The following is a 56,625-nucleotide window of genomic DNA, read 5'->3' as shown; positions in this document are numbered from 1 at the left end:
AATAAATCTATATAGTAAGCGCAACTAGTAGCCACCCTCCCCGTTTAACAATACACTGTTAAAAAATTGCATTACTACAACACACGCACCTATATGAAGTTATATATACTTACTCTGACGTTTACCTTATGCATGCTGCAGATTGCCGCCGCAAAAACCTCGCAGCTGGCAGGCTGCATGCAAGAAAATAATTGCCTCAAAATAGAATACCTGGGAGCAAAGATAGCTGCTAATAAAGCAACACTTTCCTTTAAGGTTACTGCCAAATGTAAATTTGAACTTAGCCATGCTTCCTTTGAGTTAACTCCGGGCACAAAGGTTACTGCACCAGCCGCTAGCAACGGAAAGTTTGAATATAAGATTGAAACTGGCAAAAATAAGGGATACCCCGGCTTCTACTCTATAAAATATGAGGCTACAAATGCCAAAGGCTATAGCAATGGTGTTTATGACACCTTCAGTTACACTATCCCGCTGGATGATTTTGAAAGCATGAGCACCATTCGTGCCGAGGCAAAAGCAGGGAAAGAGCAATTAGTGGTAAGCTTTGATGCTAACGGTTGCCGCCCCGCTACCGGTTGTATGGTTGATGTGACAGATGCCGCCTTCCGCTTTACTGGGGCAACACCACGCGCCAATGGCACCACAGAAGTTATATTTCAGGTACAGAACAACTTGCTAACAGCCGTAAATTCTATAACCATTGAGACTCCTACTGCCGCAGGCAACATAAGTGTAGCGAACGCTAATAAGGATAATTACAGCGCAAACTTCAAGTATAATGTATCCATAGATCAGGAAGCAGACCTTATTACGTTTTATGCACGTAACGCCACAGCCTATGCAGATGGTGCAGCAGATAATTTTGCCATCATCATACCAACAGAGGCTTATGAGCAGGCGCCCTACTTTCAGCTGCAAATGGCTTCCGGCTCTACTATCTTAAATACAGGCTTCAACACACAAACCTGCGATGATAGTCCCATCAAAACTTTACCAGTAGAGTTAGTAGCTTTCAAAGGCAAAGCTACTGCCAGCGGAATAGCTCTTGAATGGTCAACAGCTTCTGAAAAAGATAACGATTACTTTGAGGTGCAGCACAGCGCGGATGGAGAAAGTTTTTCTGCCATAGGCCGGGTACAGGGAGTAGGCAACTCCAGCAACAGCCTCTCTTATACTTTTACAGATACACGCCCCAAGGCAGGAGTTAACTACTACCGCTTAGAGCAGGTTGATTTTGATGGTCAATCGCAGGAAAGCAAAGTAATTGCAGTGGAGGTAAGAAAATCAGTTGCCAATAACCAAATGCAGGTTTACCCTAATCCGGCTATAAACAACTATGTGCGGATTGCCATGCAAAACAGCAGCAAATCTATACTTCAGATTATGGATGTGAACGGCAGGCAAATCTATCATCAGGAAATACAGCAAGGAGCACAGGAGCTGGAAGTATCCATTGCCGACCTTCGTATACCCAAAGGACTATACTACATTAACCTGCAAGGCGAAAACGGCAGACAGACACAAAAACTTATAGTGCAATAGGTTTACTGCCAGCAAAAAGGGAAGGGGAACAGATACACTCTGTTCCCCTTCCCTTTTTGCTGGCAGTAAGAGCACCTTAGATTTTTTTGCTTGAAACCTGCAAAGATTAATCTGCATTTATACATGCTCTAAAATCAGATCACGTATTCTATCTCCTTGAAGGCAAAGTAATGCAGCTCCTGTGCTATTTCAACAGCTAATTTACCATCTTCCCCCACACCTACCAGTTGGCCCTGCACTTCCTTATCATTCACCCGGAAAGCATGCACCTCCTGGTAACGGTACAGCGCCTGCAGGTATTCATACTTGAGTCGGGCAGTATGGCCGTTCCTTAACTGCAAGTACCTTTTTTCAAGCAGCTCCAGCAGCCGCATAGTAACTTTCTCTAAATCCAGCGGCATGCCACATACGTTTGCCATAGATGTTGCCGTTGGATAAGAGAAAAAGCGCTGGTTCACATTTAAACCAATCCCGACGATACTGTGTTGTAAAGAATGGCTATTTATAGTGTTTTCTATCAAAATCCCGCCAAGTTTCTTATCTTCAAAGTATAAATCGTTTGGCCACTTAACCTGTGCCTGTTGCAGCCCCTGCTCTTGAAGCAGATCAAGCACGGCTAGCGAAACAGCCATGTTAAGGTTAAACTGTTGCCTTACAGCCAAAAAGGTGGGTGACAGAATTACAGATAAAGTAATGTTCTGGCCAGGCTGAGCCTGCCAGATATTACCACGCTGCCCCCGTCCGTTTGTTTGTTCATGCGTAATGATGGTGCAGCCCTCTGTGGCTTCATTTTTGATAAGAAGCTGTTGGGCCTCTGAGTTGGTTGACTCACAAACTGGCAGATAGTACAGTTGCTGACCCAGAAACAGCGTAGAAGGCATCATATATTTAGAGTAGAATTTAGTACTTTTGTAGATCAAATTTAGAGAGCACAAATGAAAGAAACCAAGGTTGAGGCTACTTCCGACATATTGGCAGAGCTTGTAGTGAAAGGCATGCAGGAAAGAAAAGCAACTGATATCGTTGTAATGAACCTCAAATCACTTAAAAACGCAGTCTCAGATTACTTCGTAATAGCATCAGCAAATTCCGATACGCAACTAGACGCCATCGCTTCTTCTATCGAGGAGGAAGTACATAAAGCCATCGGCCAAAACCCTTGGCAGACAGAAGGGCGCATGAACAACGAGTGGGTACTACTGGATTATGTTGATGTGGTAGCGCATGTTTTTCTGAAAGATAAGCGCGCATTTTATTCATTGGAAGAGCTTTGGGGCGATGCCAAGATAGAGCGCGTGGAGTCTGTCTAACAACTCAAATCAGTGCTGAACATTTGGCACGGGTTCGTGTTTTCCATACAATTGAACAAAAATATCAATGACAGAAAAAAATAATAAAGGCAACAACAAGAAGAAAAAGCCGATTATTCCAAACACTCCGCCGCGGCCTACTATGCAGCTGTGGATGCTGGCCGTGCTGATCTTGTTGATATTTGGACTTACGTGGCTGAACAAAAGCAACTCCTCTATAGAAACTAACCAGCAGGAGTTTGAAGAAATGTTGCTGAGCGGCGACGTGAAGCGACTGACCCTTGTAAACGGCAAGACCGTTGAGGTTTTCCTGAGAGACGAAGCCTTACAGAACGAGAAGTACAAGAACCTGAGAGACCGTGGCATGCTTAGCATGGAACAAGGACCTCATTATCATTTTCAGGTAATCACCGCTGAGTCGTTTAAACAAGACCTGGACAAGCTGCAGGCAGAGCTACCCCGTGAGGAGCAGGTACCGTTAAAACCTGAGTCTCGTACTGGCTTTGCAGATTTCTTCCTGCAGTGGGGCTTCCTGATTCTGTTACTGTTCGGTTTCTGGTTCCTGATGCGCCGTGTAACCTCTGGTGGCACAGGTGGTCAGATATTCAACATTGGCAAGTCTAAAGCTGCTCTTTTCGATGCAGAGAACAAGGTAAAGATCACGTTTCAGGATGTGGCTGGCCTTGAAGAAGCAAAAGAAGAAGTACAGGAGATTGTAGAATTCCTGAAGAACCCTAGCAAGTTCACCATACTTGGTGGTAAGATACCAAAAGGAGCCTTATTGGTAGGCCCTCCGGGAACAGGTAAAACATTGTTGGCAAAAGCAGTAGCAGGCGAAGCTGATGTTCCTTTCTTCTCGCTGTCTGGTTCAGACTTCGTGGAGATGTTCGTAGGCGTTGGTGCTGCCCGTGTGCGTGACCTCTTTAAGCAGGCAAAAGCCAAAGCACCTTGTATTATCTTTATAGATGAGATTGATGCTATTGGCCGCCACCGTAGCCGTGGCCAACAGCCAGGTGGTAACGACGAGCGCGAGAACACCCTGAACTCCCTGTTGGTAGAGATGGATGGTTTTGCAACAGACTCAGGTGTTATTATACTTGCAGCTACTAACCGCCCTGATACACTGGATTCTGCCCTACTTCGCCCAGGTCGATTCGACCGCCAGGTAAGTATAGATAAGCCAGATATTAACGGCCGTACCGAGATATTTGATGTACACTTGAAGCCACTAACCCTGTCAGATGATGTAAACTCAAAGAAACTCGCAGCTCAAACCCCAGGCTTTGCCGGTGCTGAAATTGCAAACGTTTGTAACGAAGCCGCTCTAATTGCCGCTCGCCGTAACAAAAAAGCAGTAGAGCAGCAGGATTTTAATGATGCTGTAGACCGCGTAATTGGTGGTTTGGAGAAGAAGAACAAGATTATTTCTCCGGGCGAAAAGAAAATCGTGGCTTACCACGAGGCTGGTCACGCTATCGCTGGATGGTTCCTGGAGCATGCAGATCCGTTGGTAAAAGTAAGTATAGTTCCTCGTGGTGTTGCCGCGCTGGGATATGCACAGTACTTGCCGAAAGAGCAGTTCCTGTATACTACAGAGCAGTTAATCGATGAGATGTGTATGGCGCTTGGTGGCCGTGCTGCCGAAGAATTAGTGTTCGGCAAAATCTCTACAGGTGCGCTGAGCGACTTAGAACGTATCACCAAAATGGCTTATAGCATTGTAACCATGTATGGTATGAACGAAAAGATCGGCAATGTATCTTTCTACGATTCTAAGCAATCTGATATGCAGTTTAACAAACCGTATTCAGAAGCAACGGCACAAACGATAGATGAAGAAGTAAGAAGCATCATTAGTGCAGCTTACGAGCGTACTAAAACATTGCTGCGTGAGAAGAGCCATGAACTGGAGATTGTATCGCAGGAGCTTCTTCAAAAGGAGATTCTGTTCCAGAACGACTTGGAGCGATTAGTTGGCCCTCGCCCGTTTGAGGCCTTAACAGCTTACCAGGCACATACAGCCGGTACAGATCGCAGCAAAACCAAAAGCGAAGTAGAGCAGCAGCACCCAGTGGAATTAGGCCAGACAAAGCACCCTGAGCAAGAGCAGGGAGGCGTGCCAGGTACACCACTGACAGGTAACGGCAGCTCACCAGCAGAACAAGATAACTTAAATTCGAGAACAGCTTGATAGAGCAGGCATGTACGAAGCAAAATCAAAAGAAATAGTATTAAGAAGAGTAAGAGAGGCGCTGGCTAAGTCGGCGCCTTTTCTGCCTCCTACCCCAGACTTTACCTCGCCATTACACCCTGTAGTGCCGGTAGAAGATCTGTCTCTGGTATTCGCGGAAATGTTTATCAAAAACGCGGGTGTATTTATCTACTGTGATGATCAGGAAGATTTCTTCGACCAGCTTTATGTATACAAAAAGGAGCAGAACCTGCAACACCTTTGTGTATGGGAGACAAACCTGCAAGGTGCCTTACAGCAGGCAGGTATAGAGATTGTAACAGACGAAGAAAACTTTATACAGGGAGTAGAAGCAAGCTTAACAACATGCGAGGCCTTGGTAGCACGCACAGGTAGTGTGATGGTGAGTTCTGCCAACACAGGTGGCCGCCGTTTAAGCATTTACCCAAGCACCCACATGGTGGTAGCCAATGCAAGCCAACTGGTACCAGATATAAAAGATGCCCTGCAACGGGTACGCAACAAGTATAAAGAAAATCTCCCGTCGATGGTTTCGCTAGTAAGTGGCCCAAGTCGCACAGCAGACATCGAGAAGACCTTGGTAATGGGTGCTCACGGCCCTAAACAGCTCGTATTATTCCTTATCGATGACCTTCCGCATTAACGAACTTGCGCCAGGCAAAAAAGTATACTTCGCTTCCGATTTTCACTTAGGTGTACCAGATGCCGAAACCAGCCGAAACCGCGAACGAAAGATTGTACGTTGGCTGGAGCAGGCAGAAAAAGACGCGGCAGCCATACTACTGGTTGGCGACATCTTTGACTTCTGGTTTGAGTATAAGCATGCTATTCCCAAAGGACACGTGAGGCTTTTAGGAAAACTTGCTGAAATAACGGATGCAGGCATTCCCGTATACTTTTTCACGGGAAATCATGATATGTGGATGTTTGACTACTTTCCATCGGAATTGAACATCCCTATAATCAGGCAGCCTATTTCTACAAGTATAGGAAGTAAAACCTTTTATATTGGCCATGGCGATGGCCTTGGCCCCGGCGACCATACTTATAAAATGCTGAAAAAGGTATTTGATAATAAAGTGTGCCAGTGGCTGTTTGCTCGTGTTCATCCAAATTTAGGTATTGGTATTGCCAATATGTGGTCTAGAAGGAGCCGCATCAGCAATGTAAAAAAGGATGAGGATTTTTTTGGAGAGCGCGAGTGGCTAGCGCAGTATTGTACTGAAGTAGAACAGCAGCAACACCACGACTATTATATCTTCGGTCACCGCCACCTGCCGCTTGAAATGCCCATTGGAGATAAAAGCCTTTACATGAACCTGGGAGAGTGGGTCAATTTTTGTACCTATGCAGTGTATGATGGCAATAACCTCGAACTGAAGACTTTTGAAGGCTAACACGTATACGTTTATACTTTGGCTGCTGCTTATAACCGCACCCGCCTTGGCGCAGGATACCATCCAAGTGCCCCTGCTACACTATAGCCATAGTATACCCACAGGTTCTGCCACTGCTATCTCACTAGACCGGGCCGGCAATGTATACCTGTTGGATAAAAACATGAACGTGCTCCGCCTCGATGCTTTGGGCCGACCAATAGATACGTTTTCGCCTCCGGCACGTGGCCGCTTTAACAGCATACATGCCTGGAACCCCATGAAGATAGTGCTGTTTTATGAGGGAAGCCAGCAATTGGTACTGCTCGACCGCTTTCTGCGCCCTATCAGCACCACTGATCTCTTAAACCTGGACTATTACAACACGGCTAAGTTGGTGGCTCCGGCAAATGACCAAGGTTATTGGCTGTTTGACGAGACAAATGCTACTCTAAGCAAACTTAACCCAAGCATGCGCGAAATCGCTGTAGAAACACCACTTAACCTGTTGCTGAACCAGGAGCAGTTTGATGCCCGGCAGCTACGGGAATATCAGAACCTGGTGTACCTTCTTGATTACAACAGCGGCATTTTTGTGTTCGATAACCTGGGCAACTACAAAACCAAGCTGCCACACACTGGCCTGCACTACATGGGTTTTCGAGGGAATGAATTATACTTTGTGAAAGAGAACAAGCTATACTTCCAGGATTTATACTCCCAGGCGACTAGAGTACTGGAGCTATCTGCCGATAAAGAATATATAAGCGCTCTTGTAGGAGAAGACCATCAGCTATATCTTTTCTCACGTAATTCAATGGATATTTACTTTACGAAGTAACTTATTTAGCCCCGGAGAATACTTTCAACCCGATGACACCAGTTATAATAAGCAATAGGCAAACAATACGGATAACGTCACGAGGCTCATTCAGAAAAATCATACCAAGCAAAGCAGTGCCAGCAGCTCCTATGCCTGTCCAGATTCCATAGGCTGTACCTAAAGGCAACGTTTTCATCGCCTGCGAGAGCAGCACGAAGCTAAGGATCATAACGATAACCGTTATTATACTTACGCCGAGCTTCGTAAAGCCTTCGCTATACTTCAGGCCAAAGGCCCATCCAATTTCACAAATACCCGCCAATATCAAGTATACCCACGCTATATTCATTCTTCAGTTTCTTTTAGTTGATGCACAAAGGTACGTATTATGGCAGGTAGGTTTAGTAAATAATCCGCTGAGTACTTATTAGACTATAAGCCGATGAAGAGGCATTAAATTGCTCATACTATCTCCATCAGCATTTCATACTGCTTCAGCACAAGCTTAAAATAACGCCGTTCCAGGAAAGAAATCAGATCTTGAGCAGCCACATCTACATTGATGAACATTAGGGCCGGAGCATGCGTCTGTCGTATTGCCTCACGCAGCAGCGCGGTGCCAACGCCCTTGTCTCGCCAGATTTTATCTACTGCCAACTGCGCTACAGCACCGTTTTTAGGAAAAAAAGCTATAAACCCTATCCGCTCCTGCTCTTGGTCAACAGCCTCTAGTATCATGCAATCTTCTGCACTACGTTTAACAGCAGTAGCATTGTTTTGCCATGTTGGCGCTACATCCCTGAAACATTGGTATATCTTCCAGTCAGGACGTTTAACAGGTACTATGGTGATGTTACCAGGAGGAGCAGGCTGTAACAGTATCTCTTTTTTTGGAGCCCGATAGCAGAAAAGGGAGCGGGTAATCTGCAAACCTATACTTTGATAAGATACGAGTGCTGGTCTATTATCCTGTAACACCTCCAATAAACATTGCTCTATACCACTTTCACGAAGCTTAGGAAGCAAGAAAGCATACAGCTGCTGAGTTAACCTGTGCCCACGAAAGGCAGGTTTAACACCAGTACCAGCATTATAGGCAGTTGGCTTCCCTAACCACTCTCCCAGCCCAGTCAATATAAAACCCGCCATTTCATCGCCTACATAAGCGGCTACACAAAAACTAGGCTCTATACCCTCACGTTTTATTTTGGCCTGAAACTGCTCCGCACTCAGCTGTATCGGCACTGCATAATCTGCAAACGCCTCCAGAAAAGTACTGCGCACCAAGGGCATTTCCTGCGGGCTTAGAAAGGTGAAACGGAATTCTGGCATCTGTTTGTCTTAAATAGATTCTCTATGCTAACACTATACCTGCTTGAAGTAAGTAACTAAAAATTAACATCTTCTACTTTTCAGCGGCTTCTGAACCTTATTTTAAACGTAATCAGAACAAGAGCAATTACTGCTAAAATAAAACTCAGTATAGCCTTTACAGAAACAGCTGCTTCTGATAGATAGTACACTAAAAACATAAAACCTATAGTCACCAACAGCCAAAGCAAGGGGTAATGTGGCACGCGGGGCAAATGCTTATATTCTTTCAATAAGAAGCCGCTGTACCCCATGTACATAAGTGCCGCAAAGGTTGTGAAAGCAGCTGCTTCTACTCCATATAACGGAATCAGCAGCAGGTTAAGGAGCACGTTACCTAAGCCAGCCACAAGCGATATTTTCCAAAGCACTTTAGTTTTCTCTTCATACGCCAGTCTGTTCACAACGGCCCAATACATAGGCCTATAGTTATAGCCCATCAAAATGATGATAGCTAGTGGGTAAGCCTGCTGTAGCTCCTCATTTTTTATAAGCAGTTGAAAGACTTCTCTCATCCAAAGGGCGGCTATAAAAGTTACTGCCAAAAATAGCCCTTGCATGATAATAGTCATTTTCCGGGCAGCCAACAAAGCTGTTTTATCGGCAGCATTACCATAATATTTGTAGTAGAATGGGCTTGCGGCCTGCTCCAGGGCATTGGTTGCAGCAGAAAAGTATAACCCAAAGCTGGAAGCAAGGCTGTAAAAACCAATGCGTGCAATAGGTATTTTCAAAGCATCCAGCACAAGTTTATCAGATGCATCCAGTAAAAAAGACGAGAAGTTGTGCGGCACCAAAGGCAATCCAACCTTAAGGGAGTGCCGTATCCGGTGCCATTTAAAATTAAAAATCGGCCATATTTTCTCCTGAAAATATACTTTCTTAAAGTATAGAAAGAAGTGCAGCACCTCACTACAGAAACTTGCATAAAACCACCCCATATAACCCAACCGCAGTTCAGCAATGAAATACACGTTTAGCGCCACCATCACCACGCCCACCAGAAAAGAGCGCCAGGCAATAGCCATAGGTTGTTGCCGCAGCAGAAAAGTAATACCGCCATAGCCAGTAGTAGGAGCTAGAAAAGCTACAGGCACCACCTGCAGCAGCACAAGCATCGAGCGGTTCTCTATGGCCTCATCAGGTACCGCAGCATATAGCACGGCAAACATGATACAACTGTACAAGATAGACCAAAGCAGCATGAAGCCATGTATTTGTCGCCAAATCCATTTATAACGCAACGGATATTTCACAAAACTATTCATCTCGACTGTACCCAGCCCCAGCGAGTGAATCAGAGTAAGTGCAGCCAGATAAGCAGACATGACCCCAGCCACACCATAATCAACGGTGGTGAGGTAGGGCGTAATTACAGGAAGCGCTAACACACCGGCAACACGTGGCAGTTGGGCGGCCAACCCATAAATGGCGGCATGTGAAAATAACTTCCGTAGCATTTCCTAAAATTATGGTTTATTTCTGAGCCTGCTACAACCTCTTCGTTTTTTCATGGGTAGCATACAAAACACTTTTGTAGACGCAGGTTGCACCAATTAGCTGCTCCTGTTGTTGCCGTAAGTAGCAGTTTTGAAGGCAGCCCAAGCAAAAGCCTAAAAATTTGTTATATTTGTTAATTAACTATTTTAGAAAACAAGAATAGCCTAGCTATATAAGGAGATATAAAAAGTGGGATGTAGTTCGTGTTCTAGTGGCGGATGCGGCACCAAAACGGCCAGTGCCGATGGCACAGAGGTAGTTGGTGGCTGCAAAAGCAACGGCGGTTGCAGCACGGGAGGCTGTAATCGATTAAATGTATTCGATTGGCTCAGCGACATGGAGATTCCAATGTCGTTTGAGGAGTTCGATATTATAGAAGTAAGGTTTAAAGGAGGTCGTAAAGACTTTTACCGTAATATAAACAGGCTTGACCTCACTACCGGCGATGCAGTGGTAGTAGATGTGCCGAATGGCCACCACATTGGCTTCGTGTCGCTTAAAGGAGAACTTGTTCGGCTGCAAATGCTGAAGAAGAAGGTAGATAACAACGAAGAAATTCGCAGTATCTACCGCATTGCCAATGAGCGCGACATGGAGAAGTTTAACGAGGTGCGCGATCAGGAGGGAACAACCATGTACCGCAGCCGTGAAATTATTCAGCAGCTGCGCCTCAAAATGAAGCTTTCGGATGTGGAGTATCAGGCAGACCGCGCTAAGGCCACCTTTTACTACTCAGCCGACGACCGTGTAGACTTCCGAGACTTGATAAAGAAGCTGGCTGAGGAGTTTAAGATCCGTATCGAGATGCGCCAGATCAGCCTGCGCCACGAAGCAGGTCGCTTAGGAGGTATTGGCTCTTGCGGACGAGAACTTTGCTGCTCTACCTGGCTCACTGATTTCAAAAGCGTGTCTACCACAGCAGCGCGTTATCAGAACCTATCGCTCAACCCCAGCAAACTGTCTGGCCAGTGTGGCCGTCTAAAGTGCTGCCTTAACTATGAGCTTGAAACCTATATGGATGCCTTAAAAGACATCCCTACTGTTAACAGGCCGTTACAGACACAGCAAGGTGATGCCATACTTCAGAAGACCGACATCTTTAAACGCATGATGTGGTTTGGCTACAAAGGAGACAACAACTGGTATCCGGTGCCGGTTGAGCGGGTGCAGGAGATACAGGAGTTAAATGCTAAAGGAGTACCTGTGGAGACCTTGCTGCTGGAAGTAGAGGAAGAGCCAAAGCAGAACGAATTTGTTACGCAGGTTGAAGGCAGCCTGGAGCGCCTCGATGACAAGTATAAAGCCAAGAAGAAGAAAAAGAAGAAAAAGAAGAAACTTGGCGGAGTAGATGAGGTACAGCAGGAAAAAGCAGAAATGTCGCAGACTGCTACTGTAAAAGAAAAACCAGAGCGAGCTGCAGGTGAACAGCCGGCTCAGGAAAGACCACGCAGACAGCGGCCACCGCGTAACAAAAACAGAAACGACAGAGAACCTCAGCAGGAGAACAAAGAACCCCGTGAAAGCAGAGAGCCTCGTGAGCCACGCGAAAACCGTGAGCCGAGACAGCGCCGTGATAACCGTGAACCAAGACCGCCAAGAGCAGAGGTAGCAGGTAATGGAAATGCGCCGGAGGGTGCTCCGCAAGGCACGGGCGAGCAAAAGCAAAAGCGACGCTCCCGTAAACCGTTCAAAGGGAAAAAACCTGAGCAGGGTAATAAACCACCACGTACCGATGCATAACAGTATAGTGATGTGTGCAGCAGCCTTGTTGTTGCTGCTTGTAAGTTGCGACCCGGCACGGGTGTATGAGCAAAACGTAGATTTGCCTGAAGGTAGTTGGCAGATCGACAATGCTCCTGTGTTTGAGTTTGAGATAGAGGATACCACGCAGCGATACGATGTTTTTTTCAATGTGCGGTATAACCTGCAATACGACTATTATAATCTGTACCTGCGCCACCAACTAATGGGCCCTGATAGTACCCAACTCTCTGCGAAACTGCATGAGGTGCTGCTAATGGATTCAAAAACAGGGAAGCCCTTGGGTAAAGGCTCCAGCGATATTTACGACGTGCAGGCACTGGCACTGGATAACGTTAAGTTCAGCAAGCAGGGCAAGTATAGGTTGCAGTTAACCCAGTATATGCGCCGCGATCCATTGCCCTATATACAGGCAGTTGGCGTCCGAATCGCAAAAGACAATAAACAGCCGTAACCTCACCAGTTCATCGTACTGATAAAGCCCCACCTGAAAGCAATTAGCAGGTGGGGCTTTTTATTTTAGTACTTCATTTAATTCACCGGCTCATGTAAATAACACGTATAACACATGCAGAAACTAAACTCTGCCTATAAGAGTATGGTTTACATGCACTAACTTCACAAGCACCTGTCAATAGATGAAATCCACACTAATAATACTTGGTTCTATATTCACCTTGTTCTCTTTTCTGCCGCTCATCCGCACGCCCCTTTGGTGGATCAGAGTGATGGACTTTCCGCGCCTGCACGTAGCTATTTTTTTAAGTATTATCCTGGTTGCCTATGCTTCCTTGTTCGGAGTACATGGCCCCATAGAGATAGCCATGCTGACAATTTGGGCACTAGCTATTCTGAACGAAATTCGCTATATCTATAATTTTACCCCACTGGCTAAAGTAGAAGCGCTCCGAACAGAGCAGGAAAAGCCCAACAGTTCCTTTACCATGATGATGGCCAATGTACGGATGGTAAACAAAAAATATCAGAAGTTTTTGGATGTGGTATTGAAAGAAGACCCTGACATGCTGGTTATGAACGAACCCAATCAGGCATGGCACGACAACGTATGTGAAGAGCTAGACAAGCGCTATCCTTACTCAATTAAAAAGCCCCTGGAAAACACGTATGGCATGTTGTTTTGGAGCAAGTTTAAATTGCATGACAGCGAGATCAGGTTTAACGTAGAAGATGATATCCCATCGTTCTATACAGTAGTGGAATTGCCTGATGGCAAGAAATTCGATTTGTTTACAGTGCACCCGCAACCGCCTCGCCTAATGCTGAACACAGAAACACGCGAAGCCGAACTGTTGCTAGTAGCCAAAGAGTCTAAAAAAACGGCTTACCCTTCTGTTGTAGCCGGAGACTTGAACGATGTAGCCTGGTCTAACACAACAAAGCTGTTTAAGGAGGTAAGCGGCATGATAGACCCGCGCGTAGGCAGAGGCTTTTACAACACCTACAATGCGCACATTCCGGTGTTTCGTTACCCACTCGACCATGTATTTTATGATCCTTTGTTCCGCCTTGTAAGCTTGCGCCGCCTGAGCAAATTTGGTTCAGACCATTTCCCAATGACAATCACTCTAAACTATGAACCGAAGCACGAGGAAAAACAGGTACATCCACATGCTGACATAGAAGATAAGCAGGAGGCAGAAGAGCTAATTCAGGAAGGACTGGAGAAAGGCGAGGAACGAAACCGTGAAAAACAAGAGCAGACTAAATCATAGACCGCCCTATAAAAAAACCCGCCCAGTAACCTGAGCGGGCAGAAGAATGCTTGAAAGTGACCACCGGCCAGCTTAAATCTAACTTAGATTTTCTCTACGTTGATAGCGTTCAATCCTTTTTTGCCATCCTTAACTTCGTAAGAAACGCGATCGTTCTCGCGTACTTCGTGGATTAGGCCTGACTGGTGCACAAAGATGTCTTGGTTTGTGTCATCTGCTACGATGAAACCGAATCCTTTGGATACGTTGTAGAATTTTACTGTACCTGTTTTCATTATAATAAAAAAAATAATTAATAATGAGGCAAATGTAAGTAGAAGTTTTGAATATGTAATCAACGCAAATTCAAAATAATAACCGTTACAACATCAAGCAATTACCCTCTTTTCCGGCTATTACAACCCAATTCAAAAGTAACTTCGGCGTTAGCCTTGCATTACTTTATAACACCCTTTCAGTACCTCAAAAAAACAGGCTCTACAAGTTACAGTCGTGCTCATAGGCAATAACCCTGTTCTCTGTGGTTCGTATAGCTAAAACATTCAGTTACACTTAAAAAGCAATGTTACTCACGTAATGTTGCAGTATAACTGCAACTAAATAAGGAGCCAGTTTTTTGCCCCTGCGGCTGGTTCTCTTACACCTTGGGGCAACAGGCAAACTTAATTAATATCATTAAATAAACTCTAAGAGAACAGAACTATGAAAGACAACGAAAAAGATCAGAATTCGAGCGGAAGCTCAAATTCGAGCAGCAGCTCATCGAGCACAAATCCGTCATCATCATCATCTAGCAATACAAGCAACAATAATAGCAGCAACAGCTCTTTGGGAAGCTCAGCAAGCAGCAGCTCTTCTCCATCAAGCAGCAGTTCCTCGCCAAGCAGTAGCTCCGACAGCAAAACTACAGGTTCTGCATCTAAGTCATCCGGCACGAAGGCTAAGAGTTCTACTTCTACCTCTTCTTCTAGCAGCAAGAAGGATTCCAGCTCTAAGAAGTCTGATAGCCCAAGCGCTAAATCAAGCAGCAGCAAATCAGGTAGCTCTAGTAGCAACAGTTCTTCTAACTCAGGTGGCTCTAACTCTGATTCAGACCGTAACAATTATGGCTCTATGACGAGTGGTTCATCTCAGAACTTCCAGGGCAACGACCAGAACCAAGGTGGCTACGGAGATAGCAACAGAAGCAGTGGCATGAGTGGTGGTTACGGCTACGGGTCAGGCAACAGCGACCAAAACAGCTCTGACAATGACAACCAGCGTGGTTCCGGTAACCAGAGTGGTTACGGCAGCCAGGGTGGTTATGGGTATGGCTCACAAAACGGCAACTACGGTGGCCAGAGTGGCTATGGTTATCAAAGCGACTACGGCTCGCAGGGTAACTATGGTGGCCAGGGCAACAGTGGCTATGGCTCTTCTGGGCAAAGTGGCAACTACGGTGACCAGAGCAATTATGGCTCAGGAAGCCAAGGCTCCGGTTCAGGTTATGGTGGCAGCAACAACACAGGAGGCCAGAACAGCTATGGTTCACAAGGATCACAAGGCGGCTATAACTATGGCAGCCAGGGTGGTTTTGAAGGCAACCGCGTAAGAAACCAGGATCAGGACTTTGGTGCCAGCCGAGGCGGCATGCAAGGTGGCTACGAAGATAGAGAAGGCGACAGACAAGGAGGCATCATCTCTGGTGGTACTTCTGGTGCTTTCGGCACACAAGGCAACTCATCGCAGGGTAGCTACGGCAGCTATGATAGCGGCTTAAGTGGCAACTTTAACAACCAGGGCGGAGGCTATACCAGCCAAAACCAAGGCTCACACCGCTTCGGGTCGGCACAAGGCGGCTATGGTGGTGGCAACTCCGGCTCATCGAACCAAGACGACTACGGCAGAATGAACGGCCAGGGCGGCATGGGAAGCCACGGCGGCAACTATGGTTCTGCATCGCAGAGCTACGGTAACCAGAGCAACCAAAGTAATTATGGATCATCGTCTGGAAACTATGGCAGCGGCCAGCAAGGTGGCGGCTATGGTATGACAGGTTCAGGTCCGAATAGATCTAACTCCCAAGGTGGCTACGGCGACAGAGATCGTTACGGTTCTATGGGCTATGGCTCTAGCAGAGGCATGAGCGAGTATGACAATGACGACCGTGGCTCACAGCGCGGCTGGGATTCTCAGAGCTCGATGCAAGGTGGCTACGGCAGCCAGGGCGGTTATGGCTCAAGAGGCGGTTCTTATGACGATGAATATCGTTCAGCAAGATACGGTTCTCAAGGCAGCGACTATGGCCAAGGCTATAGCGGCGGATCAAGCTACGGCTCCGGCTCTTCTGACAGATCATCAAACAGAGGTGGCTATGGCGACAGCAACCGCAGCAGCAGCAACATGAGCGGTGGCTACGGTTATGGCTCAGGTAACAGCAGCCAGGGTGGCTACGGATCAAGCAGCTCTAACCAAGGCAACTTCTCAGGCCGTTATGGTCAGAGCGGCTACCGCGAGGGTGGTTACAACCAAGGCGGCTACGGTGGCGACCAAAGCCGTTACGGCTCAATGGATAGCAACACTTCTTACTACGGAGACAACCGTGGCTCTAGCTCACGTGAGAACTACCGTGGCTACGGTGATAACGATAACAGCCAAGGCGGCTCTAATTCAGGTGGCAACAGTGACCGCTACAATACCCGCCGCAGCAATCGTTACCGCGACCTAGACTAGGTTTAAATTTATAAGCAATAAAAAGCCCCTCCTGATAAATCAGGAGGGGCTTTTTTGTGACTGTGAAACAGGTATTTTCCTGAAATCAAGTATAGCCTAAGCAAAATCCTCTCTGTGATCTTCCAGAAACTGGCGCATGGTATGAGGTTTCTGACCAGTTACGTCCTCTACAGTGGTTGTTGTTTTAGTGGCACTCCCTGATTTATAAACACCATATAACTCCAGCATGGCATCCGCCATCCACTCGGGCGTACCTTGTGCAAGCATTGCTTCCCTGGCTTCGGCTTCCGGCGTATCTATATACGCTACCTGCTTTCCGCTTACTTCGCTCAGCAGTGCTGCCACTTCATTATTAGAAAGTGCTTCCGGACCTGTAAGCTCATATATCTTGCCTACATGGCCTTCCTTTAGCAAAGTCTCTACACCTACGGCAGCAATGTCTCGAGCATCTATATAGCTTACCTTTCCGTTACCAAGTGGCTGGTAAAACTTGCCCTCCTGTTTTATACTTGCTGCGTTATAGTCTATGTAGTTCTGCATGAAAGATGTTGGCCGCAGGAAAGTATAGCTGATGCCGCTGTCTTCAATATAGCGTTCAATCTCACGGTGCCAGAGGCCAAGTAAGATGCCTGGTTCCTCATCAGCACCCATAGAAGACAGCTTTACGATGTGCTTTACGCCTGTTCTCTTTGCCTCATCTACCAGCGTTTTCTCCATCTCTACCTGGTCATCGGCAAAAGGAGCCACCATAAACAGCTTATCTGCATGCGTAAATGCGGCATGTAGCGACTCCTGGTTTTCAAAGTCCATCTCAGAAATTTCCACTCCTGGCAGGCGCTTTAGGTTCTCTCCTGTTATGACAGAATGTACGCCAGCTCTTACTCTTATTTCGTCGCCTTCTAGCATCGAGAGCTGTTTTATCACCTCACGCCCTACTGTGCCTGTGGCTCCTGTTACTAATATGGTTGTATGCATCGTTCTTCTTGTTTGCTTTGATAATGTATTCTCTAACTACAGCCCTGAAAAAAAGGTTATGCTGCCAGCACCAGGGCTATAGTAAAACAGCAGCGGCTACCCCTGTAGAAGTAGCCGCTGCTGTTTCGGAACGATGGACTGAAGTCCTCTGCCTGACCTATTTTTGGACAAGCTTACTTTTCTCTGCTGCTTTTATTCTGGCTTCCATGTCACGCCAGTCGTAGAAGTGAAAAACCTTCCCCTCGCTCATAGCAACAAACATGCCTTTGGGGAATTTAGGCCCCAGGTTTACGTTCGTTACATCGGAGCCATCGCTTTCTTGGGTAGACACCGGAATTTCAGCTATCAGTTTGTGTTGATGCTTGTTGCCAGGCTCTCCTTCGCGCTTGTACACCATAAAGGTGTTTGCCTGCTGGTTTGATACCATAATGTATCCTGTAGAGTCGCCGGTAGGGTAAATAGAGATGCCTTCGTTATCATCCATAAACTCCTGCTCTCCGAAAAGTTCTAGCTCGCTGTTGTCGTTCTTGGCTGGGTCGGCATAAAATTTACGCACGCCTACACCTTCGTCTGAATAGTATACATAGCCCAGTTTATTATCCACGGCTATACTTTCTATTTCTTTCAGAGCGCTATACTTACCAAACTTGCGTACCAGTTCTGCTTTAACATTTCCCTTGCCTCCGTCAGACAGGCGGTACTGCCACAGGTAGTCTGCCTTAGGCCCAGATTTACGGCCAACTATGGCAAAGATAGCATTGTCTGAAGGGCGGGTATACAGCGCAATGCCCATAGGCGCCCGCTCATTCTCATCCGGAAAAACATCTATCCCACCATTGTCGATAGGTTGCATGTCTGGTAGCGAGTATATCCTGATCTTGTTGGTTTCACGCTCTGTTGCCACGGCAATATCGGTAGGTGTTCCGTTGAGCATCAGGCCGTAAGCAATGTCAACATTATTAGGGCGCTTTAAACCTGTTACAACTTTCTCACGGATAATCTTGCCTTCCAAATCATACACATACAAGGCACCATCAGAATTCTTGTCTGTTCCGACGATAAGGCTTTTGCTTGCATCCTGCGGGTTTATCCAAATGGCAGGATCGTCGGTGTCGTGCTTAGTTTCTTGGGTGATAACAACAGGTTTTAAAGCGGCAGTATCAGTGGTAGCCACTGCCTCTACAGTAGTCTGCTCCTGTACTTGCTCCTGCGATTGGCAGGAAAGAAGCAGTAGTGACAGTGCAGTGCAGGAAAGTATATGCTTGTTCATGTTTTTAACTAAGGGTGGTGTGAAGGGAGAGCCAGTCAGACAGGTTCTCTAGTTGAAATAAATGCTTATAAATCTAGCTTAATACCAAAGTTGTAACGTGGCCTGTAGTACTCCAATTGCATGGTGCGGGAGCTAACGCCCTGGTAGTAACGCAACGGCTGGTTTGTGAGGTTATTCGCTTCTGCAAACACACGCACGAGGTTAGACAGCTTGTAAGACAGGTTAGCATCCAGGAAAAACTGCTCATCGTAGTAGCGGTCCGAGAAAGTTTCGCCTCCCAGCTCATCGATGTAAGCATCAGCATAATTAGCCGATAGCCTGGCGTTAAACTTCTTGTCTTCGTAAGACAAAGAGAAGTTAAGCATGTGTGGGGTAGTGCCTGGCAAACCGATGTTCTCACGCTTCTCGCCATCGAGGTTGTAAATGCCTTTTGCCTCTGATTTCGTGTACGTGTAGTTGGCATACACACCCAAGCCGCTCAGGAAGCCCGGCAGAAAATCTAGTTGGCGTTGCACAGCTATTTCAACACCATATACATCCACGCTTTCACCGTTTCTTGGCTGCACAAATGTAAAGTTATCGCCTGCTTCAATCGGATTGTTTTGGTCAGGGAAGTCAGCTGCGAAGTTGGCTGCAGTATACTGCTCGTTGCGGTAAGTATAAATAAAGTTGTCGATGCTCTTGTAGAATACTCCACCAGAGATTATCCCTACCGACTTAAAGTACTTTTCTACCATCAGGTCAAGGTTTTGAGCGCTAGCAGCTTTCAGTTCTGCATTTCCCACGTATAGTTCTTCATCCTCCAGGCGGTTGTCGAAGTATGGCACCAGGTCATAATAGTTAGGTCTTGCCAGAGAAGTAGTATAAGCGGCACGTAGAATCAGGTCGTTCTGGAGATTATACTTCAGCGTGATGCTTGGCAGGATGTTCAGGTAGTCGTTTTGAAGCTTGCGCTGGCCTTCCAGGTCTTCTTCATCCTCCACCACATTACCAGTATAGTTCACATGCGTGTTTTCGAGTCGAACACCAGCAATCACCGAAAGCTTATCGCTAAGATCCTGGTCCCAACGCACATAACCTGCCAGTATGTTTTCTTTGGCATTGTAGTTTACAGCCAGGTACTCAGAACCTTCTTCTGATCTTTCGAACTGGCTGGCATTGTTCAAATCTAAACCGCCCAAAAAGGTGTTGCTGGCAAAATTGCCCGGGCTATACTTGCTGCCCGGCTGAAAATTGTCGCCGTTAAAGACAAGCGATGGCACCACACCCAAGTTGGCAAGTGCATCCTCGTTGGCACCTAAACCTTCGTAGCTAAAGAAGTCGTTGCTGCGGTCTTTCTCTTTGATGCGCACACGGCCACCAACACGAATACGGCCTTTCTGCTCTGGCACTACCGAGAACGGAAAGCGCAGGTTAACGCGGCCACTATACTCTTTCTCAGTGGTCAGGTTATTGTTCTCGGTTAACTCAGCGAACTCAAAATCGTTGGCTGGTATTGCTTCTTTTGGCGCTGCAAAAGGCCGTTTTGGGTTAGAGATATCCTGTAGTAGCTCACCTTCTGTTTCAAACTCAATGTAACGTTCTCCCGGCCTTTTCTCACGCGCATCGGCATACGTCATTGTCCAGTCCAGGTCTACGCTGCTGCCCAGCAGGTGCTCGCCGCGCAACGAGATATTCTTTACACGCTGGTCTTCCAGGCGTCGGTTATCCACTCTGTCGGAGCCTACGCCGCCCTTTGTCTGGCGCTTAATTTCTCCCTCAAAACCGATGATGTTGTCGTTGGCACCATATATTGGCTCCATATCATCAAACGTCACCCGGAAACGGTTTTCCCAGTCGTCGCGCCAGTTATACATACCATTCAGGTACAGTTTGTTTTTTGGGTTGATGTTGAAATCAAGGGCAGCGGAGAAACTACGGCGTACACGCTTTACATCATACTTCCTGATTTCCTGCGAACCCAGGTACACGTTTCCGAAGTCGTCTTCTTTCCATTCGGCTTCCACATTATCAGAACCATAGTCGTTGTAGTTATAAGATGCACCTAGCAAAACGCCTAGCTTGTTGCCTGCGAAACGGTTGCCGAATAAGAAGGAGCCTGTGTAAAGCGCTTTTTCACGGATAGGGTTGTAGCCAGCTGATAAGGTGCTGGACACGCGCAGGGCATTTGGGGCGGCTCTCGTTACTAAGTTTACCGAACCACCGATGGCATCAGCATCCATATCGGGTGTAAGTGTTTTGTTCACCTCCACCATCTGAATCATATCGGATGGAATAAGGTCCATTTGCACCCGACGGTTATCTCCTTCTGCCGAAGGAATACGGTCACCGTTTAACGTCACAGAATTTAGCTCCGGAGCCAAGCCCCTGATAATGATATCACGCGCCTCGCCTTGATCATTCTGCATGGTAACGCCTGGTATACGTTTTACCGCATCGCCGATGTTAGCATCCGGAAAGCGGCCAATCTGGTCAGAAGACACTACGTTGGTGATGTTAGGGTTGCTGCGCTGCTGGCTCAGGGCCTTGGCCTGGCTACGCAAACGGTCGCCCATTACCACAACCTCCTGCCCCATCATACTTCCTTCTTCCAACTCTACTGCTACTTCCTGTGTGCTACCAGCCGTTACAGTTAGCTGCATGCTGTATGGTTGGTAACCCAGGTAGTTTACCTCCAGGTTATACGTTCCGGCAGGCACACCTAAGAACTCAAAACGGCCTACGGTGTTAGACACGGTATATCGGTTGCCGGGTGTCAGCTTAAGTGTTGCCCCCGGCAGCGATAGTTTCTGTTCTTTGTCCCTGATATTTCCGGTTACGAGCCCTGTTCCCTGGGCCATAGCACCCATAGCTATAGACAAGGCAAGTGAGAAAATGAGTAGAATTTGCTTCATGCTGCTCCTGTGTGTTTTTATTCAACAGCAAGATTAAGCACCATAAATTACCTCAGTATTACAGAATAGTTATATAACCATCACGCGCAGGTTACCCAGATATTATGTACTCTCTACTTCTTCTTCTCCTTCAGCGTCAGGCTGAAAACTTTTCCGCCCTCGTTGGTAAGCAGCAACTGGTTTGGGGAAGTATAAAGTATGGCTTCGGCCTGCCCGGTTTTACCTGCAGACAGGCAGTAGTGTTTGCCGTTGAGACTGATGTTGTCATTCTGCACTTCGAATAAGTATACCCTTCCATACCCAAGTATGGCAAACCGTTTCCCGTCTGGTGATAGGGCTGCGGCTGTGGTCATGGCTTTTACAGGCATTTGCTCCCGTAGCTGTGCTACATGATTCCCGGGCGTGGCGGGCAAGGTATAAAGTTTTAACTGCTTGTTGCGGCCACGGCTCTTAGTGAAGAGGTACAGCGAATCCTGGTGATAGAAGAAAGCCTCTAGGTCAAAATGCTGGTTATTTTTATCTGGAGGGAAAGCAGCCTGATCTTCAAAAGAAAAGCTGATGGTGCCTTCTAAAGTATAGTTTTGCCTGTTCAGAACATGGATACGCAAATCCTTACGGCTGTTCTGGTTGTTTCCAAAATCTCCTATGAAAAGCTGCTCCTCACTCTCAGCTAGCTCTTCCCAATCACGGTTCTTTAGAGCAAGAGGCAGTGTTTGTAGCAGTTCACCCTTCAGGTTAAAGCGGTACAAATCGGGAGGAGTGCCACTGTCGCCGTGAGTCCAAAAAGTGCTGTCGGGGGCGTGGGCAAGACCAGAGCTTTCCTGTATGCGTTTATCCAGCCGCGCTATTTTCTTTACTTTATACTTGAAATCGGGCTTCTCAAAGTCTCCGTTCCGCCTATCAGCCCCACACCCGCAGAAAAGGCTTTGGAAGTAAACGTATATGGTGAAGATCTTGTAGAGCAAAGCTTAAGACGTTTGAAAGTTAGGAGTTAATACGAAGTTATAGTTGCTATACAACCTTCTTTGTATCGACTTTTTATTAAAACCTCATTTTAACCTAAGCCACAACTTTCTACTTCCGCAGCATGCAAGTTGAAAACTTGCTTCATAAAAGCCACAAGTTACGCTATCGCTAAACTTGCGGCAGGTACACATTACTCATGGCTCAAACGTCCGCTTGTGGCAGAGAAATCAGAAATCAGTACGCTGTGAAGCAGAACGCCTGCTCATTTACGTTTATTAAATGCTTTTGCCGGAGCGCATTATAGGTGGACACCTGCACCTATGATGCGCTCCGGTTTTAACTCTTCAGCTTCTTACCTTTCAGGCTATCTTTCAGCTCTCTCACTGTTTTCTCTGGCTTTTCCCAAAACTGGCGGCTGTAGACACGCGTGTAAGGCCAGTGGCGCTCCTTTAGCAGCCGTGGTATGTCTGCGTGCGAATGCCGGACAGAGAGGGCGCTATAGTATAAATCATCGTCTGTGAGCACTACACCTTCATATGCGGCTTCCTTCAGTAGCGTCAGGTCAGCGAAAGGCACTTCCGGCTTCAGGTGCTGTACCTGCTGTGCCAGTACCTCTTTCAGCAGAGGCACCCGTGCAGGATTATTCTCTGCTTTAGGCTTGTATTCAAAGTACCGTCGGCTAACCTGCTGGGCATAGTGCAGGTAATCTTTTAGGAGCTTCGGCCCAACATGCAAGGTATGGTCTACCTGCAACTGCTCTGCCCGAATGCTGCTTACCACCACCACCTGCTGTTTAGAGCGCGTGATGGCTACGTTCAGCCGGTTCTCGCCACCGCTTTGGTTCAGGCTACCGAATTGCATGGCCATTTTGCCTTTTTCATCTGGCGCATACCCAACAGAAAGTATGATTACCTCCTTCTCATCACCTTGTATATTTTCTATGTTCTTTACCAGTACCGAGGCAGGTATAGGTATACCTTGCTGTTGCGCTGCCACCTCGAGCATGTCCTGCACCAGCATCTGTTGATTATAGTTAAAGGTGATCACACCTAAATCCTCCTGCCCTTCCTGCAGGTATTGCAGCACAAGCTCTACCACGCGCTGCGCCTCCAGCAGGTTTTGGTTATCCTGCCACAGCCCGTGCACCTTCACAAACCGGATGGCAGGCTGGCGGGCATTGGCATCCTGCAGTTCCGGTATCAGTTCCAGCTTACTTTTATAAAAGTAACGGTTCGAGAATTCAATAAGCTCAGGATAGCGGCTACGGTAATGCTGTGTGAGCATGGTTTGTGGCAAGTATAAACCACACAATTCCAGCAAAGATTCTGCTGATAGCTCCTCTGCTTCGTCTTCGCCTTCCGCACCGTTCCAGCGGGCACGGTAAATATCTGATGGCTTTAGCTGCTGCGCATCTCCTGCCACCACCACCTGCTTGCCGCGCAACATGGCTGGTATGCCTGTTTCGGCATAGCACTGAGAGGCTTCGTCAAAAATAACCAGATCAAAACAACGCTCCAGCGGCAGCACCGCCGACACCGTTTCCGGGGAGGCTAGCCAGCAAGGCACGAGGTCCAGCAGTTCTTCCGAGAACATAGCAAACAACTTCCGGAGCGGGTATAGGCTGCGCTTCTTGCTTACCTGCGCATGCAAACGACGGTAGGTGACCGGATTGCCAAGACGATTCAGTTCAACATCCTTATAAGCCTGCTCCCGCAACCGCGACAGCACAATCTCCTGGCTTAGCTCCTGCTTCTGCTGCAGCTGGTTCTGCAGTTCCTCCTCTACCCTGTCCAGCTCACCGTTACTTGCGGAGCGAAGGATCGGCTGCAGCCCCTCCAATTCATGTAGCCAAGCCAGGTAAATGCTGTTCAGAAGCAAACGCTCGCCTTCGTCAGCCGACTTTATACCTTGCTCCAGCAACAGTTTTGCCACCTTGCGCTCGGCATCGGTAAAAGAAACCAGAAGTGTATCGAAAGCTACTAGGTGCTCAAACACCTCGGGTAGCTCCTGCAGCAGGGCATCTTTATAGGCTTTGTCCTGCGCCAGGCGCTGCACCTGTACTTCAGTCAGCCACTTTAGCCAGAATTTATACTTGTCTTCTGCCTGATTTATACTTTGCACTAAAGCTTGCAGGTGCCCCGGCAATTGCACAATGTGCAGTAGCTTTTCGTGAAGGATCTTGTCGTTGTACAGCTTTCGCAAAACTTTGTGCGCCTGCATCGCCTGCTCCAGCACCTGAAGCTTCTGCAGTATTTCTGCTGGCTTACTGTCTATTCTGAGACCCGCTTTTATACTTGCGTTGATAGCCTTTATCAGTTCTTCTGCCTGTTGCCGTAGCACCAGCCGACGCTGTAGCTCTCCAACGCCGGCATCCGTCAGCTCCTGCTTATACTTTGACAGCGTGTTTTTGAGTATTTGCTTCTCAGTGGAGAAGTACCAACTAATACGCTTTAACAGCTGCCCCTGCTGTTCTTGATACTTGGCCAAGGCGGCTTTTACTGTTGCTACATCTGCGGCAGCTATGGCACCATCTGGGGCCGGACTTGCCAGATACAGTGCTTTTAATCGCAGTACCTGTGTCTGCAGTTCCTTTAAATCAGCCTGCTTCTGAAGGAGTGGCTGCAACGCCTGCTCTACCCCCTCCTGCGCCAACAGTGCCTGTAGTTGCTTCACTTTTTCTAAAGCAGCTTTATACTTGGGTAGTTCTGCCAACGTAAAGGCATAGCCGCTCAGGTCGCTCATGTTTTGCAGCAGCACCGCATGCTCGTCTGGCAACGCCTGTATTACCTGCTCCAGCTCCTGCCGCTCCTGCCAGGTATAGTCTTTCATGCTGCGCCGCTCCTGCCACACAAACTCCTCTTTTTGCCAGGGAATGGCCTGCTGTATGTACTGCCGCAAGCGAGGCAGGAACTCAACTAAAGCATGAGACGGCAGGCTTTTATAAGCAGAGGCTAGTGTTATGTGCGGGCGCTGCAGGCTGCTGCTCAGGTAAAGCTCTTTCGGCGACCAGCCGCTGCGGCTCGTGTCAAACAAAGCACTTTTGAAGTTCTCCAGCTTCTCCAGGTTTTTGTTGATACCACGGCCTACTTCCAGAAACTCTCTGTCGGTGTAGATGCTGTTGAGCGCCAGGTTCTGCTTGCGGTATTCGTCTAACTGGTCTATTTGCTCGCGCAGCTGCGTAAAAACAGCTTTGCGGTCGGCATTGATATCATGTACAAGGGCGGCAAATGAACCCAGCCCCTGTTGCGATAAACGGCGGTATACCACATCCAAAGCAGCCCTCTTCTGGCTCACCACCAGCACTTTTTTACCACGTGCTGTAAAATCAGACACCAGGTTACAGATAAGCTGTGATTTGCCTGTACCCGGTGGCCCCTGCACCACCACCGACTGCCCTTGCTTTACGGCCTGCAGCGCTACTTCCTGTGAGGCATCCATAGCAAAAGCAGTGAAGGTATGTTGCGCTTGCACCGCCAGATTTATACTTGCATCTGAAGTACCGAACAGCTGTTCCATCTCCAGCAGATCTTCCTGCTCCAGCAGCGCATCATAATCAGACAACAGGTAAGAAGCCGCCTGCGGAAAAATTCCGAGCACTGCCTCCTGCTCCAGGTGCAACTGCCCCGGCTTTAGCTCCGCCTCGTAATCGGCTTTTTTATAATCTGTAAAGCGTATAAGTTTATCTGTGAAGAACTCCCGGCCCACATTTATACTTAGCTGCTGCTCTTTTAAAAGCTCGTACAGCTTTGTGCGGAACTCTAGCGGCTGTTGCGGTAAGGTGCTTAAATCCAGCTCCAACAGCTCTTCTGCCACAGGCGTACCCATGTAGTGTGCGTAGGCCAGCAAAAAGCTTTGGTTAAACTGTGGCGGCTGTGCCTCATCGGGCTGCAGCTCCCATTCCTGCGCCGCATTTACCTGCAGCCGCACCGGAAAGAACAAAAGCGGACTGCGTACCGCTGTGCCATCCGAAAATTTGCCGTGCACAAAGGGCCAGCCCAAGTATAATTCTTTGCTGCCGCGCTCCTCAAATACCATCTCAGCCTTGCGCTTTATAAACCGCAGCCGACGACTTACCGCAGCCACGGGGGCATGGCGGCTATCGGCGTAAGGACTCAGCGTAATCTTCTTTTTGCCGCTCAGCAGCTTATCTATTATTTCGAAGGCAGGTTTGCCATTTACAAAATCTAACGCCTCTACATCCAAGTGCAGCTCCCGGTACAGGCGCAGCAGTACCAAAGCTCTATTGCTGGAGCCCAGGTTCAAAAGCCTTCTTCGGTAGTTTTTAAGGATGTCTTTCATCAATGTCTCTATCTCTCCTTTGTTCCTTACAGGTGTGCTTATTTTGTTTTAAAAGGGCAGTTGCATGTGTAGAATCGGGTAAGGCCTGCCAGTACCATCTACATCAGAACGTTCTACGGTACGGAAGCCGAAGCGCTCGTAAAACCCAATTGCCTGCTCGTTTTGCTCGTTTACGTCTACCTTCTCCACCTGAAGCTGGTTAATAGCGTGCAGCAACAGCTTTTTGCCTATACCCTGCCCACGGCTTTGAGGGTGGATAAAAAGCATCTCCAGGTTCTTTTTGGCAGTACCCATAAAACCGGCTATGCGTCCGTCATTATGCCGGATGCAAGTAAGCTTTACGGCCTTTAAATACTGGTTACGCACCAGTGGCTTGTAAAACTGCAGGTCTTTCTCTTTGAGGTAATGATGTGTAGCCCGCACAGAAGCTTCCCATACTTTCATAACTTCGTCGTACTCCGCCGGGCTTACCGGCGATACCTGCTGTTGTGCCTCTAAGTGCTGCATCACTAAAACAATTTCTTATGTTACTGCCTCGTTAACGAAAGATTTTAAGGTAAAGTCTAAGCAAACAGAGCAAGTTAGCAGGATTTAGTTAGAGATGGAAGTGAACTGTTGAGACAGAAAGGGTTAATTATCTGAAGCTATACTTACGTCTGAATTCAAAAAGAGCTATCTTATCAAAAACAACCTCCTTCCTTATGCTGCAGGTACACGACCTTAACCTCAAAAGAGACATTCTGCCGTTGTTTGATTATACCATAGGCGATTATGCAGCAGAGGTGCTGTATCAGGTTTTACAAACGGTACCTGATACTGTGGAGGAAGTATATGGCAGGCAAAATATTCTTAAAAGCTTTATCAGCAATTGGCAGGTTATAGGCAGTTATACTTACCAGCGGCTGGATGCACGGGAGGTTTGTGTATTCCTGAACGACATTGCAACAAGACGGCTTGTAGTGGAGCAGAACAAGTTTAAAGCCGCTTTTCAGCTTTTCACAGGAGAGGAAGAAAGGCATAGGCTTCGCTCCAAGTCAGTTCAGACAATCCTGCTCCTGCATAAGCTACAAACAACTTGTTTCCAGCGACTAGACGTAAAAGCGTTTCCCGAACCATTCAGGAAGCAGTTGGAGACTATGCTCGGCTTTTTACAGCAGCTGAACCTTACAGCCAATGCCTATTTGATTCGTGAAAATAAGTTTTCGCTGTCGGCAGCTACTCGTTTCTGTAAAACGCTCAGTAGCCTTAGCGAAAACGAGGTGAGCAGCTTTTGGAAAAGTATGGCTTATTTTGAAGCCTATTGGTCTATCGCCAAAGGTGTTGTTGCCAATAACCTCTGCTTTCCAACCTTTTCAGAGGATGCGTTTACGATAGAAGACTTTTACCATCCTATACTGGAAAAACCGGTAAAGAACAGCTTACAGCTAACGCCCCTGCAGCATGTGGTGCTGATCACGGGGCCGAACATGTCGGGAAAATCTACGCTGCTGAGGTCGGTGGGGCTGTGCGTTTACCTGGCACACATAGGTTTTGGTGTTCCGGCCAGCAGCTGCACACTTCCTTTCTTCCATACTATAGCCATCATCATCAACGCCAACGATAACCTACGCAGCGGCTACAGCCACTTTATGTCTGAAATCCAGAACCTGAAGACGGTAGTACAGGAAGCTGGCGCTGCTAAAAAGTGCTTCGCTGTTTTCGATGAGATTTTTCGGGGCACTAACATTGAAGATGCGCTTGAGATTACCCGAACAACTGTAAATGGCCTCACCAAGTATAGCAACTCTTATTTCTTTATCTCTACTCATTTACTACAGCTAAAAGATGACGTGGCCTCTGACAAAATCAAGAAGTATAACATTGCCTGTGAGTTAGATAATGACTACCCGCGCTTCTCTTACCAGTTGCAGGAAGGCTGGTCGGACCTTAAAATCGGGAAGATACTTTTTGAGAAGGAAGGGCTGGCAGAACTGCTGACACATTAAGATATAGTTGTGCAGGTAAAATTCCCTAAAAGCTTCACCGTCTCATCTCCCTATGCTTTGCGCAACATTTTTATCTTATCACAGTTCTTGTAGAAGTACAACCGAAATATACCTTTGCGCTTAGCAACAGCAACTATTAATGAAGACTAGCTTTCACTCTTTTATATTACTCCTTTTCTTTGGCCTTAGCCTTGTCTCCTGTAAACAGGAAGATAAACCTATTCCGCCAATCGAGCGGATGTCGAAGTATACTACCACTAAACAGTATCCGGGCAAGGTTGGCACAGAAAGCCTGGCCGCCTGGAAGAAAGGCTTACCTGCTATACAGGATGTGCAAATAACATCTACTGCCGATGGCCAGGTTGAGCCTGCCTTGTTTTACGCCTCCGAATCGAGCCGAAAAAAGCCTTTACTGGTACTATTGCATAGCTGGAGCAGCGGTTATCTACAGGTGCCTTCACTGCCTTTCGCACTTTGGGCCGAGAAATACGATTGGGCTTTTATTCAGCCTAATTTTCGGGGCGTGTTTGAGACTCCTGAAGCAATGGCCTCTGACGTAGCCATACAGGATATAATGGACGCGGTTGATTTTGCAATGAAGAAGGCACATATCGACTCTTCGCGCGTGTACCTGGTAGGCTCTTCGGGAGGTGCCATGACAGCCTTGGTAACAGCCAGCCGCCACCCAGACATGTGGGCTGGTGTAGCTGCCTGGGTACCTGTATTCGACATTCCGGACTGGTATGATTTTAACCTCTATTACCCACACCGCAAGTATAACAGCCAGATCATTTCAGCCTTGGGCGGAGAACCGCTGCCAGATTCTCCGGCATTTGATGCAGGCAAAAAGCGTAGCCCCAGCACACAGATACACCAGGCAAAAGATGTTCCTATATTCATTGCCCATGGCATCAACGATCTGCTAGTGCCAGCCAGCCACTCTATCCGTGCTTTTAACATTCTGGCCCATCCCTCTGATACGATCTCGCAGGAGCAGATGAATTATATTGTAAAGGAACAGGCGTTGCCGGAAGGTTTACAGGGCACAGATCAGGATAAATACTTTTCTAACGGTGACCCAGCCGTTGTATTTAGCCGCCAATCAAATAATGTAAAGTTGCTACTATATGTAGGCGTACATGATATGGCCTATAACCCGACCCTGCTTTGGCTAAACGAACAGCGCAAGCAGCTGGCACAGGACTCAACTAAGGTACAGTAAATCTTTGTAGCAACACATCAAGTATAAACAGCGGTAAACTAGCCAAAAGCCTTTGCTTTAAAGCAAGCTTTCTGGTTTTATGATCTCCTGATTTATACTTGAAGTATGGGCACAAACTCAGATCCTAATGCTGCCAAGCCGAAACTAACCACCGTAGATCAAGTTTCTTCGGGTGGTGTGGCTTTTCGCCTGACCGAAACATCTGACGTAGAGGTAGCCTTGATTTCGGTGGGCAAAGAGGCTCGCTGGCAACTCCCCAAAGGCATTGTAGACAAAGGCGAGGAACCTGAGGCGACAGCTGTACGTGAGGTTAGAGAAGAAGCTGGCATTGCTACAGAACTGCTCCGCAAGATCGACACAATCGAGTACTGGTATGTTGGTAACCGAGGCTCTGAACGTGTCCGGTTTCATAAGTTTGTTCACTTCTTCCTACTGCGCTACATTTCCGGCAACGTTACCGACCACGATTGGGAGGTAAACGAGGCCCGCTGGGTACCTATCGCACAGGCAGAGGAAATGCTAACTTTTAAATCAGAGAAACAGGCGCTGCAAAAAGCCATAAACATGCTACAGGAACTGCTGTAACAGACTACTGTACCTTTTCGTGTTTTGCTAAACATTCTCGTCTTTTACCGTTTAAAACAATAGTATAGTTAAGCTAATAACCATTTTTGATATCGATGAAAGTAGGATTCATAGGATTAGGCATAATGGGCAGCCGTATGGCTGCCAACTTACAGAAAGCAGGCCACGAACTGGTGGTTTACAACCGCACACAGTCTAAAGCAGATGAACTGGTAAATAACGGTGCTACACGCGCCACCTCTCCAACAGACCTTGCCAAGCAATGCGATGTTGTCATCACAATGTTATCTACCCCTGAGGCCGTGGAAGAGGTAGCGTTTGGTGAAGATGGATTTGTAGATTCACTGCCTGAGAATTCGCTTTGGGTAAACTGCAGCACCGTAAACCCTTCTTTCACTGTAAAAATGGCCAAGCAAACCACAAAGCAAGGCCACCGCTATCTGGATGCCCCTGTGTCCGGCTCTCTGGTACCTGCTGAGAAAGGCGATCTAATCTTTTTAATTGGTGGCGAAGCTGCCGATGTGCAACAGGTACAGGAGCTGCTGGATGTAATGGGCAAAGAAACTGTACATGTAGGCGCGCATGGCACAGGGGCAGGAATGAAAATGGCCAACAACATGATGCTGGCACAGGCGATGGCTTCTTTCGCTGAGGCTTTAAAACTGGGAACTGCTATGGGTATTTCAGAAGAGATGCTCTGCAAGACTTTGCTTGGCGGACCAGCCGCAGCACCGTTCCTGAAGCTGAAACAGCCTAAGCTCCTAGACCGTAATTTCTCTCCTGAGTTTCCGCTGGAGTGGGCGCATAAAGACCTGCACCTGGCAAGTGTAACTGCCTACGAGCAGAACATTGCGCTGCCGTCATTACAGGCCACCAAAGAGGTTTTTGGTCAGGTAAAAGAACAAGGATTTGGCGAAGAGGATTTGGCGGCGGTTTATCGGGCTTACCTGCCGAAAACAGAGAAATAAAATCCAACCTTCGGAAGTATAAACCAGCGCATGTTATCTTCCGAAGGCTGTAAATTTGATAGCATACTTGCCACCAGACGCTCGCAGGAGCTGCGCACACTGCGAGGTCTGGTTAAGCTAAAGCGTTAAGTAAGGCCTTAGCTTTTCAAATAGCTCCGCTGTTACCAGCTTCACCTGCCGCACCTCTTCTACTTGGCTATACCTGCCGTGTTGCTCCCGATATGCCACAATAGCCCGGGCCACGTTAGATGAGATATAAGGGTGTGCCTTCAGTTCATCAGCAGTGGCTGTGTTTATGTTCAGTGGGGCCGGAGTATAACTTTTTGGCACAAACGTATACTTCTGCAGGCTATCTACTATCTCTGGCGGCAAACCATATACCTCCTGCAGTTGCGCCATACTATAGAAACCGCCCAAGCCATTTCTGTACTTGATAATGCGTGCAGACAGCTTACTGCCTATGCCCCTGATTTGCTTTAGCTGCGTAGTATCAGTCGTGTTGATGTTGAACGGAGCAAGTATAAACTTTTCGCGGGGAGGCCGGCTATTGCTCCAGGCAGGGTTTGGAGCAGGGCGGTTGGCATACCTGTCTTTTTTATACTTGCTTGGTCGCTCCTCCGGTAGCTGTATGTAAGGGTACAGCCGCTGGAACACAGAATCAGGCAAGCCATAGATGGTACCAAGCTCGGCTTTGTAAGTGAGGTCACCTATTTTAGTGCGGTAGTTAAGAATGCGCTGCGCCAGGTACTTTGGCAAACCGAATGCCTGCCACTCCTCCACCGTTAGCTGATTTGGATTAAACGGACGCAAGGCCACCGCAGGCACTTTATACTTGTTGGTCCGCTCTGGCTGCCTTGTCTCCAGTTGGGCCGCTAAGCTATCGAGTAGTTGCCGATCTGCAGCGGAGGAAAAGGCTCCTTCAGAAGAGGAAAACAGGCTAAAAAGAAATGGTGCTGCCGTAAGCAGCACCATTATGGTGAGAAGCCACAGGAAACCAACAACCTCGCGCTGCGAAAAGCCAAAGTGTTTACGTATCCAGAGCTTAATTTTCTTCATGTATGATTTTACGGTTTTACCTGTCGCTCCGGTTCATCGTCGTTGTCGAGGTAAGAGTCCGGCTCTGGCTTAGGCGGCGTATTTATCACCCGAAAGAAAAAATAAATCATAAGACCAGTTACCATCAACATGGTGGTAAGCATGATTACTAGTGCTGATGTGTTCATATTTTTTGGATTCTCCCTTCTCTAACTCTTTTCTTATACGCAATGTAAACAAGTGCGGCAATGCTCAGGAATACTGTAACCAGCAAAATTCGCGAGGCATTCACAAAGAACAGCGTTTCCTGCAGTTGGTGTATCACAGCTGGGTCAGTGGCTTCGGCCAACTGGCGCTTCAGGCTTACATTTTTGAGTTTATTAATGATAGAGCTGTCATCCAGCACCCACTCACCGGCAAATGCTTTACCCCAGTCGCCACCTTTAGGTGTTACCAGCGAGCCTATAAACACCCACAGCAACAGCAGCGGCGTTATAAACTTGATGATGTACTTATAGAAACCTGGCACGTTGATATCGGCACCGGAAGTAATCTCTTTCCAGCCCTTATCCATACCAAACACCCAGGCAAACAGGATAGTCTCTACTAAGGCAAATACAACCAACGATACGGTACCGGCCCAGTAATCATACTCATCAAAAACGCCATACTTAAAGAACAATACTGTTGGCATACCTAAGACCAGTACGATCAAACCAAACGACCAGGCAGCAGACTTGCGCTTCCAGTTGAACTCGTCCTGTAAGAAACCGATCCAGGGCGTGCCCATGGCAAGTGATGAGGTGATGCCAGCAAAGAAAAGCAAACCAAACCACATGACACCGGCTACAGCACCGATTACGTCGCCCCACTGGAAGAACAGGTATGGCAAGGTTTTAAAGGCAAGGCCCAAACCGCCAGACTGCACCAGCTCCGTTACACGGTCTATACCTAAGTAGCCGATAGAAATCGGAATCAGAATGGAAGCACCTAATACCACTTCCACAAACTCATTCATCCAACCAGCCGACATGGCATTCAATGCGATATCGTCTCTGGAGCGCACGTATGAAGCGTAGCAATGCACGGTACCCATACCTACCGATAAGGTAAAGAAGATCTGACCGGCAGCTGCAAGCCATACTGTCGGAGACCACAGTTGGTCATAGTTAGGCGTCCAGAGGAAGTTAAGGCCAACTGAACTATCGTTGATAGCTCCAGCCTCTCCGGCTGTAATGGTAAAGCCTTTAAAAGCCAGGAAAACACCGAATAAAATCAGCAAAGGCATACCTACTTTTGCCACACGCTCTACGCCACCGGCTAAGCCCTGAGACAGAATCCAGGTGTTCAGCAGCAAGCACAGCACATAAAACACAACCGGCTCGTAAGGAATGCCCAAGGTAGATTGGCCAATAGACACATACTCGTTAAAGAATGCTCCTACGCCATCCTGATCCAGGTCTTTGAAGGTGCCAACGATAGAGTGCATCACATACGAAAGTGTCCAGGACTCGATGTAGCAGTAGTAAGCAGCAACAGCGATATTTGTCCAGATACCGAACACCCCAATATACTTCCAAAGGCGATTTTTGCCCATGGTATCTACAATAAACGGTGTAGAGTGGTGTCCGAACTTACCCCCGAAGCGGCCCATCGACCATTCTATCCACAGCAGGGGAATACCCATCACCAGGAAACAGATAAGATAAGGGATAATGAAGGCGCCTCCGCCATTCTGTACCGCCTGCACCGGAAAGCGCAGGAAGTTTCCGAGACCTACAGCATTTCCGGCCATGGCCAGGATCAGACCGACGCGTGAGCCCCAGGATTCTTTGTTAGCACTCATAAAAAGGGTAGAAGTGTTAGTTAGTTTAGTTTAGATAATAAGGTGGTAATAGACAGAATTTTAAGGCTCCAATATAGGTATTGCTTCCGATAGCACCATTAAAAATCAAATATTTTTAATGTTTAACTGTTAAGTTTCAGGTATAAGCCTGTTGTCATGTGTAGACTTCGGTTTATGCATCTGCCTGCTCTGCTACCATGCGTATGCCCTCTGCAAAAGAGTGCGGGCGGTAACCTAATTCAGTTTCTGCTTTGCGGATGATGAAGCCTGTGCGTAGCGGTCTTTTGGCAGGTTGAGAAAAAGTACTGCTATCTGCTTTATCGATCAGGGAGTTATCGAGCGCGAAGTAATCGGCTACTTGCATGGCCATGTCATAGGGTGTTAGCATTTCAGAGCCGGAGATGTTAAAAATGCCCTCTGCGTCTTTATCAGCGATCAGCCAGCACCCCATGGCTAAGTCTTCAGCCAAGGTTGGCGTACGGAACTGATCTGTTACTACCTTGATCACTTTTCCTGCTCTAAGGCTATCACGCACCCAAAGCACAATGTTGGTTCGGCCATAATCGTTTACTACACCATACACGAGCACAGTTCTAAGTATAGCCCACTTGCAGGTAGCCTGCTGCACGATTTGCTCTGCCATCAGCTTTGTTTCTCCGTAGAAGTTTACTGGGCTGCCTTCAGCTGTTTCATCATACGGGCCGTTTTCACCGTCAAAAATAAAGTCGGTGCTTACATGAATAAGGTGTGCCTCATACTTCTCGCAGGCATTTACCAGGTACTGCACAGCATCACGGTTCAGCAACAAGGCTCCGTCGCGGTCGCTCTCGCACTGGTCCACGTTTGTCATGGCGGCCGTGTGAATGATGTGCGTTGGCTTAAATTCACTCACCACTAGCTCCACCTGCTCCGCATTGGTCACATCCATACTTCTGAAAGGCAGCGTTGGGTAAAGCTCCGCCAGTTTATTTTCTCCCCGGCTGGTTGCCAGTAACGCTACATGTTGGTTTGGCAATAGTAATTCAGCCAGCTTTTGTCCCAACAGTCCGTTAGAACCAGTTATAAGTATGCGCTTCATGCTATTTCTTCTCTAGTGATTGGGTGTTGTAGTTGTAATCATACTTCTTGGCGATCTTCTTCTTCTTTACCTGCTCCACCGTCACCTTCATCTTTATATCTGATAATGGCCGATCCCTGCCACTTTTCGGCTGCTCGGCAATTTTGTCTATTACATCAAGCCCGTCCACTACCTGCCCGAATACAGTGTAAACCTCATCCAGCATGGGGGTGCCATCGTGGTTTTCTACAATATAAAACTGTGAGCCGCTGCTGGCTCTCTCCGGATTTACCCGGTCATCCTGACGGGCAGCGGCAACAGCGCCACGCACATGCTTGTGCATCGGGTTGATCTCGGCTGGCACTGTGTAACCGGGGTTTCCCGCGCCATCGTTTCTAGGGTCATCGTCTTTGGTATTCGGGTCTCCCCCCTGAATCATAAACCCATCTATAACGCGGTGAAAAGTGGTGCCATCGTAGAAGCCATCTTTTGCCAGCTTCAGGAAATTGGCTTTGTGTTGCGGGGTATCATCAAAAAGCACCAGTTTGATATCGCCTTGTGGCGTAGAGATAGTCACTAATTGATCTTTGCCTTTCGGCTTTTGCGCTAGCACCGCCAGCGGAAGCAATGCCACCAGCATGGTTGCCGCGGCTATACATTTCAGCAGTTTCATACTTCTGTTTTCTCTGTTTCTTCCCTTGATTTTTGAACCGACTACAGGTAGCAGGTTTTCAAATTTAAGCCTTTTTGACTCTCTTTTATACTTTCAGGCTTTTTTCTATTGCTATGATGTGTTGCAATGGCAGCATTACAGCTGTTTTACCCGTACATGCAAGTATAGCCAACCACTACTTTTGGCTACAACACATTATACTTTAAGGGAAAAGTATTGTACTGACATAGGCAATATGACTTCAGATTTCACTTTAGCAGCAGAAAAAGGTATATTGAGCATAAGACTAATCAACATAACCTCATACATGAAGAGAATCTTACTATCTGCAGCGCTCAGTTTGGGGGCCTGTAGCTCCCTCTTTGCCCAAACACACAAAACAACGGTAGATGAACGAATTGATGCCGCCGTTGGCCCTACGGCCCAGTTCATCTCAGACATTATCTTTTATGAGTTACAAATAACAGATACCATCGCTGTGCCCCTAATTCTGCTCTGGCTGCTGTTAGGGGCCTTGTTTTTTACGGTGTATCTGGGGTTCATCAATTTCAGGGGCTTTGGTTACGCGCTGGATATAGTGCGCGGCAAGTATAATCAGGAGAATGCACCTGGCGAGGTAACGCATTTCCAGGCACTCACAGCAGCAGTTTCCGGCACAGTAGGCTTAGGAAACATTGCCGGTGTAGCCATTGCCATCTCTTTAGGTGGCCCCGGCGCTACATTTTGGATGGTGCTGGCTGGCTTATTGGGTATGTCATCCAAGTTCGTATCCTGTACGCTCGGTGTGAAGTACCGCGACCATCACGCTGACGGTACCGTTTCCGGGGGACCGATGCATTACCTGAGCAAAGGCCTGAAAGAGCGCGGTATGACTGGCTTCGGTAAATTTCTGGCTGCTTTCTTTGCCATTATGTGTATTGGCGGCTCATTGGGCGCTGGCAACATGTTTCAGATTAATCAGGCAACGCAGCAGTTTATAGCAGTAACAGGCGGCGAAGCAGGCTCTTTCTTCGGAGGCGGTAATGCCTGGCTCTTCGGGGTAATTATGGCTGTACTTGTTGGCTTGGTTATACTTGGTGGCATGAAAAGTATTGCTCGCGTAACCGAGAAAGTTGTTCCGCTGATGTGCGGTATCTATATTCTGGCGGCCATTGTGGTGTTGGCGGCTAACTTTACACATATACCTGAGGCTTTTGCTGCCATTTTTGAAGGTGCTTTTACGGCCTCTGCCTTAGGTGGCGGTGTAGTAGGTGTGATGATACAGGGCTTGCGCCGCGGCATGTTCTCGAATGAGGCAGGTATCGGATCAGCTTCTATTGCGCACTCGGCTGTTAAAACCAATGTGCCGGTTACAGAAGGTTTTGTGGCGTCGCTGGAGCCCTTTATCGATACAGTGATTGTGTGTACGATGACGGCTTTGGTGATTATTGTTTCAGGCGCTTACGAGCTAGATACTGCCGGAGATGGTATTGCCCTTACGTCTACAGCCTTTGCCACAGTTATCAGCTGGTTCCCGGTTATACTTGCCGGTGCGGTGATTCTTTTTGCATTCTCCACCATGATCACCTGGTCGTATTACGGCCTGAAGTCCTGGACTTACCTGTTTGGCCACAATAAAGCGGCTGATATAAGCTTCAAGGTTTTATTCTGTGCCTTTATAGTATTGGGTGCACCTATCCAGTTAGGTAGTGTGGTGGCTTTCTCTGATGCGATGCTGTTTGCTATGAGTATCCCGAATATGGTAGGCTTGTACATCATGGCACCAACCGTAAAACGAGAAATGCAGGATTTCCTGGCTTATGCCCGCTCGTCCTCCAACCGACCACTTACCAAGGACGCTGTAAAAACAGAGGCTGCAAAAGCCTAGATTTATACTTTAGCAGTCAAACGAAGAAGGGCCTCCTGCGTGTGCAGGAGGCCCTTCTTCGTTTGACTGCTCTCAGGCTAAACAAGCGGACGCTTGCGGCATGCTTGGGAAACAAGCCCTCTTTACTTTTGAAGGAAGTTATACCTACTCTCCTCTCTCTGCTCTGATGCTCTTCAAAATCTCATCACCGCCCTGGCCTAAGATAATATTGGCTAGCTCTTCGCCCATTTCCTCGGCTGTCACGGTTGGCCCCTCCAAGGTTTCGCGCAGCAGCGCTTGGCCATCCAGGCTAATAATACCGCCAGTTATGCAAATACCGTTATCTGTTAACCTTGCTAATGCAAAAGTAGGGATGCTGCAACCACCTTCCATGGTGCGCAGAAACGCACGCTCAGCCAACAGTGACACGTGTGTTTCTGTATGGTTTAAGGCCTGCTTCAGTCCTTTTTTCAGTTCTGGCTCCAGGCTTTTAGCACACTCAATAGCTACACTACCTTGCCCGGTGGCTGGCACAAACTCATCTTCAGAGAAATGATGCACGATCAGATCCTCGTAGCCCATCCGCTTTACACCAGCGTAGGCCAGCATCAGCGCATCAAACTGTTTTTCCTCCAGCTTACGCAGGCGTGTTTGTAGGTTACCTCTCGACTCTGCGGTAGTTATATTAGGATAAAATTTCTTGAGTTGTGCTCTGCGGCGCGTAGAAGACGTACCGATTATGGCATTACTTTCCCGCTCTAGCTTAAAGTTTGGGTCGAAAGACAGCAGTACATCGTTTACCTGCTCACGCTCCATAAATGCTACTAATTCCAAATCGGCTGGAATGGTAGACTGTACGTCCTTGGCACTATGCACGGCTATTTCAACCAAACCTTCCCGCAGGCTCACTTCTAACTCCTCTGTAAACACTCCCTTAGACCCGATCTTTGCCAAGGATTTATCTAACACCTGGTCGCCTTTGGTGCTGATGATAACCAGCTCTGTTTGAAAACCCGCTGCCTGCAGCTTTTCGGCAACAGTTTCGGCCTGCCACAAAGCCAGTTTACTGCCTCTGGTGCCAATGCGTATGGTTGTATCTTGCATGTTCTCTGCCATAATATGCTTTACTCAAGAGCAGCAGCTACAGCTTGCTCTTTTTTATTGATGATTTATAATAGGGCTACTGCTGAAAGCTATCCTTTACGCAGGAACCCCGCAATTTGAATAGAGCTATCTACAAATACCATTTTAGGATTAGCGTTTCGCTCTATGTGGTAATGTGCCTGGTTCAATTCCTCGGTTAGCTGCCCGGCGTTATTTCCCGTGATGACTTTAGAGAACTTCTGCACAAAATCCAGCTCAGCGGGAGGCAGAAAAGAAATCAGCGAAGCATCAACTCCAAACAACATAACTTTCCGGAACAGGTTAAGCGCGTACAGCAAGAAGTTCTTCTGGTTTTCCCGGCCCAGCGTCTGAAATTTATCGCTCATCTCTACCAACTCCGTAAATTTATAACTGTAGCAATGGCGCATCCATTCCGTGAAGAACAGAAAGTAGTCGCTGCTTACTTCGCTCATGAGCTTAGAAGCTGCATTCAGACTTCCTTCTGCCAATTGTGCCACCTGTGCAGCCTTTGTTTCATCGGCGCTATACTTCTGTTGGAGCCAGTTTATCACTTCCTGCTCAGTAAAGCTACGCACCTGCATGATCTGGGTGCGCGAGGTGATGGTTGCCAAAAGCTTTTCTGCTGACTGAGCTACCAACAGAAATATTGTCTGGGCTGGTGGCTCCTCCAACAGCTTCAGCAGTGCGTTGGCAGCGGAAGGATGCATCAGCTCAGGCAGCCAAATCACTACGATCTTGTAGCTTCCCTCAAACGCTTTCAGCGACACCAGCTTTACCAGCTGGCGGCTTTCATCTTTGGAGATGTTGCCTTGCTTGTTCTCCGCCCCAATGTGCTGCATCCACTCGTTCAGGCCCTGGTACGGACTGGCCAGCACAAACTCACGCCACTCGTTCATGAACTTGTTGCTCAGCGCATCCTTCGTTACCGACTTGGTTGTAGTTACTGGCATCACGAAGTTAAAGTCCGGGTGCACCAGCTTGTTCATTTTTACGCAGCTGTTACATGTTCCACAAGAATCAGCTGGCTGTTTGTCCTCGCAGTTGATGTACGTAGCATAGGCCAGCGCCAGCGCCAGATTAGCGCTTCCCTCCTGCCCCAGAAACAGCTGCGCGTGTGCCACATGGTTCTGCTGCACGGATTTTAGAAGCAGCTGCTTTGCTTCCTGATGGCCTATGATCTGAGTAAACTGCACTTTCGGAATTAAGAGTTGTAAGTTAAATTTACGAGTTAGTACAAAGATAAAAGACAAAGGGACAAAAGACTTCATTGCCTGGCAACTACTTTGTCTTTTGTCCCTTTTATCTCCCTTAGAGCATGTTTAAAATTCATGTTTTGCGCTGCAAACTACCTGTAAAGGAACCTGGCTTCACGTTTTTCTCGCCCCATAGCGCTGCTATGAAGCTCTAAAACCACTTTGCCAGAACCCTTTCCATTCAGCTTTCGCTTGCAAAAACGAATTGTAAACAAGCTCTTAGGAGGGGTTATGCCTTCTTGTCCCAAACACGGTACTGCTGTGTTTCTTCGTAAATATGGTCAAGTATACTTTTCTCTACCTCATCCAGTTGTATTTTGCGGCGAGCCATTACCTTTTCAGCCACCTCTACTACTTTGCGCATCTGGTACGTTTCGAAACCTGCTGCACCGCCCCAGCTAAACGAAGGTATAAAATTACGGGGGAAGCCTGCTCCGAAGATGTTGGCACTCACGCCTACCACTGTACCAGTGTTAAACATCGTATTGATACCGCACTTGCTGTGGTCGCCCATAATCAAGCCGCAGAACTGCTGCCCGGTATTCTTGAAACCACCTTTAGCGTAGTTCCAGATCTTCACCTCGGCATAATTATTTTTAAGATTTGATGTGTTGGTATCAGCACCCAGGTTACACCACTCCCCAAGTATAGAATTGCCTAAATACCCTTCGTGGCCTTTGTTGCTGTAGCCAAAAATCACTGAGGCTGCTACCTCGCCACCCACTTTAGAATGAGGCCCAACTGTTACATCACCCCGCATTTTGCCCCCCATGTTCACGTGGCTGCCTTCGCATAAAGCAAAAGGCCCCCTGATCACAGCCCCTTCGTGTACCTGCGCATCTTTGCCAATGTAGATAGGGCCATCTTCTGCGTTAAGTACAGCAGCGCGTATTTTTGCGCCTTCTTCTATAAATATATTCTCTTCGTTATAAACAATGGTGTGCTTGTCTCCGATGGGTTGGCTTTGGCGGTCTTGCGTTAGTACCTTAAAGTCGCTTCTGATCTGGCTGCCGTTCTGCAGAAATATATCCCACACTTCACGGATGATAGTGCAACTGCTGCATTCCTGTCGTCCGACTACGTTATGCTTTATCAGGCTATCTACCTCGTGCAGTTCCAGGTTATCACCGTTAATCGCTACAAGTACCCCTTGATGGTAAAGTGCTTCTCCAATTTTTAGTTTCCGAATGGAAGCAACCAGTTCCTCATCCGGGCATACAGCTCCATTTATATAAAGGTTATGAATGCAAAAAGAGACACCGTACTTTGGCTGTAGGTATGGCTGTGTAAGATAAGAGACAGGAGCTTCCAAATAAGCTGCCCACTTTTCAGCAATTGTCATGATACCAACGCGCATCAGTGCAACAGGCCTGGTAAAAGTGAGCGGCAACAGGTTTTGCCTGATAGAAGGCTCGTCGAAGAGAATGATGTTCATAGCACAAAAATAAAAAAGTCTTCCTGAAATTATCCAGGAAGACTTCTCTTTTAAAACGTTTTAACCGGAATAAACCGCTTATTTCTTTGTGTAACGCTTGTTGAATTTCTCAACACGTCCAGCAGTATCCACGAAGATGTTCTTACCAGTATAGAACGGGTGAGAAGCAGAAGAAACTTCTACCTTGATCACAGGATATTCCTTACCGTCTTCCCAAGTAATAGTTTCGTCAGAATTCATGGTAGAGCGAGTGATAAATTTGAAATCACTAGTCATATCCTGGAAAACCACCTGTCTGTATTCTGGGTGAATGCCTTTTTTCATTATCGTAACGTTATTTAACCTTAATTTCTGAATCGGACTGCAAATTTAATAAGATTTTCTGAAAGTAATATGTTATAAGCCAAATTATTTTACACAAACACCAAAAGCCGTGACTGATGCGATTATCTTCTTAAATTTGCCAGCGTGGCTCCTGTAGAGCTGCCTGCAACAAGCTCATTCTGAATTTCATGACACCACAGACAAACTCCCAGAACCTGATACTAGACCGCAACCAGATTGCGCAAAAGGTGATACGTATGGCCTACGAGGTCTTTGAGCGTAATTTTGAAGAGCAGGAGCTGGTTTTAGCCGGCATTCACCAGAATGGCTATAAACTGGCAGAAATGCTGGCGGAGCACCTGCAAACTATATCAACTTTAAAGGTGCAACTGCTGCGTGTTTCTTTAAACAAAACAGCGCCGCTACAGGAGCCAGTACAGCTCAGCCCTGAAAGTATAAACTTATCAGGCAAGGTTATCATACTGGTGGATGATGTGCTGAACACCGGCAAAACATTGGCTTACACCTTAAATTCCTTTCTGCCGCTAAACCCTAAAAAAGTTGAAATTGCTACTTTGGTAGATCGCCATCACCCACTCTACCCTATCGCTTCTACCTACACCGGCTACTCGCTGGCCACTACCATAAACGAGCGAATTGACGTTGTGCTGACCGAGGAGCAGGTAGGCGCTTACCTGCACTAAGGTTAGCCTTACTGCTTTATCAGCTACTGCAATAGACCTAATTTATACTTTAGACTTGCTTCAAACCGAGTAACTACAGGAATATTATGATGAAAAAGCTTTGCTTTGCCACTAATAACAAACACAAAATAGCAGAAGTAAGCCAGATGCTGGAAGGCCAGTACGACTTACTAAGCCTACAGGATATTGGCTGCCACACAGAGTTGCCCGAAGAGCAGGATACGCTGGAGGGCAACTCACACCAGAAGGCGACCTACGTATGGGAGCACTTTGGTGTAAGCTGCTTTGCCGACGATACCGGACTGGAAGTAGAGGCGCTGGATGGTGCCCCTGGTGTATATTCTGCCCGCTATGCAGGCCCTCAACGCTCCGACAGCGAAAACATAAACAAACTGCTGCAAAGCCTGCAAAGCCAGGAGAATCGCAAAGCCAGATTCCGTACTTCTATCACGCTGATACTGGACGGCAAAGAGCATCAGTTTGAAGGCATCGTAACAGGACGTATAGCAGCTAGCTGGCAAGGTGACAAAGGCTTTGGGTATGATCCTGTTTTTATCCCTGACGGCCATGACCACACTTTTGCCCAGATGAGTGCAGAAGAGAAAAACGCTATTAGCCACCGTGGCCGTGCTGTGCAGCAACTTGTTCGCTTTCTTAAAGCGCTTTAACTGAATACCAAGTATAAAAAAGCAGCTAGCGTGTGGCCTTTACATGCTAAAGTGTTAATTTTGTTACCTGAAACCATAGCTCCCCATGCAAAAGCCATACATTGTCGGAATCACAGGAGGTAGTGCTTCAGGAAAAACCACTTTTTTGAATAAACTGCTTACTGCATTTTCGCCAGAAAACGTTTGCCTGATCTCGCAGGACAACTATTACAAACCAAGAGAGCATCAGACAACAGATTTGAACGGAGTGGTAAACTTCGACCTTCCTTCTTGTATTGACGATGAGGCCTACGCCCACGATCTTCTGAAAGTAAGCCAGGGCGAAACTGTTTACCGCACCGAGTACACTTTCAATAACCCAAACGTAGTACCAAAGCAACTTGAGTTCAGGCCAGCACCAATTGTGGTGGTGGAGGGCATTTTTGTATTCTATTTCGAGGAAATAGCTAAACTACTTGACCTGAAAGTATACATCGATGCCAAAGAGTACATTAAGCTTCAGCGCCGTATCGTGCGTGATAAAGTGGAGCGTGGATATGATCTGGATGATGTATTGTACCGCTACACCAACCATGTGGCTCCAACGTATGAAAAATTCATCAAGCCGTATAAAAACGATGCTGACGTTATCATCCCCAACAATGCTCACTTTGAGCGTGGGCTTGAAGTACTGACAACTTACTTAAATACTAAAATAAAGGCATGAGGAACAAGTTTGCGGTAATCGGGCTGGGTATTTTCGGTAATTCTATTGCACGTACACTGGCTGAGCGCGGTGCCGAAGTACTCGCCATTGATAACGATGAAGATCATGTAGAGGCTATCAAAGACGAGGTTGCTTACGCTGTCTCGCTTGATGCTACTGATATCCGTGCCCTGGAAGCGCAAAATATCCAGGATATGGAAGCCGTGATTGTCGCTATAGGTGAGGATTTTGAAGCACTGCTTATTACCACAGCCAACCTTCAGGAGCTTAATGTGAAGCGTGTTATCACACGTGCTTCTAATGCACAGCAGCGCCGTATACTTGAAAAAATGGGGGTGCAGGAGATTCTGTCGCCGGAAGGGGAAGTTGGTAAAACCGTGGCTGAGCGCCTGCTACAGCCAAGTATCCGAACATTCCTACCCCTGCCAGACAACTACGAGATTGTGGAGATAAATGCGCCTCGTAATATTGCCAACCGCAGCGTAGCCAAAATATCTCTCCGCGAGAAGTATAACCTCAACCTGATTACCATAAAGCGCTTTTTTGAAGAGATACAAGATGGCAAGCCTACGCAGGTAGAGCACATTATCGGCGTACCTAAAGCCGAAACAATCATCTATCCGTCAGATATCCTGCTGCTTATCGGTAAGAAGCAAGATGTGAAGCGATTTATTGAGATTAACCGCTAAGTATTTCTTTTTTAAAAGAAAAGAGTTCATATTTGCGGTTATACATGCCAAAAGCAACAAACATATCCTATCATTTCAGACATCTTCTGATGTCGGTAACCCTGCTGTGGGCGCTCATGCTCAACGGGCAGGAGGTGGTAGCTTATAGCCAGGCTGTCGGCAGTACACAAGAGGCTAATACTACGTTAGCCAAGCATTCAGAACAAAAAGCTATTGTAAAACAGAAGGTGTCGCTGGAGGGTACTACCTCTTTTGTAGCCTTGGATTTACAGCAAGCCGTAGCACACCTGCCGGAACAGCACTCTTTTGCCCGCCCGACAGACTTGCTTTTATCAGCATACACCACCATACCTCCGGGAGCTGGATTTACATCTGTGCTTTTCACTATTACTATTCAGCCTAACGCCCCCTAGGCTCCCCCTTCTCCTCTTTATACCTCCTTTTACTAAATTTCTTCTTATGCCGGAGCCATAAAAGGCCCCTGAAGGAACGCATATAGGCAGCTTTATAGTTTGCACTATATGGAGTTTAGGAATCGATTATAGTATCTAAGCTTTTATTAATACATACATTCTACTACAAACAATGCGGAACAAAACGTTTATTATCGTGCTAACGGTGATAGTTTCGGCTCTCTGCCTTTACTATCTCTCGTTCTCGTTCGTTGCCGGCAACATCCAAAACAAGGCTGAAGCCTATGCTACGGATGCGCAGGGCAATGTAGATCTTGCTAAAAAGCAATCATACCTTGACTCTATGTGGAAGGAGCCTGTTTATATGGGCATGACTTACCAGGAAGTTAAGGAAAATGAACTTGGCCTTGGTCTTGACCTTAGAGGCGGTATGCACGTGGTGCTGGAAGTATCACCTGTAGAAATTATCCGGTCTATGTCTGGCAACAGCAAAGACCCTAGCTTCCTGAAAGCGCTGGAGCGTGCACAGGAACTTCAGAAAAACAGCCAGGAGCGTTTTACTACGCTTTTTGGAGAAGCTTACCGTGAAGTAGAGCCAAACGGCCGCCTGAGCCGCATCTTCTCTAACACAGCTAACCGCGGCAAAATCAGCTACGAGTCTACGAACGACCAAGTAATTGAGGTGATCGAAGCTGAAGTAGAAGACGCCATTGACCGCTCTTTCAACATTCTCCGTACTCGTATTGACCGCTTTGGTGTTAACCAGCCGAACATCCAGCGCCTGAAAGGCACTGGCCGTATCCAGATCGAGCTTCCAGGCATTGATAATCCAGACCGTGTACGTAAGTTATTGCAAGGCATGGCCAACCTGGAGTTCTGGGAAGTGTGGTCGCCGCAGGAGTTTACGCCATACTTTATGCAAGTAGGCCAGTACCTGGACGAGCAGCAGAAAGCAGGCAAATTAAACATCACCAACAATACAACTGCTACTGCTGGTAATGCAACAGGCAACAAAGCCACTGTAGCAGATGCTTCGCAGGACGTGCTAGCTCAGGCTGCCGCTAATGATTCAGTTGCGACTGACTCTACTGCCATCGCTGCTGCTCCTACAACAGACAGCGCTGCTACTGCTGCACTTGATTCTTTAAACAACCCACAAACTGGTGTGCTGGCAAGCTTGTTCACGCAGATGCCTGGTGGTATCGGCGCTAACGTGCGTGATACGGCAAGAATAAACGATCTGTTTAACCGTGCTGAAGTACGTTCAATCCTGCCTCCAAACATGAAATTCGCTTGGGGTGTGAAGCCAATTGCAGGCGATAACAGGCAGGAGTTTGTGGAGTTCTATGCCATCAAAAAAGGCCGTGACGGTAAAGCTCCAATGACTGGCGAGGCGATCAACGATGCTCGTCAGGACTTTGACCAGGCTGGTCGCCCGGAAATTAACATGAGCATGAATCCTACCGGCTCAAAGAAATGGGCTCGCCTGACAGGTGATAACATTGGCCGCCAGGTAGCTATCGTGCTAGACAACTATGTATACTCTGCTCCGGTAGTACAAGGTGAGATTACAGGAGGCAACTCTTCTATCTCTGGTAACTTCACAATCGAAGAAGCGCAAGACCTTGCCAACATCCTGAAAGCAGGTAAAATGCCAGCTCCTACACGTATTGTGGAAGAAGCTATCGTAGGTCCTTCGCTAGGCCAGGAAGCTATCAACCAAGGTTTGATTTCTACCATTGCCGGTTTTGTGATCGTGGTTATCTTCATGATTGCTTACTACAGCCGTGGTGGTTTCATTGCTGACCTTGCCCTGCTTTTCAACGTGTTCTTTATACTTGGCGTGCTGGCTCAGTTTGGTGCGGCACTTACACTACCTGGTATTGCTGGTATTGTTCTTACACTAGGTATGGCCGTGGATGCGAACGTACTTATCTTTGAGCGTATGCGCGAAGAGTCAAGAAAAGGCCTCAGTATGCGTGAGACTATCAGCGCAGGTTATGACAAAGCCTTCTGGACTATCTTTGATGCGAACGTAACAACCTTTATCGTAGGCTTTATCCTGTACTTCTTTGGTTCAGGACCAGTGAAAGGCTTTGCCATTACCTTGATGATCGGTATTGTTACTTCTTTCTTCACATCTGTATTTATCTCCAGACTATTTGTAGAAGGCACCTTCAAGAAAGGCGGCAAATTGTCGTTCTCTACTTCTCTTGCAGATAAGATGTTCCGCAACATCACGTTTGATGTGATGAAGTATAGAAAGCCTGCGTATGCCTTCTCTCTATTTATACTTGTGTTCGGTATAGTTGCCATGTTCATCAAAGGCCCAAACTTAGGTGTAGACTTTAGAGGTGGTCGCTCTTATGTAGTGGAATTTGATCAGGCTGTACCAGCTTCTGAAGTACGCTCTAATTTATTAGATGAGTTCCAGGAAGCAGGCACGGAGGTGAAGACTTTCGGTGCTTCTAACCGTGTAAAAGTAATTACCAGCTGGATGGCCGATGATGAAAGCATTGAAGCTGATGAGCAGGTAGTAACTGCACTGGAGCAAGGTTTGCAACAGTATAGCAACCTGAATCCCGAAATACTAAGCTCTTCTAAAGTAGGTGCCACTATGGCCGACGATATTCAGAACACAGCGCTGGTTGCTGTTCTGCTGGCGCTGGTAGGTATCTTCTTATATGTGATGCTGCGCTTTAACAAATGGCAGTTTAGCCTTGGTGGTGTTGTTGCCCTCTTGCACGATGCCCTGATGATTATAGCTGTGTTCTCTATCCTGAACCTGTTTGGTGTATCTTATGAAATGGACCAGGTGTTTATCGCAGCCGTTCTGACCATCATCGGTTTCTCTATTAACGATACAGTGGTAATTTTTGACCGCGTGCGTGAATACCTGAACGATAACCCTAGCAAGGGAATTAGAGAAGTGGTTAACCCTGCCTTGATCAGCACGTTTAGCCGTACAATCATTACATCTCTAACCTTGTTCCTGGTAGTGGTTGTGTTGTTCATCTTCGGTGGTGAGGTGCTGCGTAGTTTCTCACTAGCCATGATCATTGGTGTATTATTTGGCACCTATTCATCGCTGTTCATCGCTACACCAATTGTAGTGGATACAACGAAAGAGAAAAGAACGCAGCCTGCGCCACAAGTGCAGCAGGTTCGTTAATCATACTTAGCATAAAACAAGAAAGCCCGGAGCAGCTGCTCCGGGCTTTCTTGTTTTATAATGGTTTGTAATTGTTTGTGTATAAACCCACCCCTGCCCCTCCGAGGAGAGAGATTTCTTCCGCCAAACTTATACTTATACTTATACTTATACTTATACTTATACTTGCGGAGGGAGTCTCCAGTGCGGCTGTATATGCACCTCCATCTGTCACCTCGACGAAAGGAGATATCTTTTCGAAATCCGAGATAGACATCATTGCGTTGGAGATGATAGAAAGAGTAAAACAAGGGTGGAACAAGTGTAACCATACTCCCGATCTGCACAAGCCACTACAAAGCAAAAGGGCCAGCCTCTATGTGAGGCTAGCCCTTGTATTCTTAATACTTGCCGGCTAAACTAGATCGTCACGCCGTCAGCTACTACTTCTTTCACTTCAGGTACCATGCGCTTCAGTAGGTTCTCTATACCGGCCTTCAGTGTTACAGTAGCAGATGGGCAGCCGCTGCAAGAACCTTGCAGGTGTACAGTAACCACGCCATCATTATATGATTTGAACGTGATATTACCTCCATCCTGCTCTACAGCCGGACGCACATAATTATCAAGCAGGTCTGTCACTTTTTTCGCAATTTCTGCGTCTTCAGCTGATGTTTCACCGTTAGCTGCCGGAGCGGCTGCCTTCACTGCAGAGAAACCCTCGTTGAAGATTGGCCCGCCAGCCTCTACGTAAGACTTCAGGAAGGTGCGCAGTTCAGGAATAAGCTTCACCCATTCCAGGTCAGCACTCTTGGTTACAGTAACAAAGTTGCTGGCAATGAACACACGCGATACATAGTCGAAGTTGAAGAGCTCCTGCGCCAATGGCGACTCAAGCGCACTCTCCAGATTCGGATAATCCACGCTCTGCCCATCTGGCAACAGCTGCTGGTTCATCACAAACTTCATAGATTCTGGATTTGGGTTGGCCTCTGCATATACAGAAACCGTCTTTTCTTTATTTTCTATCATGGGATTTCTCTATTTAAGATTAAAACCTGTGGCTATATCTGAAAGTTTACAAAATTAGCTATTATTTCTGAAAAAGCAGGCAAACTGTCACTACGCCCACAGTAATAGCACCTTGTCTATCAGCTTAAAGCTGCAATTTTAAAGTTGATAGGTTTTGTACTGTTACATTACACAAAAACTGCACCATATACATCAAAACAGTCAGAAAGGCATAATAGAGTAAAATAACCATAAGCCATATGCCTATACAGCATCAGTATTTTTACCGAGCAATAACATATATTTTGGTAAGTACTTTTCAAATCCTATTTCAGATACTACTGATATACAAGTTAAATACATACTAAAAATGAAGGCTTTTCGGCAATCTTTCCCTGTATAGCGTATGTTAGGATGCAGAAACTTCTGCTCAACGCAAAACCTTTTTACTTTTTTTGAAATCTTGATATGAAAGAACAAGAAAGCGAAAGCAATATATACCCTGTACCTAAAGAGCAAGCAGATGCAGCCAGTAATGCCTCTACCAACGGACCTGATGACGTAGTCCGGGACGAGAACATTCCTGTTATTATGATAGACACTCTAGCACAGGAACAGAACAAGTCAAACCAGTAACATAAGAAGAAAGAGGAAGTATGCAAAGACGCGTGCTTCCTCTTTTCATTTCATCTGCTTCAGCGAAGCACGTGCTTCCAACATTAGAGCCTGTTTAAAATTCATGCTTTGCGCTGCAAAAGCCTGCAAATAAACCTGGCTTCACGCTTTTCATGCGGCTTTCGCTTGTAAAAACGAAAATTAAACAAGCTTTTACAAGGAGCAACACCCGCTAACGCCACTGCCCAGGTGTTGGGTTAGCTATTTTAACCAGAAACTGTATCTTTGTGCTGCAACTATATTTCGAGACCTGACAACCACAGCACTCATTTAGACCATGCTAAACAACTTCATCCTGTTGGCCCAGGCCCAGCACGCCTTACCTTTGTTTCTAATCATTCCTTTTCTTATTCTGATAGGTATGATTGCCGCCGGCCCAATTTTCTTTGGCCACTTCTGGGAACACAACTATAAAACCGTAGCCATCACGCTTGGCCTTACAGTTTTAGCCTATTATTTGTTTATACTAGGAGACTTCCACATGCCCGTACACACGTTCTTTGAGTATGCTGCTTTTGCCATACTTCTAAGTTCTTTGTATATCGCATCGGGTGGTATTTACATCAATATAAATGCGAAAGCAACACCAGCTATGAATGTAGCCCTGGTGGCTGTTGGTGCAGTTCTTGCCAACTTAGTAGGCACTACAGGAGCTTCTTTACTGCTCATACGCCCTTTCATACGCCTTAACGTACACCGTATTAAGCCTTACCAGATCGTATTCTTTATCTTTATAGTAAGTAATGCTGGTGGTCTTCTTACTCCGCTAGGTGATCCTCCGCTGTTCATTGGCTTCCTGAAAGGGGTGCCCTTTTTCTGGACACTCCAGCACCTTTTTGTGCCTTGGGTACTTACTATAAGCCTTCTTTGCCTTATATTCTTTATTGTTGATAGCCGTAACAAAGAAACCTACGTTGCCCGCCCAGAGGTTGTAGCCAAGAATGAAGAAAAGACTGAGTTTTACATCAGTGGTAAGCGCAACTTGTTCTGGCTTGCCATTATTATTGGCGCCATCTTCCTGGATCCAAATGTAATTGACGGCCTACCACATATTTATTATGATGGTAATAAGTTCTCTTACCTGCGCGAGATCATTCAGCTTTCGGCAGCCTTTGCTTGCTACCGCTTCTCCAGTAAAACAGCATTGGCAGGAAACCAGTTTAACTTCCACCCTATCCTGGAAGTAGTATTCCTGTTCTTTGGTATTTTCTTTACGATGATGCCTGCACTGCAACTTTCAGCAGCAATTGCCTCGGCTCCGGAGTATGCACAGTATATTACACCAAACTTCCTGTACTGGGCAACAGGCTCTCTGTCCGGCTTCCTGGATAATGCCCCAACATATGCCAACTTCCTATCCTTGGCAATGGCAAAGTATGATATGGCACAAAACAGTGTGGTAGAGGTACGGCAGTTTGCCACTGGCACAGGAACCGACCCTGGCACACTTATATTGCTGGAAGCCATCTCACTGGCTGCCGTTCTTTTCGGTGCCTTCACTTATATTGGTAATGGCCCTAACTTTATGGTGAAAGCGATTGCCGAAAGTGCAGGTATCAAGATGCCATCTTTCTTTGCCTACATCATTCGTTACTCTATCCCGTTCCTGCTACCAGCTTTGATTCTGGTGTGGTACCTGGTGGTGCATTTAAGACTGTTCTAAACAAAAAGAGCACATACATAAAGAGCTGCCTTTGCTAAGCAAAGGCAGCTCTTTTGCTTTCATATAAGCTCATAACTATTCTTGATGTGTCGCCGTCCTCCCTACATTTAAGTATACTTATACTTTTATATTAAGTATAGCTAAACTGCTTTTCAACACACTACACCACTATAAGACAGGAGGATGAAAAGCCATAAGATTTACTTTCTGGCCTTTATTTTCCTGTACCTCCTCCTACCTGAGGCTGTTACACAACAAGACCAGCACATCATATAGCTCTCAGGCATTGTGACTAATGCTGCAAGTACGCAGCCTTTAGCGGGTGCTGCTATTCCTGGACCTCATAAGGCCCGTACATTCAAACGCCTCCTGTAAGTATGAATACTGCACAGGAGGCGTTTGAATTTATACACTGAGTCAGGTTTATTTTTGAAGCAGCTTTTAGAGCTTGTTTACCTTTTGCCGTAGCAGGAAGTCAGCCAGTACTAAGGCAGCCATGGCATCTACTATAGGTACAGCTCGTGGCAATACGCATGGGTCGTGGCGGCCTTTGCCCTGAAGTGTTATCTCTTCGCCTGCATCGTTGATGGTAGTCTGTGGCTGCAGAATAGTTGCAACCGGTTTAAAAGCCACATTAAAGTAGATATCCTGCCCGTTACTAATTCCGCCTTGTATGCCTCCTGAATTGTTAGTACGGGTACGGATATTACCCTCCTCATCTGTATAAAACTGATCGTTATGTTCTGAGCCACGCATTTTCACGCCTTCAAACCCACTGCCATACTCAAAGCCTTTCACAGCATTTATACTTAGCATGGCCTTTCCTAGCTCAGCGTGTAGTTTATCAAACACTGGCTCACCTAAGCCAGCTGGCACTCCCTTTACCACACAACTTACCACACCTCCTATGGTATCCAGGCTATCCCGGGCTTCTTCTACCACGCCTATCATACGCGCTGCTATCTTGCCATCCGGGCAACGCACCTTGTTAGAGTCTATTTGGCTTAGGTCCAGCTTTGAGTAGTGCTTGCGCAGCTTTATGGTACCTACCTGCGATACATAGCTCTGCACCGTTATACCATAGTGTTGCAGCAATTTAGCGGCCAGCGCCCCGGCTGCCACTCTTGCTACCGTTTCGCGGGCAGAACTGCGGCCCCCGCCTCTAAAATCACGCAGCCCATACTTAGCAGTGTAAGTATAATCTGCATGCGATGGCCGGAAAGCATGCTCTACATGGCTGTAATCGTGGCTGTGCTGGTCTTTATTGTTCACCACCAGCGCAATGGGAGTTCCTGTGGTTTTGCCCTCAAAAACACCTGATAGTATGGTTACCTTATCTTCTTCTTTGCGGGGCGTTGTAATATCAGACTGCCCGGGGCGGCGGCGATCTAAGGCGTACTGTATCTCTTCCGTAGTAATTTCCAGTCCGGCCGGGCAACCATCTATTGTTACACCTACAGCCGCGCCATGCGACTCACCAAAAGTTGTTATCCGGAATAGTTTCCCGTAGGAGTTGCTCATAGTTATTTCTTAAAGAAGATAAAAGATGCTACAGCCAGCAATACCAGCAGTATGATGTTGGTGTAGCGCTTAATTTCATCGAACTCGTGCAGACTTATCAATGTATTGTCTTCGTTTCCGATAATGTTGTAGAAAGGTCCTAAATCTCTGGATAAAACCAAAGCATCATTGTCTTTTGCTCCCGTAACATGCACTTGTAGCGTTGGTCGTAGCGTATCATATTTTGCAGCAATCGGATTAAAGTAAATCCACTCCAGCACCTCGCTCATGCCATAGGTGCCGGGCTCCCGTGGCAGCACAGCATATACAAAGCTTTTAGCCCCAGACACACTGCCGGAGCGCTTGGTGATATCCTGCCGCACATCTGGCGGATAAAATTCCAGCCCGGGCGGCACATTGGGCTCAGGGGCCATGATAGCTGCTAAGTTGCCCTCTCCTTCTATCTCAAACATATAATGGAAGCTCTTATTCACCGTCACAGTTTTCTTCGAAAGCTGCTCTCTTAACCTATAATCCCCTACCGGCACTACATCACGCAAAGGGTGAGGCGGCAGTTCCTTTACAGGTATCTCTCTTGGGCGTGAGTAAAATACTTTATACCCCTCCTGCCTGTCTTCTGTCAGCAAAGACGGGTTTTTGGCTACTTTATACTTTATCATCTGGAGCTGTAGCTGCGGAAAGCGCAGCGGCTCTTTGTTTAGCGGGTACAGTACTGCTTCATATAACTTGAACCGCAAGTATGGCTCTCCTTTTACCAGTACATTCTCAGGTGTTATCTCGGTAAAGTCAAACGTTTCTTCCCAGGCGTGTGGCTGCTTGATCTGGCGCAGAATGCCGTTGATCTGATTGGCAAAGTCATAGAAATCCAACAAGCGCTGGTCTGACTCAGCCAGGTAAAAGTAAAGCACTGTATTCACGCCTTCTCCAACAAAAGCTTCTTTTTTATCAGTGTACAGCGTCAGGAAAGCATTATCGTCTTTATCTACAAACTCTGCCTCCTCTTCCTCTACCTGCTGCTCCTGTTCTTCTTCCTGGGTAATCAGGTCTGGTTGGTTTATACTTTGCGGAGCGTTAGCCTGTACTGGGTGTACCTTGATGGTAAGCCCCTTCGACTGCACTGTTTGCCCGTTCACTTTCATAGAGAAAGGTTTTAGCAAATACTCCCCCTCCACTAATGCTGCATAGTTCTGGGTAATGGTAAAGATGGTAGTGGTATTACCACCTGTGATAATTGTTTTGGTGGAGGAGTACTTATTGCTCTTTTTGAATCCTTCTATTTCAGGAAAAGAGCTGTATTCTTTTAACTGCTGGTTTTGCAGCCGCACCGAAATGGTAAAATACTGATTGATGGGCAGTGGACTTTTTCCTAGCTCAATACTTATCTGCTGCGCTTGCAAAGGCGCAAGCAACATAAAAATAAGTATAAAGGTGAGGTAAAGGCTTTTCATGGGTTTACGCCGCATTTCTGTAGTGATCTCTCTGGCGTTCAGTTGCCAAATTTAACATTTTCTGAACGCAAAATGCAGCCTAAGCTTATATAAAGGAGCGTCATTCTGGCTACAGCTTTATGTGAACCAAGTATTTGCAAGCAAAGACACAGCCACACTGGTGTTATAACACATTAAATAATCACAAACTACCTAAATCCAGATGCTAAGCTGCTGCCGTAGGTAGCTTATGATGAGGTAGATCTTGCTTTTCAAATAATGCTCCCCCTCCTCTGTAGTACATTATTTTACCACTCAAAAAATTAGACTTATGAAAGAACTATCTAAACCTGCGGAGACTGACAAGGGATTAGGCCAACACCTGCAAGCTCCAATGCAGCGCCGCTCATTTTTCCGATATGCTGGTGCTACTGCCGCTGCGGCCACTTTACTGCTAACCACCTCCTGCGATGATGACGATGACGGCCCGATGAATCCACCTATGGAGGGCACCGTTAACCTTGGCTCGGCCGATGTAGGCATACTTAACTACGCTTATGCACTAGAGCAACTGGAGGCTGCCTTCTATACAGCTGTTGTTGCACAATCTGCAAGCGCTTTAAGTACTGCTGAAATGGATGTGATGAAGGATTTAATGGCCCATGAGGTGGCACACCGTGAGTTCTTTAAAGCTGCTCTTGGCAATAATGCTATTCCTGCGCTGGAAGTAGATTTCAGCAGCATCAACTTTAATGATAAAAACAGTGTGCTTAGCACTGCCCGCACCTTCGAAAACCTTGGTGTGGCCGCTTATAATGGCGCTGGCAAACTTTTTACAGACACAGGTGTTGGCTTAACCTACCTGCTGCTCGCTGGCAAAATCGTATCTGTAGAGGCGCGCCATGCCGCTGCCATTGATGACTTGATTGCTGGTGGCAACCGCTTCGGTGAAGAGTTTATTGACAGTAATGGTTTGGATCGTGCCTTGATGCCTGAAGCAGTGCTAAAGGCAGCCGCACCGTTCATTGCTACAAAAATCGATTTCAGTAATTTACCTAAATAAGCAGGAGGACAAGAGACATGAATATATTTAACATTATCAAGGATATAGAAAAAGCTGACCCTGAAGTATACGAACGCTTATCCTCTCGCCGTGCTGCTATGAACGGCTTCGGAAGCTTCGGTAAAAAAGTAGCCTTGGCCGCTGTGCCAATCGCTATGGGCAGCATGTTTAAAAAAGCGTACGGACAAGGCTCTACAGGCACTAGTGTGCTAGAGGTATTAAACTACGCACTTACGCTGGAGTACCTGGAGTACGAGTTCTATAAGCAAGGCCTGGATTCTAATCTAAACTTTGGCGAAAACAGAGATTTTTTCGAAGATGTACGTGACAATGAATTGGCTCACGTGAATTTCCTTACTTCTGCTATCAGATCATCAAACGGTACTCCAGTATCTAAACCGAATTTCGATTTTTCGGCCGGAGGAGCTTTTGCAGACTGGAACTCAAACTTACAGACCTTCCTGGCGCTTTCACAGGCATTTGAGGATACAGGAGTTCGTGCCTACAAAGGCCAGGCGGCTAACTTAGTAAGTAACTCTGCTATACTTACGGCTGCACTTCAAATACACTCTGTTGAAGCGCGCCATGCTGCTATTGTACGAAGAATCAGAGGCCTTAAAGGCTGGATAACAAATGATGAACGTGGCGCAGGAATGCCAGCCGCTACGCAGCCTGTATATGATGGCGAAGCACAAACCATGCAGGGAGGTGTTGATGTAGCTACCATCGTACCTTCGTCAGTTACAACTGCCCAGGTTACACAGTCCTTTGATGAGCCTTTAGACATGGCTACTGTAAATTCTATAGCATCACTGTTTATTATGAAATAGAAA

Annotated in this window: 50 protein-coding genes; 25 read left to right on the top strand and 25 right to left on the bottom strand. The window is 47.0% G+C overall.

What is annotated here, in order from left to right; genetic code table 11:
* Nucleotides 1-177: 177 nt before the first annotated feature.
* Nucleotides 178-1,545, top strand: a complete 1,368-nt coding sequence (locus ACFQ2O_RS00840; protein ID WP_377522121.1) for a T9SS type A sorting domain-containing protein — start codon at nt 178-180, stop codon at nt 1,543-1,545.
* Between the two features lie 134 nt (nt 1,546-1,679).
* Here the strand turns inward: ACFQ2O_RS00840 and ACFQ2O_RS00835 are convergent, their stop codons facing one another.
* A complete protein-coding gene (locus ACFQ2O_RS00835) occupies nt 1,680-2,429 on the bottom strand; it encodes a biotin--[acetyl-CoA-carboxylase] ligase (RefSeq protein ID WP_377522120.1) in 750 nt (249 codons plus the stop codon).
* A gap of 51 nt (nt 2,430-2,480) precedes the next feature.
* Here ACFQ2O_RS00835 and rsfS point away from each other — a divergent pair, with 51 nt between their 5' ends.
* From rsfS to ACFQ2O_RS00810, 5 genes are all read left to right on the top strand, one after another.
* The gene (rsfS, locus tag ACFQ2O_RS00830) at nt 2,481-2,855 is read left to right on the top strand and encodes a ribosome silencing factor (RefSeq protein WP_377522119.1); all 375 of its coding nucleotides are present in this window, start codon (nt 2,481-2,483) and stop codon (nt 2,853-2,855) included.
* 67 nt (nt 2,856-2,922) lie between these two features.
* Entirely contained in the window at nt 2,923-5,046 is a 2,124-nt protein-coding gene (gene ftsH, locus ACFQ2O_RS00825; protein ID WP_377522116.1) for an ATP-dependent zinc metalloprotease FtsH, read from the top strand.
* 10 nt (nt 5,047-5,056) lie between these two features.
* The gene (locus tag ACFQ2O_RS00820; protein ID WP_377522114.1) at nt 5,057-5,710 is read left to right on the top strand and encodes a LutC/YkgG family protein; all 654 of its coding nucleotides are present in this window, start codon (nt 5,057-5,059) and stop codon (nt 5,708-5,710) included.
* Nucleotides 5,694-6,464 carry a UDP-2,3-diacylglucosamine diphosphatase gene (locus ACFQ2O_RS00815; protein ID WP_377522112.1) on the top strand — a complete coding sequence of 257 codons (771 nt, stop codon included), beginning with the start codon at nt 5,694-5,696 and terminating at the stop codon, nt 6,462-6,464. The genes ACFQ2O_RS00820 and ACFQ2O_RS00815 overlap by 17 nt, the downstream gene beginning before the upstream one ends.
* Entirely contained in the window at nt 6,454-7,284 is an 831-nt protein-coding gene (locus ACFQ2O_RS00810) for a hypothetical protein (RefSeq protein WP_377522111.1), read from the top strand. Before ACFQ2O_RS00815 ends, ACFQ2O_RS00810 begins: the two co-directional genes overlap by 11 nt.
* 1 nt (nt 7,285) lies before the next feature.
* On the opposite strand, the gene ACFQ2O_RS00805 is transcribed toward ACFQ2O_RS00810, so the two are convergent.
* The 3 genes from ACFQ2O_RS00805 to ACFQ2O_RS00795 form a co-directional block, all read right to left on the bottom strand.
* Entirely contained in the window at nt 7,286-7,615 is a 330-nt protein-coding gene (locus tag ACFQ2O_RS00805) for a DMT family transporter (RefSeq protein WP_449301384.1), read from the bottom strand.
* A 113-nt stretch (nt 7,616-7,728) separates the two neighbouring features.
* Nucleotides 7,729-8,598 carry a GNAT family N-acetyltransferase gene (locus ACFQ2O_RS00800; protein ID WP_377522109.1) on the bottom strand — a complete coding sequence of 290 codons (870 nt, stop codon included), beginning with the start codon at nt 8,596-8,598 and terminating at the stop codon, nt 7,729-7,731.
* Between the two features lie 80 nt (nt 8,599-8,678).
* Entirely contained in the window at nt 8,679-10,097 is a 1,419-nt protein-coding gene (locus ACFQ2O_RS00795) for a lipopolysaccharide biosynthesis protein (protein ID WP_377522108.1), read from the bottom strand.
* Between the two features lie 376 nt (nt 10,098-10,473).
* Here ACFQ2O_RS00795 and ricT point away from each other — a divergent pair, with 376 nt between their 5' ends.
* From ricT to ACFQ2O_RS00780, 3 genes are all read left to right on the top strand, one after another.
* Nucleotides 10,474-11,877, top strand: coding sequence for a PSP1 domain-containing protein (gene ricT / locus ACFQ2O_RS00790; protein ID WP_377522127.1), 1,404 nt, complete (start codon nt 10,474-10,476; stop codon nt 11,875-11,877).
* The gene (locus ACFQ2O_RS00785) at nt 11,870-12,352 is read left to right on the top strand and encodes a gliding motility lipoprotein GldH (protein WP_377522107.1); all 483 of its coding nucleotides are present in this window, start codon (nt 11,870-11,872) and stop codon (nt 12,350-12,352) included. Before ricT ends, ACFQ2O_RS00785 begins: the two co-directional genes overlap by 8 nt.
* 184 nt (nt 12,353-12,536) lie before the next feature.
* Nucleotides 12,537-13,631: an endonuclease/exonuclease/phosphatase family protein gene (locus ACFQ2O_RS00780; RefSeq protein ID WP_377522105.1), complete on the top strand. Its 1,095-nt coding sequence runs from the start codon at nt 12,537-12,539 to the stop codon at nt 13,629-13,631.
* A gap of 83 nt (nt 13,632-13,714) precedes the next feature.
* Here ACFQ2O_RS00780 and ACFQ2O_RS00775 read toward each other — a convergent pair whose 3' ends face one another.
* Both ACFQ2O_RS00775 and ACFQ2O_RS00770 read right to left on the bottom strand, forming a co-directional pair.
* Nucleotides 13,715-13,906, bottom strand: coding sequence for a cold-shock protein (locus ACFQ2O_RS00775; protein WP_377522103.1), 192 nt, complete (start codon nt 13,904-13,906; stop codon nt 13,715-13,717).
* Nucleotides 13,907-14,353: 447 nt separating this feature from the next.
* Complete coding sequence (locus tag ACFQ2O_RS00770; RefSeq protein WP_377522102.1) at nt 14,354-14,734, bottom strand: hypothetical protein; 381 nt, start codon at nt 14,732-14,734, stop codon at nt 14,354-14,356.
* Nucleotides 14,735-14,744: 10 nt separating this feature from the next.
* Between ACFQ2O_RS00770 and ACFQ2O_RS00765 the strand changes: the two genes are divergently transcribed.
* Nucleotides 14,745-16,343, top strand: a complete 1,599-nt coding sequence (locus tag ACFQ2O_RS00765; RefSeq protein ID WP_377522101.1) for a hypothetical protein — start codon at nt 14,745-14,747, stop codon at nt 16,341-16,343.
* A 96-nt stretch (nt 16,344-16,439) separates the two neighbouring features.
* On the opposite strand, the gene ACFQ2O_RS00760 is transcribed toward ACFQ2O_RS00765, so the two are convergent.
* From ACFQ2O_RS00760 to ACFQ2O_RS00735, 6 genes are all read right to left on the bottom strand, one after another.
* Nucleotides 16,440-17,318: an SDR family oxidoreductase gene (locus ACFQ2O_RS00760; protein ID WP_377522099.1), complete on the bottom strand. Its 879-nt coding sequence runs from the start codon at nt 17,316-17,318 to the stop codon at nt 16,440-16,442.
* Nucleotides 17,319-17,475: 157 nt separating this feature from the next.
* The gene (locus tag ACFQ2O_RS00755) at nt 17,476-18,588 is read right to left on the bottom strand and encodes a phytase (protein WP_377522098.1); all 1,113 of its coding nucleotides are present in this window, start codon (nt 18,586-18,588) and stop codon (nt 17,476-17,478) included.
* A 65-nt stretch (nt 18,589-18,653) separates the two neighbouring features.
* Nucleotides 18,654-21,482, bottom strand: a complete 2,829-nt coding sequence (locus ACFQ2O_RS00750; protein WP_377522097.1) for a TonB-dependent receptor — start codon at nt 21,480-21,482, stop codon at nt 18,654-18,656.
* Between the two features lie 113 nt (nt 21,483-21,595).
* Complete coding sequence (locus ACFQ2O_RS00745; protein WP_377522095.1) at nt 21,596-22,447, bottom strand: hypothetical protein; 852 nt, start codon at nt 22,445-22,447, stop codon at nt 21,596-21,598.
* Nucleotides 22,448-22,784: 337 nt separating this feature from the next.
* Nucleotides 22,785-26,747 (bottom strand): AAA domain-containing protein, encoded by a 3,963-nt coding sequence (locus ACFQ2O_RS00740; RefSeq protein ID WP_377522094.1) that lies wholly within the window; start codon nt 26,745-26,747, stop codon nt 22,785-22,787.
* Between the two features lie 48 nt (nt 26,748-26,795).
* Complete coding sequence (locus tag ACFQ2O_RS00735) at nt 26,796-27,254, bottom strand: GNAT family N-acetyltransferase (RefSeq protein ID WP_377522125.1); 459 nt, start codon at nt 27,252-27,254, stop codon at nt 26,796-26,798.
* 194 nt (nt 27,255-27,448) lie between these two features.
* On the opposite strand from ACFQ2O_RS00735, the gene ACFQ2O_RS00730 reads away from it, so the two are divergent.
* From ACFQ2O_RS00730 to ACFQ2O_RS00715, 4 genes are all read left to right on the top strand, one after another.
* Nucleotides 27,449-28,732, top strand: coding sequence for a MutS-related protein (locus ACFQ2O_RS00730; RefSeq protein WP_377522092.1), 1,284 nt, complete (start codon nt 27,449-27,451; stop codon nt 28,730-28,732).
* A gap of 139 nt (nt 28,733-28,871) precedes the next feature.
* Nucleotides 28,872-29,954, top strand: a complete 1,083-nt coding sequence (locus ACFQ2O_RS00725) for an alpha/beta hydrolase family protein (protein WP_377522090.1) — start codon at nt 28,872-28,874, stop codon at nt 29,952-29,954.
* Nucleotides 29,955-30,059: 105 nt separating this feature from the next.
* Nucleotides 30,060-30,539 carry an NUDIX hydrolase gene (locus ACFQ2O_RS00720; protein ID WP_377522089.1) on the top strand — a complete coding sequence of 160 codons (480 nt, stop codon included), beginning with the start codon at nt 30,060-30,062 and terminating at the stop codon, nt 30,537-30,539.
* A 95-nt stretch (nt 30,540-30,634) separates the two neighbouring features.
* Nucleotides 30,635-31,507, top strand: a complete 873-nt coding sequence (locus tag ACFQ2O_RS00715) for an NAD(P)-dependent oxidoreductase (protein WP_377522088.1) — start codon at nt 30,635-30,637, stop codon at nt 31,505-31,507.
* A 117-nt stretch (nt 31,508-31,624) separates the two neighbouring features.
* On the opposite strand, the gene ACFQ2O_RS00710 is transcribed toward ACFQ2O_RS00715, so the two are convergent.
* From ACFQ2O_RS00710 to ACFQ2O_RS00690, 5 genes are all read right to left on the bottom strand, one after another.
* Nucleotides 31,625-32,563 (bottom strand): ComEA family DNA-binding protein, encoded by a 939-nt coding sequence (locus ACFQ2O_RS00710; protein ID WP_377522087.1) that lies wholly within the window; start codon nt 32,561-32,563, stop codon nt 31,625-31,627.
* 8 nt (nt 32,564-32,571) lie between these two features.
* Nucleotides 32,572-32,730: a hypothetical protein gene (locus tag ACFQ2O_RS00705; RefSeq protein WP_377522086.1), complete on the bottom strand. Its 159-nt coding sequence runs from the start codon at nt 32,728-32,730 to the stop codon at nt 32,572-32,574.
* Nucleotides 32,727-34,388 carry a sodium-dependent transporter gene (locus ACFQ2O_RS00700; RefSeq protein ID WP_377522084.1) on the bottom strand — a complete coding sequence of 554 codons (1,662 nt, stop codon included), beginning with the start codon at nt 34,386-34,388 and terminating at the stop codon, nt 32,727-32,729. Before ACFQ2O_RS00700 ends, ACFQ2O_RS00705 begins: the two co-directional genes overlap by 4 nt.
* 172 nt (nt 34,389-34,560) lie before the next feature.
* Nucleotides 34,561-35,466: an SDR family oxidoreductase gene (locus ACFQ2O_RS00695; protein WP_377522083.1), complete on the bottom strand. Its 906-nt coding sequence runs from the start codon at nt 35,464-35,466 to the stop codon at nt 34,561-34,563.
* A gap of 1 nt (nt 35,467) precedes the next feature.
* Nucleotides 35,468-36,118: a peptidylprolyl isomerase gene (locus ACFQ2O_RS00690; protein ID WP_377522080.1), complete on the bottom strand. Its 651-nt coding sequence runs from the start codon at nt 36,116-36,118 to the stop codon at nt 35,468-35,470.
* Nucleotides 36,119-36,425: 307 nt separating this feature from the next.
* Here ACFQ2O_RS00690 and ACFQ2O_RS00685 point away from each other — a divergent pair, with 307 nt between their 5' ends.
* Nucleotides 36,426-37,985: an alanine/glycine:cation symporter family protein gene (locus ACFQ2O_RS00685; protein ID WP_377522078.1), complete on the top strand. Its 1,560-nt coding sequence runs from the start codon at nt 36,426-36,428 to the stop codon at nt 37,983-37,985.
* Nucleotides 37,986-38,129: 144 nt separating this feature from the next.
* Here the strand turns inward: ACFQ2O_RS00685 and hemC are convergent, their stop codons facing one another.
* The 4 genes from hemC to ACFQ2O_RS00665 form a co-directional block, all read right to left on the bottom strand.
* A complete protein-coding gene (gene hemC / locus ACFQ2O_RS00680) occupies nt 38,130-39,080 on the bottom strand; it encodes a hydroxymethylbilane synthase (RefSeq protein ID WP_377522076.1) in 951 nt (316 codons plus the stop codon).
* A 77-nt stretch (nt 39,081-39,157) separates the two neighbouring features.
* A complete protein-coding gene (locus ACFQ2O_RS00675) occupies nt 39,158-40,357 on the bottom strand; it encodes a DNA polymerase III subunit (protein WP_377522075.1) in 1,200 nt (399 codons plus the stop codon).
* Nucleotides 40,358-40,571: 214 nt separating this feature from the next.
* Nucleotides 40,572-41,777: a GlmU family protein gene (locus ACFQ2O_RS00670; protein WP_377522074.1), complete on the bottom strand. Its 1,206-nt coding sequence runs from the start codon at nt 41,775-41,777 to the stop codon at nt 40,572-40,574.
* Nucleotides 41,778-41,855: 78 nt separating this feature from the next.
* Entirely contained in the window at nt 41,856-42,101 is a 246-nt protein-coding gene (locus tag ACFQ2O_RS00665; protein ID WP_377522072.1) for a type B 50S ribosomal protein L31, read from the bottom strand.
* 188 nt (nt 42,102-42,289) lie between these two features.
* Between ACFQ2O_RS00665 and ACFQ2O_RS00660 the strand changes: the two genes are divergently transcribed.
* The 6 genes from ACFQ2O_RS00660 to secDF all read left to right on the top strand — a co-directional run bounded on the left by ACFQ2O_RS00660 (nt 42,290) and on the right by secDF (nt 48,453).
* Nucleotides 42,290-42,805, top strand: coding sequence for a phosphoribosyltransferase family protein (locus ACFQ2O_RS00660; RefSeq protein WP_377522071.1), 516 nt, complete (start codon nt 42,290-42,292; stop codon nt 42,803-42,805).
* 89 nt (nt 42,806-42,894) lie between these two features.
* Nucleotides 42,895-43,473: a non-canonical purine NTP diphosphatase gene (locus ACFQ2O_RS00655; RefSeq protein ID WP_377522123.1), complete on the top strand. Its 579-nt coding sequence runs from the start codon at nt 42,895-42,897 to the stop codon at nt 43,471-43,473.
* An 85-nt stretch (nt 43,474-43,558) separates the two neighbouring features.
* Nucleotides 43,559-44,179, top strand: coding sequence for a uridine kinase (gene udk / locus ACFQ2O_RS00650; protein WP_377522069.1), 621 nt, complete (start codon nt 43,559-43,561; stop codon nt 44,177-44,179).
* The gene (locus ACFQ2O_RS00645) at nt 44,176-44,868 is read left to right on the top strand and encodes a potassium channel family protein (protein WP_377522067.1); all 693 of its coding nucleotides are present in this window, start codon (nt 44,176-44,178) and stop codon (nt 44,866-44,868) included. The genes udk and ACFQ2O_RS00645 overlap by 4 nt, the downstream gene beginning before the upstream one ends.
* A gap of 44 nt (nt 44,869-44,912) precedes the next feature.
* Nucleotides 44,913-45,281: an RNA methyltransferase gene (locus ACFQ2O_RS00640; protein WP_377522066.1), complete on the top strand. Its 369-nt coding sequence runs from the start codon at nt 44,913-44,915 to the stop codon at nt 45,279-45,281.
* Between the two features lie 172 nt (nt 45,282-45,453).
* Nucleotides 45,454-48,453 carry a protein translocase subunit SecDF gene (gene secDF, locus ACFQ2O_RS00635; RefSeq protein ID WP_377522064.1) on the top strand — a complete coding sequence of 1,000 codons (3,000 nt, stop codon included), beginning with the start codon at nt 45,454-45,456 and terminating at the stop codon, nt 48,451-48,453.
* A 55-nt stretch (nt 48,454-48,508) separates the two neighbouring features.
* On the opposite strand, the gene ACFQ2O_RS00630 is transcribed toward secDF, so the two are convergent.
* Complete coding sequence (locus ACFQ2O_RS00630; RefSeq protein WP_377522062.1) at nt 48,509-48,712, bottom strand: hypothetical protein; 204 nt, start codon at nt 48,710-48,712, stop codon at nt 48,509-48,511.
* Between the two features lie 140 nt (nt 48,713-48,852).
* A complete protein-coding gene (locus tag ACFQ2O_RS00625) occupies nt 48,853-49,464 on the bottom strand; it encodes a NifU family protein (protein ID WP_377522060.1) in 612 nt (203 codons plus the stop codon).
* A gap of 447 nt (nt 49,465-49,911) precedes the next feature.
* Here ACFQ2O_RS00625 and ACFQ2O_RS00620 point away from each other — a divergent pair, with 447 nt between their 5' ends.
* The gene (locus ACFQ2O_RS00620; RefSeq protein ID WP_377522057.1) at nt 49,912-50,079 is read left to right on the top strand and encodes a hypothetical protein; all 168 of its coding nucleotides are present in this window, start codon (nt 49,912-49,914) and stop codon (nt 50,077-50,079) included.
* Between the two features lie 316 nt (nt 50,080-50,395).
* On the top strand, nt 50,396-51,781 hold the full coding sequence (locus ACFQ2O_RS00615) for a sodium:proton antiporter (protein WP_377522055.1): 1,386 nt from the start codon (nt 50,396-50,398) through the stop codon (nt 51,779-51,781).
* A gap of 441 nt (nt 51,782-52,222) precedes the next feature.
* On the opposite strand, the gene aroC is transcribed toward ACFQ2O_RS00615, so the two are convergent.
* Both aroC and ACFQ2O_RS00605 read right to left on the bottom strand, forming a co-directional pair.
* A complete protein-coding gene (aroC, locus tag ACFQ2O_RS00610) occupies nt 52,223-53,302 on the bottom strand; it encodes a chorismate synthase (RefSeq protein WP_377522051.1) in 1,080 nt (359 codons plus the stop codon).
* A 2-nt stretch (nt 53,303-53,304) separates the two neighbouring features.
* Nucleotides 53,305-54,750 (bottom strand): BatD family protein, encoded by a 1,446-nt coding sequence (locus ACFQ2O_RS00605; protein ID WP_377522048.1) that lies wholly within the window; start codon nt 54,748-54,750, stop codon nt 53,305-53,307.
* 310 nt (nt 54,751-55,060) lie between these two features.
* On the opposite strand from ACFQ2O_RS00605, the gene ACFQ2O_RS00600 reads away from it, so the two are divergent.
* Both ACFQ2O_RS00600 and ACFQ2O_RS00595 read left to right on the top strand, forming a co-directional pair.
* Nucleotides 55,061-55,792: a ferritin-like domain-containing protein gene (locus tag ACFQ2O_RS00600; RefSeq protein ID WP_377522047.1), complete on the top strand. Its 732-nt coding sequence runs from the start codon at nt 55,061-55,063 to the stop codon at nt 55,790-55,792.
* A gap of 17 nt (nt 55,793-55,809) precedes the next feature.
* Nucleotides 55,810-56,622 (top strand): ferritin-like domain-containing protein, encoded by an 813-nt coding sequence (locus ACFQ2O_RS00595; protein WP_377522046.1) that lies wholly within the window; start codon nt 55,810-55,812, stop codon nt 56,620-56,622.
* Nucleotides 56,623-56,625: the final 3 nt, after the last annotated feature.

Source organism: Pontibacter rugosus (assembly GCF_042678745.1).
Classification (GTDB): domain Bacteria; phylum Bacteroidota; class Bacteroidia; order Cytophagales; family Hymenobacteraceae; genus Pontibacter; species Pontibacter rugosus.
This window is presented reverse-complemented; position numbering and strand designations above follow the sequence as displayed.

Coding starts and splice junctions, on each gene's coding strand:
- ACFQ2O_RS00840 (WP_377522121.1), top strand. CDS start 178: ATGCAAGAAAATAATTGCCTCAAAATAGAATACCTGGGAGCAAAGATA.
- ACFQ2O_RS00835 (WP_377522120.1), bottom strand. CDS start 2,429: ATGATGCCTTCTACGCTGTTTCTGGGTCAGCAACTGTACTATCTGCCA.
- rsfS (WP_377522119.1), top strand. CDS start 2,481: ATGAAAGAAACCAAGGTTGAGGCTACTTCCGACATATTGGCAGAGCTT.
- ftsH (WP_377522116.1), top strand. CDS start 2,923: ATGACAGAAAAAAATAATAAAGGCAACAACAAGAAGAAAAAGCCGATT.
- ACFQ2O_RS00820 (WP_377522114.1), top strand. CDS start 5,057: ATGTACGAAGCAAAATCAAAAGAAATAGTATTAAGAAGAGTAAGAGAG.
- ACFQ2O_RS00815 (WP_377522112.1), top strand. CDS start 5,694: ATGACCTTCCGCATTAACGAACTTGCGCCAGGCAAAAAAGTATACTTC.
- ACFQ2O_RS00805 (WP_449301384.1), bottom strand. CDS start 7,615: ATGAATATAGCGTGGGTATACTTGATATTGGCGGGTATTTGTGAAATT.
- ACFQ2O_RS00800 (WP_377522109.1), bottom strand. CDS start 8,598: ATGCCAGAATTCCGTTTCACCTTTCTAAGCCCGCAGGAAATGCCCTTG.
- ACFQ2O_RS00795 (WP_377522108.1), bottom strand. CDS start 10,097: ATGCTACGGAAGTTATTTTCACATGCCGCCATTTATGGGTTGGCCGCC.
- ricT (WP_377522127.1), top strand. CDS start 10,474: ATGGAGATTCCAATGTCGTTTGAGGAGTTCGATATTATAGAAGTAAGG.
- ACFQ2O_RS00785 (WP_377522107.1), top strand. CDS start 11,870: ATGCATAACAGTATAGTGATGTGTGCAGCAGCCTTGTTGTTGCTGCTT.
- ACFQ2O_RS00780 (WP_377522105.1), top strand. CDS start 12,537: ATGAAATCCACACTAATAATACTTGGTTCTATATTCACCTTGTTCTCT.
- ACFQ2O_RS00775 (WP_377522103.1), bottom strand. CDS start 13,906: ATGAAAACAGGTACAGTAAAATTCTACAACGTATCCAAAGGATTCGGT.
- ACFQ2O_RS00765 (WP_377522101.1), top strand. CDS start 14,745: ATGACGAGTGGTTCATCTCAGAACTTCCAGGGCAACGACCAGAACCAA.
- ACFQ2O_RS00760 (WP_377522099.1), bottom strand. CDS start 17,318: ATGCATACAACCATATTAGTAACAGGAGCCACAGGCACAGTAGGGCGT.
- ACFQ2O_RS00755 (WP_377522098.1), bottom strand. CDS start 18,588: ATGAACAAGCATATACTTTCCTGCACTGCACTGTCACTACTGCTTCTT.
- ACFQ2O_RS00750 (WP_377522097.1), bottom strand. CDS start 21,482: ATGAAGCAAATTCTACTCATTTTCTCACTTGCCTTGTCTATAGCTATG.
- ACFQ2O_RS00740 (WP_377522094.1), bottom strand. CDS start 26,747: ATGAAAGACATCCTTAAAAACTACCGAAGAAGGCTTTTGAACCTGGGC.
- ACFQ2O_RS00735 (WP_377522125.1), bottom strand. CDS start 27,254: ATGCAGCACTTAGAGGCACAACAGCAGGTATCGCCGGTAAGCCCGGCG.
- ACFQ2O_RS00730 (WP_377522092.1), top strand. CDS start 27,449: ATGCTGCAGGTACACGACCTTAACCTCAAAAGAGACATTCTGCCGTTG.
- ACFQ2O_RS00725 (WP_377522090.1), top strand. CDS start 28,872: ATGAAGACTAGCTTTCACTCTTTTATATTACTCCTTTTCTTTGGCCTT.
- ACFQ2O_RS00720 (WP_377522089.1), top strand. CDS start 30,060: ATGGGCACAAACTCAGATCCTAATGCTGCCAAGCCGAAACTAACCACC.
- ACFQ2O_RS00715 (WP_377522088.1), top strand. CDS start 30,635: ATGAAAGTAGGATTCATAGGATTAGGCATAATGGGCAGCCGTATGGCT.
- ACFQ2O_RS00710 (WP_377522087.1), bottom strand. CDS start 32,563: ATGAAGAAAATTAAGCTCTGGATACGTAAACACTTTGGCTTTTCGCAG.
- ACFQ2O_RS00705 (WP_377522086.1), bottom strand. CDS start 32,730: ATGAACACATCAGCACTAGTAATCATGCTTACCACCATGTTGATGGTA.
- ACFQ2O_RS00700 (WP_377522084.1), bottom strand. CDS start 34,388: ATGAGTGCTAACAAAGAATCCTGGGGCTCACGCGTCGGTCTGATCCTG.
- ACFQ2O_RS00695 (WP_377522083.1), bottom strand. CDS start 35,466: ATGAAGCGCATACTTATAACTGGTTCTAACGGACTGTTGGGACAAAAG.
- ACFQ2O_RS00690 (WP_377522080.1), bottom strand. CDS start 36,118: ATGAAACTGCTGAAATGTATAGCCGCGGCAACCATGCTGGTGGCATTG.
- ACFQ2O_RS00685 (WP_377522078.1), top strand. CDS start 36,426: ATGAAGAGAATCTTACTATCTGCAGCGCTCAGTTTGGGGGCCTGTAGC.
- hemC (WP_377522076.1), bottom strand. CDS start 39,080: ATGGCAGAGAACATGCAAGATACAACCATACGCATTGGCACCAGAGGC.
- ACFQ2O_RS00675 (WP_377522075.1), bottom strand. CDS start 40,357: ATGAAGTCTTTTGTCCCTTTGTCTTTTATCTTTGTACTAACTCGTAAA.
- ACFQ2O_RS00670 (WP_377522074.1), bottom strand. CDS start 41,777: ATGAACATCATTCTCTTCGACGAGCCTTCTATCAGGCAAAACCTGTTG.
- ACFQ2O_RS00665 (WP_377522072.1), bottom strand. CDS start 42,101: ATGAAAAAAGGCATTCACCCAGAATACAGACAGGTGGTTTTCCAGGAT.
- ACFQ2O_RS00660 (WP_377522071.1), top strand. CDS start 42,290: ATGACACCACAGACAAACTCCCAGAACCTGATACTAGACCGCAACCAG.
- ACFQ2O_RS00655 (WP_377522123.1), top strand. CDS start 42,895: ATGAAAAAGCTTTGCTTTGCCACTAATAACAAACACAAAATAGCAGAA.
- udk (WP_377522069.1), top strand. CDS start 43,559: ATGCAAAAGCCATACATTGTCGGAATCACAGGAGGTAGTGCTTCAGGA.
- ACFQ2O_RS00645 (WP_377522067.1), top strand. CDS start 44,176: ATGAGGAACAAGTTTGCGGTAATCGGGCTGGGTATTTTCGGTAATTCT.
- ACFQ2O_RS00640 (WP_377522066.1), top strand. CDS start 44,913: ATGCCAAAAGCAACAAACATATCCTATCATTTCAGACATCTTCTGATG.
- secDF (WP_377522064.1), top strand. CDS start 45,454: ATGCGGAACAAAACGTTTATTATCGTGCTAACGGTGATAGTTTCGGCT.
- ACFQ2O_RS00630 (WP_377522062.1), bottom strand. CDS start 48,712: ATGATGTCTATCTCGGATTTCGAAAAGATATCTCCTTTCGTCGAGGTG.
- ACFQ2O_RS00625 (WP_377522060.1), bottom strand. CDS start 49,464: ATGATAGAAAATAAAGAAAAGACGGTTTCTGTATATGCAGAGGCCAAC.
- ACFQ2O_RS00620 (WP_377522057.1), top strand. CDS start 49,912: ATGAAAGAACAAGAAAGCGAAAGCAATATATACCCTGTACCTAAAGAG.
- ACFQ2O_RS00615 (WP_377522055.1), top strand. CDS start 50,396: ATGCTAAACAACTTCATCCTGTTGGCCCAGGCCCAGCACGCCTTACCT.
- aroC (WP_377522051.1), bottom strand. CDS start 53,302: ATGAGCAACTCCTACGGGAAACTATTCCGGATAACAACTTTTGGTGAG.
- ACFQ2O_RS00605 (WP_377522048.1), bottom strand. CDS start 54,750: ATGAAAAGCCTTTACCTCACCTTTATACTTATTTTTATGTTGCTTGCG.
- ACFQ2O_RS00600 (WP_377522047.1), top strand. CDS start 55,061: ATGAAAGAACTATCTAAACCTGCGGAGACTGACAAGGGATTAGGCCAA.
- ACFQ2O_RS00595 (WP_377522046.1), top strand. CDS start 55,810: ATGAATATATTTAACATTATCAAGGATATAGAAAAAGCTGACCCTGAA.